51 protein-coding genes and 1 tRNA gene (2 of these 52 cut by a window edge) are annotated in these 57,671 nt (G+C 37.3%); 38 read left to right on the top strand and 14 right to left on the bottom strand.

Annotated elements, in window-relative coordinates; translation table 11 throughout:
- Positions 1–418, top strand: partial view of a response regulator transcription factor gene (locus tag DHD80_RS05175; RefSeq protein ID WP_251740083.1) — the 3' portion only. It extends 266 nt beyond the left edge of the window; 418 of the gene's 684 nt are visible here — the last part of the coding sequence; its start codon lies off the left edge, out of view; it ends in the stop codon at positions 416–418.
- Positions 418–1,497 carry an ATP-binding protein gene (locus DHD80_RS05170; protein ID WP_251740082.1) on the top strand — a complete coding sequence of 360 codons (1,080 nt, stop codon included), beginning with the start codon at positions 418–420 and terminating at the stop codon, positions 1,495–1,497. Before DHD80_RS05175 ends, DHD80_RS05170 begins: the two co-directional genes overlap by 1 nt.
- Here the strand turns inward: DHD80_RS05170 and DHD80_RS05165 are convergent.
- Positions 1,435–2,496, bottom strand: coding sequence for a glycosyltransferase (locus DHD80_RS05165; protein ID WP_251740081.1), 1,062 nt, complete (start codon positions 2,494–2,496; stop codon positions 1,435–1,437). The genes DHD80_RS05170 and DHD80_RS05165 overlap by 63 nt on opposite strands.
- Positions 2,497–2,563: 67 nt before the next feature.
- Here DHD80_RS05165 and trmB point away from each other — a divergent pair, with 67 nt between their 5' ends.
- From trmB to DHD80_RS05130, 7 genes are all read left to right on the top strand, one after another.
- On the top strand, positions 2,564–3,238 hold the full coding sequence (gene trmB, locus DHD80_RS05160) for a tRNA (guanosine(46)-N7)-methyltransferase TrmB (RefSeq protein WP_251740080.1): 675 nt from the start codon (positions 2,564–2,566) through the stop codon (positions 3,236–3,238).
- Between the two features lie 6 nt (positions 3,239–3,244).
- Positions 3,245–3,874 (top strand): LysE family transporter, encoded by a 630-nt coding sequence (locus tag DHD80_RS05155; RefSeq protein ID WP_251740079.1) that lies wholly within the window; start codon positions 3,245–3,247, stop codon positions 3,872–3,874.
- The gene (locus tag DHD80_RS05150) at positions 3,871–4,200 is read left to right on the top strand and encodes an MGMT family protein (RefSeq protein ID WP_251740078.1); all 330 of its coding nucleotides are present in this window, start codon (positions 3,871–3,873) and stop codon (positions 4,198–4,200) included. The genes DHD80_RS05155 and DHD80_RS05150 overlap by 4 nt, the downstream gene beginning before the upstream one ends.
- 143 nt (positions 4,201–4,343) lie before the next feature.
- Positions 4,344–5,477: an Mrp/NBP35 family ATP-binding protein gene (locus tag DHD80_RS05145; protein WP_251740077.1), complete on the top strand. Its 1,134-nt coding sequence runs from the start codon at positions 4,344–4,346 to the stop codon at positions 5,475–5,477.
- Positions 5,478–5,720, top strand: a complete 243-nt coding sequence (locus DHD80_RS05140) for a NifU family protein (RefSeq protein ID WP_251740076.1) — start codon at positions 5,478–5,480, stop codon at positions 5,718–5,720. It begins immediately after the preceding gene.
- Between the two features lie 23 nt (positions 5,721–5,743).
- On the top strand, positions 5,744–6,805 hold the full coding sequence (locus tag DHD80_RS05135; protein ID WP_251740075.1) for an NAD(P)/FAD-dependent oxidoreductase: 1,062 nt from the start codon (positions 5,744–5,746) through the stop codon (positions 6,803–6,805).
- 311 nt (positions 6,806–7,116) lie between these two features.
- A complete protein-coding gene (locus DHD80_RS05130; protein ID WP_251740074.1) occupies positions 7,117–7,452 on the top strand; it encodes a 2Fe-2S iron-sulfur cluster-binding protein in 336 nt (111 codons plus the stop codon).
- Between the two features lie 468 nt (positions 7,453–7,920).
- Here DHD80_RS05130 and DHD80_RS05125 read toward each other — a convergent pair whose 3' ends face one another.
- The 6 genes from DHD80_RS05125 to rplM form a co-directional block, all read right to left on the bottom strand.
- Positions 7,921–9,096, bottom strand: coding sequence for an acyl-CoA dehydrogenase family protein (locus DHD80_RS05125; RefSeq protein ID WP_251740073.1), 1,176 nt, complete (start codon positions 9,094–9,096; stop codon positions 7,921–7,923).
- A 113-nt stretch (positions 9,097–9,209) separates the two neighbouring features.
- Positions 9,210–9,932, bottom strand: a complete 723-nt coding sequence (locus DHD80_RS05120) for a methyltransferase (protein WP_251740072.1) — start codon at positions 9,930–9,932, stop codon at positions 9,210–9,212.
- Positions 9,933–10,328: 396 nt separating this feature from the next.
- Entirely contained in the window at positions 10,329–11,153 is an 825-nt protein-coding gene (gene tsf, locus DHD80_RS05115; RefSeq protein ID WP_251740071.1) for a translation elongation factor Ts, read from the bottom strand.
- Positions 11,154–11,236: 83 nt separating this feature from the next.
- A complete protein-coding gene (rpsB, locus tag DHD80_RS05110; protein WP_251740070.1) occupies positions 11,237–12,193 on the bottom strand; it encodes a 30S ribosomal protein S2 in 957 nt (318 codons plus the stop codon).
- 143 nt (positions 12,194–12,336) lie between these two features.
- Positions 12,337–12,723, bottom strand: a complete 387-nt coding sequence (gene rpsI, locus DHD80_RS05105; protein ID WP_251740069.1) for a 30S ribosomal protein S9 — start codon at positions 12,721–12,723, stop codon at positions 12,337–12,339.
- Entirely contained in the window at positions 12,723–13,178 is a 456-nt protein-coding gene (gene rplM, locus DHD80_RS05100) for a 50S ribosomal protein L13 (RefSeq protein WP_251740068.1), read from the bottom strand. Before rplM ends, rpsI begins: the two co-directional genes overlap by 1 nt.
- A 363-nt stretch (positions 13,179–13,541) precedes the next feature.
- On the opposite strand from rplM, the gene DHD80_RS05095 reads away from it, so the two are divergent.
- Both DHD80_RS05095 and DHD80_RS05090 read left to right on the top strand, forming a co-directional pair.
- The gene (locus DHD80_RS05095) at positions 13,542–14,114 is read left to right on the top strand and encodes a DUF5004 domain-containing protein (RefSeq protein WP_251740067.1); all 573 of its coding nucleotides are present in this window, start codon (positions 13,542–13,544) and stop codon (positions 14,112–14,114) included.
- Between the two features lie 165 nt (positions 14,115–14,279).
- Positions 14,280–16,919 (top strand): DUF5916 domain-containing protein, encoded by a 2,640-nt coding sequence (locus tag DHD80_RS05090; RefSeq protein WP_251740066.1) that lies wholly within the window; start codon positions 14,280–14,282, stop codon positions 16,917–16,919.
- Positions 16,920–17,002: 83 nt separating this feature from the next.
- On the opposite strand, the gene polA is transcribed toward DHD80_RS05090, so the two are convergent.
- The 3 genes from polA to DHD80_RS05075 all read right to left on the bottom strand — a co-directional run bounded on the left by polA (position 17,003) and on the right by DHD80_RS05075 (position 21,765).
- Positions 17,003–19,837 (bottom strand): DNA polymerase I, encoded by a 2,835-nt coding sequence (gene polA / locus DHD80_RS05085; RefSeq protein ID WP_251740065.1) that lies wholly within the window; start codon positions 19,835–19,837, stop codon positions 17,003–17,005.
- A gap of 223 nt (positions 19,838–20,060) precedes the next feature.
- Entirely contained in the window at positions 20,061–20,606 is a 546-nt protein-coding gene (locus DHD80_RS05080) for a hypothetical protein (RefSeq protein WP_251740064.1), read from the bottom strand.
- A 181-nt stretch (positions 20,607–20,787) separates the two neighbouring features.
- Positions 20,788–21,765, bottom strand: a complete 978-nt coding sequence (locus DHD80_RS05075; RefSeq protein WP_251740063.1) for a N(4)-(beta-N-acetylglucosaminyl)-L-asparaginase — start codon at positions 21,763–21,765, stop codon at positions 20,788–20,790.
- A gap of 87 nt (positions 21,766–21,852) precedes the next feature.
- On the opposite strand from DHD80_RS05075, the gene DHD80_RS05070 reads away from it, so the two are divergent.
- The 3 genes from DHD80_RS05070 (at position 21,853) to DHD80_RS05060 (ending at position 24,221) form a co-directional block, all read left to right on the top strand.
- Entirely contained in the window at positions 21,853–22,575 is a 723-nt protein-coding gene (locus DHD80_RS05070; RefSeq protein ID WP_251740062.1) for a copper homeostasis protein CutC, read from the top strand.
- A gap of 50 nt (positions 22,576–22,625) precedes the next feature.
- Entirely contained in the window at positions 22,626–23,849 is a 1,224-nt protein-coding gene (locus DHD80_RS05065) for a metallophosphoesterase (protein WP_251740061.1), read from the top strand.
- 75 nt (positions 23,850–23,924) lie between these two features.
- Positions 23,925–24,221 (top strand): thioredoxin family protein, encoded by a 297-nt coding sequence (locus DHD80_RS05060; protein WP_251740060.1) that lies wholly within the window; start codon positions 23,925–23,927, stop codon positions 24,219–24,221.
- On the opposite strand, the gene DHD80_RS05055 is transcribed toward DHD80_RS05060, so the two are convergent.
- The gene (locus DHD80_RS05055) at positions 24,192–24,974 is read right to left on the bottom strand and encodes a polysaccharide deacetylase family protein (protein WP_251740059.1); all 783 of its coding nucleotides are present in this window, start codon (positions 24,972–24,974) and stop codon (positions 24,192–24,194) included. The two genes, DHD80_RS05060 and DHD80_RS05055, sit on opposite strands and share 30 nt — an antisense overlap.
- Before the next feature lie 12 nt (positions 24,975–24,986).
- Positions 24,987–28,292 (bottom strand): DUF2723 domain-containing protein, encoded by a 3,306-nt coding sequence (locus tag DHD80_RS05050; protein WP_251740058.1) that lies wholly within the window; start codon positions 28,290–28,292, stop codon positions 24,987–24,989.
- Between the two features lie 694 nt (positions 28,293–28,986).
- Between DHD80_RS05050 and DHD80_RS05045 the strand changes: the two genes are divergently transcribed.
- From DHD80_RS05045 to DHD80_RS04945, 20 genes are all read left to right on the top strand, one after another.
- Positions 28,987–29,059 (top strand) — tRNA-Gln (locus tag DHD80_RS05045).
- 574 nt (positions 29,060–29,633) lie between these two features.
- Entirely contained in the window at positions 29,634–30,107 is a 474-nt protein-coding gene (locus DHD80_RS05040) for a UpxY family transcription antiterminator (RefSeq protein ID WP_251740057.1), read from the top strand.
- Between the two features lie 566 nt (positions 30,108–30,673).
- Complete coding sequence (gene gmd, locus DHD80_RS05035) at positions 30,674–31,786, top strand: GDP-mannose 4,6-dehydratase (protein ID WP_251740056.1); 1,113 nt, start codon at positions 30,674–30,676, stop codon at positions 31,784–31,786.
- Positions 31,787–31,939: 153 nt separating this feature from the next.
- Entirely contained in the window at positions 31,940–32,887 is a 948-nt protein-coding gene (locus DHD80_RS05030) for a GDP-L-fucose synthase (protein WP_251740055.1), read from the top strand.
- Positions 32,888–33,088: 201 nt separating this feature from the next.
- Positions 33,089–34,234, top strand: coding sequence for an ATP-binding protein (locus tag DHD80_RS05025; RefSeq protein WP_251740054.1), 1,146 nt, complete (start codon positions 33,089–33,091; stop codon positions 34,232–34,234).
- Positions 34,235–34,882: 648 nt separating this feature from the next.
- A complete protein-coding gene (locus DHD80_RS05015) occupies positions 34,883–36,205 on the top strand; it encodes an oligosaccharide flippase family protein (protein WP_251740053.1) in 1,323 nt (440 codons plus the stop codon).
- Positions 36,206–36,387: 182 nt separating this feature from the next.
- Complete coding sequence (locus DHD80_RS05010) at positions 36,388–36,885, top strand: acyltransferase (protein ID WP_251740052.1); 498 nt, start codon at positions 36,388–36,390, stop codon at positions 36,883–36,885.
- A gap of 52 nt (positions 36,886–36,937) precedes the next feature.
- The gene (locus tag DHD80_RS05005) at positions 36,938–38,077 is read left to right on the top strand and encodes an O-antigen ligase family protein (protein WP_251740051.1); all 1,140 of its coding nucleotides are present in this window, start codon (positions 36,938–36,940) and stop codon (positions 38,075–38,077) included.
- On the top strand, positions 38,074–39,117 hold the full coding sequence (locus DHD80_RS05000) for a glycosyltransferase family 4 protein (RefSeq protein WP_251740050.1): 1,044 nt from the start codon (positions 38,074–38,076) through the stop codon (positions 39,115–39,117). Before DHD80_RS05005 ends, DHD80_RS05000 begins: the two co-directional genes overlap by 4 nt.
- The gene (locus tag DHD80_RS04995; RefSeq protein WP_251740049.1) at positions 39,114–40,256 is read left to right on the top strand and encodes a glycosyltransferase; all 1,143 of its coding nucleotides are present in this window, start codon (positions 39,114–39,116) and stop codon (positions 40,254–40,256) included. The genes DHD80_RS05000 and DHD80_RS04995 overlap by 4 nt, the downstream gene beginning before the upstream one ends.
- Before the next feature lies 1 nt (position 40,257).
- Complete coding sequence (locus DHD80_RS04990; RefSeq protein WP_251740048.1) at positions 40,258–40,809, top strand: DapH/DapD/GlmU-related protein; 552 nt, start codon at positions 40,258–40,260, stop codon at positions 40,807–40,809.
- The gene (locus DHD80_RS04985; protein ID WP_251740047.1) at positions 40,802–41,701 is read left to right on the top strand and encodes a glycosyltransferase family 2 protein; all 900 of its coding nucleotides are present in this window, start codon (positions 40,802–40,804) and stop codon (positions 41,699–41,701) included. The genes DHD80_RS04990 and DHD80_RS04985 overlap by 8 nt, the downstream gene beginning before the upstream one ends.
- Positions 41,698–42,018 (top strand): glycosyltransferase, encoded by a 321-nt coding sequence (locus DHD80_RS04980; RefSeq protein ID WP_251740046.1) that lies wholly within the window; start codon positions 41,698–41,700, stop codon positions 42,016–42,018. The genes DHD80_RS04985 and DHD80_RS04980 overlap by 4 nt, the downstream gene beginning before the upstream one ends.
- 24 nt (positions 42,019–42,042) lie before the next feature.
- A complete protein-coding gene (locus tag DHD80_RS04975; protein WP_251740045.1) occupies positions 42,043–42,447 on the top strand; it encodes a hypothetical protein in 405 nt (134 codons plus the stop codon).
- A 62-nt stretch (positions 42,448–42,509) separates the two neighbouring features.
- Complete coding sequence (locus tag DHD80_RS04970) at positions 42,510–43,676, top strand: MraY family glycosyltransferase (protein ID WP_251740044.1); 1,167 nt, start codon at positions 42,510–42,512, stop codon at positions 43,674–43,676.
- 75 nt (positions 43,677–43,751) lie between these two features.
- Positions 43,752–44,546, top strand: coding sequence for a polysaccharide biosynthesis/export family protein (locus DHD80_RS04965; RefSeq protein ID WP_251740043.1), 795 nt, complete (start codon positions 43,752–43,754; stop codon positions 44,544–44,546).
- 1 nt (position 44,547) lies between these two features.
- Positions 44,548–46,947 (top strand): polysaccharide biosynthesis tyrosine autokinase, encoded by a 2,400-nt coding sequence (locus DHD80_RS04960; protein WP_251740042.1) that lies wholly within the window; start codon positions 44,548–44,550, stop codon positions 46,945–46,947.
- 208 nt (positions 46,948–47,155) lie between these two features.
- Positions 47,156–48,493 (top strand): capsule assembly Wzi family protein, encoded by a 1,338-nt coding sequence (locus DHD80_RS04955; RefSeq protein WP_251740041.1) that lies wholly within the window; start codon positions 47,156–47,158, stop codon positions 48,491–48,493.
- A gap of 153 nt (positions 48,494–48,646) precedes the next feature.
- Positions 48,647–50,998 carry a PAS domain S-box protein gene (locus tag DHD80_RS04950; protein WP_251740040.1) on the top strand — a complete coding sequence of 784 codons (2,352 nt, stop codon included), beginning with the start codon at positions 48,647–48,649 and terminating at the stop codon, positions 50,996–50,998.
- On the top strand, positions 50,995–51,384 hold the full coding sequence (locus tag DHD80_RS04945) for a response regulator (protein WP_251740039.1): 390 nt from the start codon (positions 50,995–50,997) through the stop codon (positions 51,382–51,384). The genes DHD80_RS04950 and DHD80_RS04945 overlap by 4 nt, the downstream gene beginning before the upstream one ends.
- Positions 51,385–51,396: 12 nt before the next feature.
- Here DHD80_RS04945 and DHD80_RS04940 read toward each other — a convergent pair whose 3' ends face one another.
- Together DHD80_RS04940 and DHD80_RS04935 are read right to left on the bottom strand one after the other, a co-directional pair.
- Positions 51,397–51,726 (bottom strand): hypothetical protein, encoded by a 330-nt coding sequence (locus DHD80_RS04940; RefSeq protein WP_251740038.1) that lies wholly within the window; start codon positions 51,724–51,726, stop codon positions 51,397–51,399.
- A 133-nt stretch (positions 51,727–51,859) separates the two neighbouring features.
- Entirely contained in the window at positions 51,860–52,477 is a 618-nt protein-coding gene (locus DHD80_RS04935) for a metallophosphatase domain-containing protein (protein ID WP_251740037.1), read from the bottom strand.
- A 456-nt stretch (positions 52,478–52,933) separates the two neighbouring features.
- Here DHD80_RS04935 and DHD80_RS04930 point away from each other — a divergent pair, with 456 nt between their 5' ends.
- The 4 genes from DHD80_RS04930 to infB form a co-directional block, all read left to right on the top strand.
- Complete coding sequence (locus DHD80_RS04930; protein WP_251740036.1) at positions 52,934–54,463, top strand: hypothetical protein; 1,530 nt, start codon at positions 52,934–52,936, stop codon at positions 54,461–54,463.
- A gap of 142 nt (positions 54,464–54,605) precedes the next feature.
- Positions 54,606–55,067, top strand: a complete 462-nt coding sequence (rimP, locus tag DHD80_RS04925) for a ribosome assembly cofactor RimP (protein WP_251740035.1) — start codon at positions 54,606–54,608, stop codon at positions 55,065–55,067.
- 12 nt (positions 55,068–55,079) lie between these two features.
- Entirely contained in the window at positions 55,080–56,309 is a 1,230-nt protein-coding gene (nusA, locus tag DHD80_RS04920; protein WP_251740034.1) for a transcription termination factor NusA, read from the top strand.
- Between the two features lie 53 nt (positions 56,310–56,362).
- On the top strand, positions 56,363–57,671 hold the start of the coding sequence (gene infB, locus DHD80_RS04915) for a translation initiation factor IF-2 (protein ID WP_251740033.1). Its footprint extends 1,442 nt past the window's final position; 1,309 of the gene's 2,751 nt are visible here — the first part of the coding sequence; its start codon is at positions 56,363–56,365; its stop codon lies beyond the right edge, outside the window.

The raw sequence follows: 57,671 nt of genomic DNA, 5'->3' as shown, positions 1-57,671 counted from the left end.
AGAAGATTATTCACAAATGGCCGGTTTTGATGCGGGGGCTGATGATTATATAACAAAACCTATAAAACCGAAAGTCCTGGTTAGTAAGGTAAAAGCTTTACTGCGACGTTTTCGAGATAGTGAAACATCTGACGGAATCCTAAAATTGGGCGATATCATTATAAACAGGGAAGAATATAAAGTGATTCAAAATGGCAATGAAATGTCCCTTCCCCGTAAGGAATTTGAATTGCTCTCTTTACTGGCTTCAAAACCCGGCAAAGTCTTTCAACGTGAAGATATTCTGGATATGGTATGGGGAAATGATATTGTAGTTGGGGGAAGAACTATTGATGTTCATATTAGAAAACTCCGGGAAAAAATTGGAGACGATAAAATAAAAACCGTAAAAGGCGTAGGCTATAAACTGGTAGTTTAATGTCGGCAAAATTCAAGAGATCATACAGGTTTTCTACCCGAACTTCCATTTATTTAACCATATTTTTGGGAGTTTTTATGACGCTGTTCATGTATCTTGAAGTGAAATTTTCCTGGTTGTATCTACTGATGTTTATGACCGGATGTTTCCTTTTTTCCTTTTTTATTATCCAGTATAGAGTTGAAAGATTTATTTATCGAAGGATTAAAAAGATCTACGACGATGTGTCGCTACTTGACGCCAAAAATCTGAATCCAAGCCAGATCACTACAGATATGTCCAGCCTTACTCGTGAAGTTCAAAAATTCGCGGAAGATAAAAAGCTGGAAATCGAAACCCTAAAAGTTAGGGAAGCCTATCGAAAAGAATTTATGGGCAATGTATCCCACGAATTAAAAACGCCTTTATTTACCGTTCAGGGGTATATCCTTACCTTAATGGATGGCGCTTATAAAGACAAAGCGGTGAGGAAAAAATATTTGACCCGGGCCAGTAAAGGAGTGGAAAGGTTAATCTACATCGTTAAAGATTTAGACATGATCACTAAGCTTGAAGTAGGTGAGCTGCACCTTTATTATGAAACCTTTGATATTATTGAATTAATAAAATCTTCTTTCGATCTCTTAGAGATGAAAGCGGCCAGGAAAAATATCACCTTAACTTTCGATATGGATTATGTAAAACCTGTTTTAGTAAGAGGTGATAGAGAGCGAATTCAGCAGGTGCTAAGTAACCTGGTGGTAAATTCGATTAAATATGGAAAGAAGGATGGAACTACTGAAGTTAGCGTGGAAAATCTTATTAAAAATAAAGTGATTATTAGAGTAACCGATAATGGGGAAGGTATTGCCAAAGAAAATTTGCCCAGGCTATTTGAGCGCTTTTACAGAGTAGATAAAAGTGGCTCACGCAAGGAGGGTGGCTCCGGTTTAGGACTTTCCATCGTAAAACATATCCTGGAAGCCCACGGGGAAAAAATCTATGTAGAAAGCGTGTTTGGAATAGGAAGTGAATTCTCATTCACTATGGAAAAAGGAAAAGAGGTCCCCGAAGGTACTACTATTGCTGAAATTCCTTAGACCTGAATAATTATCAACATTTTTCAGTAAAGAAAATTTAAATGCGTCCTGCTTTACAAATGGGGCAACGCCCATTTTCTCTAGTCTTTCAGCTAAATATTCCTGTTCGGGCTGGCCGGGCGTAGGGATGAAAAAGACCTTTTTTTCCAACTGGGAAAGATCCATTAAAGTAGAATATCCAGACCTGGAAATTATTATTTTGCTGGAATTAAGAGCTTCCTGCAAAAACCTTCCGTAGAGATGGTTCTTGATCAAAACATTCGGGTTAGAACTGGCTGTTTTCGATTCGTCAAAAACTCCACGAATAAAGAGGATCTTTTTATCTGAATTTTCAATTTCTTTTAAAAGGATATTTTCGAGTAAAGTTCTCTGCGGTTCAGGGCCACTAAGCAAAATAAGATAATCGAATACTTCAGGCGGATTGGTCTTTTCAAACCGGCTCAATATGCCTATATATTTGATGTTTGGATCTTTTATCTTCTGATGCCCCAGAATTCCGCTGAGGTTTTTTGCATCTGCAACATCGGGAATCCAGCATTGCTCAAATTGTCCAATAAATTTATGATGGATATAACTGCTTAAAAAAGTAGTATTACCGCTTAACACTTTTAACTGGTGGGTGATAAAAATATTTTTCTTCAGTTTTGAACTTCTAACCCCAAAGCGATTATCAGAAATTATTCCTTCAATCCCGTACTCTTTTACAATCTTGCGGGTAAGCTTTTTTTCGGCTTTGATCGCTTTGAGAATTTTAGGGGAATCTTTTAATAATTTCCATTTAAGATTTTCTCCTTTTTCTGAATATTGAATGTCATAAGTGGGTAATTCAATATGAATGAGCTTAGGGAATTCCAGCCTGAATAATTCGAGGGCAGCGCCATCTGAAGCTAATACTGGCTCAAAATCAAATTTTTGTAATTCTTTTATAATGGGAATGCACCGTGCTGCATGTCCCAGGCCCCAATTAAGTGCGGCTACAAGAATCCTTTTTTTCTTCATATAACAAATATATTCTTATAGCTATCCCTTTGTTTTTCTTTAATTTTACCAAAATATCAATTTTTCATTGGGAAGTAAGAACAAACTTAAGAGATTCAGGGAAAACGAAACATTCAATAATGTTATCCAGCCTTCAAGAGAAGAGTTGACAGATCAGAAATTTCCTTTAAAAGGAAAATGGAAAAAGGATTTTTTCAAAAATGATCATCCCATTGTTTTAGAACTAGGCTGCGGAAAAGGAGAATATTCCGTAGGCCTGGCTAGAAAATATCCTGAAAAGAATTTTATTGGGGTCGATATAAAAGGCGCCAGGTTTTGGCGTGGGGCGAAAACTGCACTGGAGGAAAATTTAGGGAATGTTGCTTTTCTAAGGACGCAAATTGAGCTTATCGATGATGCTTTTGCTGAAAATGAAGTAAGCGAAATTTGGATCACCTTTCCAGATCCACAAATAAAATACAAACGCACTAAGCACAGATTGACGAATTCAGATTTTCTGCAGAAATATAAAAAGATCCTTATCCCTGAAGGAACCGTGCATTTAAAAACAGATTCAGAATTTATGCATGGTTACACGCTGGGACTTCTCCATGGGCAGGGGCATGAGATATTATATGCGCATCATGATGCCTATAGTAATGAATATTCGCCTAAATCGGTTACCGCCATACAAACATTCTATGAAAAACAGTATCTTGAAAAAGGAAAACCTATCACCTATATTCATTTCAAGATAAAATAGCGGCAATTGGAAGAAACCAAATTATTCCTTATCACTTTTTTTGCGGCATTTCTGGGGGTTATTCCGCCGGGTTTAGTGAATATGACTGTTGCAAAAACCTGTGTGGAAAGTGGTAAAAAGAATGGAATGTATGTGGCCATTGGTGCTTCCATTATTGTTCTTATCCAGGCTTTAATTGCGGTTTTACTGGCAAAATATATTTTTGATCATCCCTATATCAGAAAAATTTTATTGCGGGCCGGTCTGGTAATTTTTTCCATACTAATGATATATTTCTTCCTCCAGGGAAAAAATCGAAAAGGGATCCATCACCATTCTAAAAAAGCCAATGCCAATAGTATTCTTAAGGGAATGCTGGTAGCAGTGCTAAATATTTTCCCCATTCCTTATTTTGTTGCGATTGCCGGTACTATGGATGTTTCTTCTGATATATCTTATGACTGGTCCATCGTTATAAGTTTTTCCCTTGCAGCAGCTTTGGGAACTTTCGCCACCTTATATCTCTATGTCATCTCCTTTATTAAAATTGAAGAAAAAGCGGAAACTTTTGCAAAATATTCCAATTACTTTATGGCACTTTTGATGCTTGTGCTGGTAGTGATCACTATTATTAGAATTTTTACTTCTTCGCAGTGACAGATCCTGGTTTCTTTCAAAAAGTTTATGACGTTTGCAGGCTCATTCCTGAAGGACGGGTAACTTCTTACGGTGCCATCGCCAAATACCTGGGTTCCGCGGGAAGTGCACGTATGGTAGGATGGGCAATGAACTCTTCAGGACGAATGGCTGATGTTCCTGCACATAGAGTAGTAAATAGAAACGGACTTCTAACCGGGAAAAGCCACTTTGGGGATAGTAATGCCATGCAGAACCTACTAAAAGCTGAAGGAGTAAAAGTAAAGGATCTAAAAGTTCAGGATTTTGAAAAACTCTTTTGGGATCCCATGAAAGAATTGAATTAAGGATTTCTTCTTCCTATAATTTTCGCCTATTCCCCAATAAATCTAATGTTTATAAATCCTTTATATTCTTAGCATTTCCACTTATATTTGCATTTAGAATCAGTCTAAGTAAGACGTATAAAAACTGGTTTAAAATTGCTTAAATGAAATTAGATAGAAAAGATATTCTGAATGCGCTTGAGTCTGTAAGTCTTGCCGGTGAAGGTAAAAATATGGTTGAAAGCGGCGCGGTTCAGAATGTGATGACTTTTGGTGATGAGGTGGTGGTAGATCTTGTGATGTCCACTCCTGCATTGCATATTAAGAAAAGGGCTGAGGTAGACATCATGAAAACTATTCATGAAAAGGTATACGAAAAGGCAAAAGTCAAAGTAAATATTAAAGTTGAAACTCCCAATAAGAAACCTGAAATCAAAGGTAAAGCCATTCCAGGGATCAAAAATATTGTAGCGGTCGCTTCAGGAAAAGGTGGCGTGGGTAAATCTACAGTTACCGCAAATATAGCAGTGACCCTGGCAAAAATGGGCTTTAGTGTAGGAATATTGGATGCTGATATCTATGGTCCCAGCACTCCCATTATGTTCGATGTGGAAGCTGAAAGGCCACTTTCGGTAAATATCGCCGGGAAATCTAAAATGAAACCTGTAGAGAATTACGGCGTAAAGATTCTTTCCATTGGATTTTTCACCAAACCAAACCAGGCGGTTGTTTGGAGAGGACCCATGGCGGCGAAAGCTCTAAATCAAATGATTTTTGATGCCGCCTGGGGAGAACTGGATTTTATGTTGATAGATCTCCCTCCGGGAACCGGTGATATTCATCTTTCTATCATGCAATCTTTGCCTATTACGGGGGCGGTAGTAGTAAGTACCCCGCAAAACGTAGCACTGGCAGATGCTAAAAAAGGAGTGGCAATGTTTCAGCAGGAAAGCATCAATGTGCCTGTTTTGGGAATCGTGGAAAACATGGCTTATTTTACTCCTGAGGAATTACCTGAAAATAAATATTATATTTTCGGGGAAAAAGGGGCTAGAGATCTTTCTGAAGATTTAAAAGTTCCATTTTTGGGAGAAATCCCCTTAGTACAAAGTTTAAGGGAATCTGGAGATATTGGAAGACCGGCGGCATTGCAAACCGGAACACCTTTAGAAACTGCTTTCAAAGAAATTACCCGAAATATAGTGCAGGAAACGGTAAATCGAAATAAAACACTTCCTCCAACCGAAGCTATAAAAATTACTACGATGGCAGGTTGTAGTGCAGTTAATAAAAAATAAATGACGACTGAAGAAATAAAATTAAATGTTGAAAAGGCACTTGACGAAATTCGTCCTTTCCTGGAAAGTGACGGGGGAAATATTTCTTTGGTTTCTATCGAAGATGATCGTTTGGTAAAAGTGCAACTTGAAGGTGCCTGTGTTGGCTGTACCGTAAATCAAATGACTTTGAAGAGCGGGGTGGAGATGACGATTAAAAAATATGTGCCTCAAATTGAAAAAGTGGTCAATATAGAAAGATAGCCATTTTCAGTAAAAAGAATTTCATGATCAAAACCGATATACTTATAATTGGAGCCGGGCCTACAGGCCTTTTTGCAGTTTTTGAAGCGGGATTGCTGAAGATGAAATGTCATCTAATTGATGCTTTGCCGCAGCCGGGCGGGCAGTGTTCAGAGATATATCCCAAAAAGCCCATCTATGATATTCCAGGATTCCCGGAAGTTCTTGCTGGTGAACTGGTAGATAATTTGATGGAACAAATCAAACCGTTTGAACCTGGATTTACTTTAGGAGAACGCGCTGAAACTATTGAAAAACTAGGAGATGAGAGTTTTATAGTTACTACCAATAAAGGTACAAAACATCATGCCCCCGTCGTGGTGATTGCCGGCGGATTGGGAAGTTTCGAACCCCGTAAGCCTCCTATCCCGGGAATTCAGGATTTCGAAGAAAAAGGCGTTGATTATTTTATCAAGGATCCGGAAGTGTTTAGAAATAAAAAAGTGGTGATCGCAGGTGGAGGTGATTCAGCATTAGACTGGTCCATTTTCCTGGCAGAGGTTGCCGAAGAAGTTTCCTTAGTTCACCGTAGAAAAGATTTCCGTGGAGCATTGGATTCCGTAGAAAAAGTGGAAGAACTTTCCAAAATTGGTAAAATCAATTTAATTACAAATGCTGAAGTTGTTGATTTAAAAGGCGATAATAGCCTTAAAACGGTTATTATTAGACATAAAGATGAAGTAAGAGGGGAAGAGGAAAAAACCGCAGATCATTTTATTCCCCTTTTCGGACTTTCCCCCAAACTGGGGCCCATTGCAAATTGGGGACTGGAAATTGAAAAAAACGCGATAAAGGTTGATAATGCGTATGATTATCAAACTAATATTCCGGGAATTTATGCTATTGGTGATGTGAATACCTATAAAGGCAAATTAAAGCTGATTTTATGTGGATTTCATGAAGCTGCGATCATGTGCCAGAGTGCTTACCAAAGGATTAATCCGGACAAGAAATATGTCATGAAATATACGACGGTAAGTGGCGTGAATGGTTTCGACGGAAGTAAAAAAGAAGCGAAAAGAGAAGTTGTTAAGAACATTAATTAAACTTTAATCATTCTGAACAATCCCTTGAGGCAAGTGATAAAAAGTTTTAACTAGCGCAGGAAATTGACGTATTTTAGAATATCTAATAAGATGCTGAAATCGAAGATTCAACGAAGTTAAACAAGTTCAGCATGACGGTAATTTTAAAGATCAGTATCGTCACCCTGAACTTGGTTCAGGGTCTATAGTACGCAAATAAATACGTAAATGGTAGCGTAGTTGAAAAGTCAGAATCTTTTGAGAAGCTGAAATCGAAGATTCAACGAAGTTAAACAAGTTCAGCCTGACGAATAAAAATCGATATTAAAAGAATGTCTGACGTTAAAATTACCATTATCGACCGTGAAGGTGAAGCTCACGTGATAGATGCTCCTACAGATATGAACATGAACCTTATGGAAATAATTCGTTCTTATGAATTGGCTCCTGAAGGCAGCATAGGGATTTGTGGGGGAATGGCCATGTGTGCCTCCTGCCAGTGTTATATGCTCAATTTTGAGCATGTATTACCTGAAAAAAGTTACGAGGAAGAGGAGATGTTGGACCAGGCCTTTTTTGTGGAAGACAATTCACGTTTAAGTTGCCAAATCCCGATAACAGAAGATCTTGAAGGCCTCGAAATTAGGATCGCCCCAGCTTCAGAATAAATTCTCATTCATAAATTGTCATTCCGGATATAGGTTATAGGTAAGGAATCTCTTTTTGAAGAAATTATTTATTTCTAAGAGATTTCTCAGTCGCTTTGCTCCTTCGAAATGACCGTGAGATATTGTATAGGTTGTCCTTCCGAGCGAAGGTGAGGAATCTGTATTTGATGAAGGTTAATTATTATTAAGAGACTTCTCAATCGCCTTGCTCCTTCGAAATAACCGTAAAAATTTCATGGGATGTCATTCTGAACGCATGTGAAGAATCTCAAGAGAATTAGTTTTTAACTTCCCCCTTCACTCATGAGACTGCTTCAGTCGCTATGCTCTTTCGCAGTGACGTATTATTTCACTTTTCACCTTCCAACAACCAGCCTTCAACTTTCAACTTTGAACTCTGGAAAGTCATTGCGAAACCTCTTAAAACCTGCTAAAAATTGCGCTTCGACAAGCTCAGCGCGGGTCAACTTAAAAAGCAGCATGCCCCGTAATATCCATTCCAGTGATCAATAAATGGATGTCATGAGTTCCTTCATACGTGATTACACTTTCAAGGTTCATCATGTGGCGCATGATACTGTATTCCCCCGTAATTCCCATTCCGCCTAAGATCTGACGGGCTTCTCTAGCGATATTAATAGCCATTTCCACGTTATTACGCTTAGCCATGGATATTTGAGCGGTTGTTGCCTTACCTTCATTTCTGAGCGTTCCCAGGCGCCAGGCTAATAATTGTGCTTTGGTGATCTCTGTGATCATTTCTGCCAGTTTTTTTTGCTGCAATTGTTTAGATGCAATGGGCACCCCAAATTGCTCTCTTTCCTTAGCATATCTTAAGGCCGTATCATAACAGTCCATAGCCGCACCAATGGCTCCCCAGGCAATTCCATACCTGGCAGAATCCAGGCACCCCAGAGGAGCTCCAAGTCCGGACTTATTGGGCATTAGGTTTTCTTTAGGGACTTTTACATTATCAAAGATCAATTCTCCGGTAGCACTGGCACGTAGCGACCATTTATTATGGGTCTCTGGTGTTGTAAAGCCTTCCGTTCCACGTTCCACTATAAGGCCATGGATCCTTCCTTCTTCGTTTTTTGCCCAAACAATGGCAATATCTGCAAAAGGTGAATTGGAGATCCACATTTTTGCTCCATTCAGCAAATAATGATCTCCTTTATCTTTGAAACTCGTGGTCATTCCGCCGGGATTCGAGCCATGATCTGGTTCAGTCAAACCAAAACATCCAATCATTTCCCCGGAAGCCAGTTTTGGAAGAAATTTCTTCCTCTGTTCTTCGGTTCCATATTTAAAGATTGGATACATCACTAAAGAAGACTGGACAGATGCTGTAGAACGAATCCCACTATCGCCGCGTTCAATTTCCTGCATGATGAGTCCGTAGGAGATTTGATCCAATCCGGCTCCGCCATATTCTTCCGGGATATAGGGTCCAAAAGCACCAATTTCAGCAAGACCTTTTATAAGTTGCTTGGGAAATTTTGCCTCCTGTGCAGCTTCTTCGATTATAGGGGAAACTTCGCGTTTTACCCATTCCCGAGTTGCATCACGAACCATTTTATGCTCGTCGCTCAACAGTTCGTCAAGATTGTAATAATCTGGAGCCTGAAATTGATCTGGTTTCATTTTGTGTAGCGTTTCTAACAAATGTAACCAAGTCTTCTATGTGAAGCAATCTTTTATTTACGATTTAGAGGGTATAAACCTGCAAGGTCTTAAAGACCTTGCAGGTTTCCTTGTTATAATTTCAGATAAAAATCTTTGACCAGTTTCTTAAAATCTTCAGTATAATTATGCCTGGATATTTCAAGAATGAGCTGCTCTGTTTTAGGATTCGGTTTTTCAAATCCAAAGCTAATAAGGCTTCTTTTTATTGGCGAATCTTCGGTGCCTTTTACCCTGGTAATCTTATTCGGGAATAATTTGAATTTTTCGGCGGTGGAGATCGCATTTTCTTCTTCGGAAAAAGGAATGATCAAATCAAAATGTCCATTTTCAGAAAGTAGGAGTGAAGCGCCTTTGATTAGATCATATAAAGGTAGTGCATCTGCAAAACGAGCCTGGTCGCGGTTTTCTTTTCCGGTTTTATAGTCTTCGGAAAAAAATGGCGGATTGGAAATAATGAGGTCGTATTTCTCTTCGTCCTGCATTTCTTCCACAAATTCATCGAAAGCAGCGTGGTAACAAAACAGGCGATCGCCCCAATCTGAATTTTCAAAATTTTCAACCGACTGTTCGTAGGCGTTTTCTTCAATTTCAAGTGCATCAATAAGCATAGCGTCGGAACGTTGCGCCAGCATTAAAGCGATAAGGCCGGTTCCTGTGCCAATATCCAGAATACGTTCAGGAAGATGTTGTAATGAAGACCAGGCCCCCAGTAACACACCGTCTGTACCAATTTTCATGGCGCAACGATCCTGGTTTACGGTGAATTCTTTAAACTTAAATGCTTGGTTAGACATGTGTCAAAATATAATATTAGTGAAAAATCACATTTCGAGTACACTCAATGTGACAAAGCATTCGTCATTGCGAGGGAACGAAGTGACCGAAGCAATCTCAATTAAAAAACACAGACTAAAAGAGATCGCCACGATGCGCTCGCGATGACAAATATAACGAATGACTACCTAGGATTGTCATTTCGACCAAAGGGAGAATCTCATTCTAAATGAAGTTTAAATAAGAGATTTCTCAGTCGTTGCACTCCTTCGAAATGACATTTTTCGTCACGCTGAACTTGATTCAGCTTCTCAAGAGATCCTGAAACAAGTTCAGGATGACTGGTGTATTATATATAAAATAGAAAAAGAGGTTCTAAATTAATAAAACCTCTTTTCTATATATAAACTTTTAAGTTAGCCTAAAGCGACTCTTTCAAAAGCTACAACTTCAAGATCATTGTCTACAGATTTTACATATTCTGCAACGCTTTGCTTGTTGTCTTTAATATAAGCCTGATGAACAAGCGTGTTATCTTTAAAGAAACGCTGAAGTTTTCCCTGAGCGATCTTATCCAGCATATTCTCCGGCTTTCCTTCCTGTCTTAATTGATCTTTAGCAATTTCGATCTCTTTATCGATAGTTTCCTGATCTACTCCATCTTCATTCAAAGCAACGGGATTCATTGCAGCAGCCTGCATAGAAACGTTCTTTGCAGCTTCCTCGGCTCCGGCAACGTTTTTAGAAAGACCTGTTAAAACAGCAATTTTGTTCCCGGCGTGAATATAAGAACCTACGAAAGGGGCTTCAAGCGTTTTGAATGCGCCAATTTCGATTTTCTCACCAATAACACCAGTTTGCTCGGTAAGTTTTTCTTCCACCGTAATTCCTTTATAATCGGCTGCCAATAATTCTTCTTTAGAAGAAGCTTTTAGGGCCAAATCAGCGAAATCGTTGGCCAATTTCACGAAATCATCATTTTTTGCCACGAAGTCTGTTTCGCAGTTTAGAGAAATGATCACACCTTTGGAGTTGTCGTCACTTACTTTTGCAATTGCAGCACCTTCAGAAGAATCTCTGTCGGCACGCTTTGCAGCTACTTTCTGGCCTTTTTTTCTAAGCAGTTCGATTGCTGTATCAAAATCACCATCAGCTTCCACTAATGCATTTTTACAATCCATCATACCGGCACCGGTAGCTTTTCTTAATTTATTTACTTCTGCGGCGGTTATCTTAGCCATAATATATTTTTTTATTGAAAAAGTCGTTTAGAAACTCACTCTAAAGAAAGAAACTAAACGACTTTTTAAGGTTTTATAAAATTCTATTCTTCTTCGTCTTTAGAAGCTTTTTTCTTGGTCTGTACTTTATCTAAAGTTTCGCTTTTTGATTCAAGCTTCACTTCCTGCTTCGCTTCTTTTATTGCCTTTTTGTCTTCGGCATCCTTAGAAGGAACTTCGGCATCTTTGGAAGAAGCTTCAGATTTTTTCTTCTTTGGTTTTTTCTCTTCAGAATCTGAAAATTTTTCAGCTTTTGAAGTTTTCTCAGCCTTAGCATCCTTCTCGTCCTTTTTCTTAGGAGACTTTTCAGTTTTTCTTTCTGAAAGACCTTCAACGATAGCATCGGCCATATAAGAAACTACTTTGCTGATCGATTTAGAAGCATCATCATTTGATGGGATTACATACTCAACCTCACGAGGATCTGAGTTTGTATCTACCATGGCAAAAATTGGAATGTTTAATTTTTGAGCTTCTTTTATTGCGATATGTTCACGGGTGATATCCACTACGAAAAGAGCCGCAGGGAGTCTGGACATATCATTAATAGAACCTAAGTTCTTTTCCAGCTTAGCCCTTAAACGGTCTACCTGAAGTCTTTCTTTTTTAGAAAGTGTATTGTAAGTACCGTCTTTCTTCATTCTATCGATGGTAGCCATTTTCTTTACAGCTTTACGAATAGTAACGAAGTTGGTAAGCATACCACCAGGCCAACGCTCGGTGATATAAGGCATATTTGCCTTTTCAGCTTGTTCCGCAACGATTTCTTTTGCTTGTTTTTTAGTGGCTACGAAAAGGACTTTTCTCCCACTGGCTGCGATCTTTGCAAGCGCATCTCCCGCTTCCTGCATTTTTGCAGCACTTTTATATAAGTTGATAATGTGAATCCCATTGCGCTCCATATAAATATAAGGGGCCATGTTTGGGTTCCATCTTCTGGTAAGGTGACCAAAATGTACACCTGCGTCAAGTAATTCTTTAACGTCTACTTTGTTTGCCATTTTTGTAATAGTTTACTTTCTGTTGAGATAGCAACCACGCTTTGGCGTGGTTTAGATGCTAAACTAACTTCCCGATAGCTACCGGGATAACAACAATTTGATTAAATTTTCTAAGAACTTTTCGGAAATAATCCCGAATAATATTAACGTTTAGAGAACTGGAATTTCTTACGAGCTTTCTTCTGCCCATATTTCTTACGTTCTACCATACGTGGATCCCTGGTAAGAAGACCTTCTGGCTTAAGAGCACCATGGTTTTCTTCGTCTAATGCCACCATCGCTCTGGATAGTGCAAGGCGGATCGCTTCAGCCTGTCCCGTGATCCCACCACCGTAAACATTTACCTTAACATCAAAGTTTCCTTCATTTCCGGTAAGCATCATTGGCTGGTTCACTTTATATAATAAAGGTCCAGTAGTGAAGTAATCTTTAAGGTCTTTCTTGTTTACGGTAATGTTTCCTTTTCCTTCTGAAACATACACACGAGCCACAGCAGTTTTTCTACGGCCAATTTTGTGAATTACCTCCATTACTTAATGTCGTTTAATTTAACTGTTTTAGGTTTTTGAGCTTCATGATCATGTTCAGATCCTACATAAACCTTTAAATTCCTGAATAATTCTGCTCCAAGTTTGTTTTTTGGAAGCATGCCTTTCACGGCTTTTTCAACAAGTCTCTCTGGATTTTTGTTGAATAATTCTAAAGCTGTAAGACTTCTTTGTCCACCCGGGTAACCTGTGTGACGGATGTATTCCTTCGCGTCCCATTTCTTACCTGTTAAGTTGATCGCCTGCGCATTGATAACGATAACATTATCACCGCAGTCAACGTGTGGGGTGAAGTTAGGTTTATGCTTACCACGTAGCAAGAATGCTACCCGAGAGGCAAGACGACCTAAAGATTGTCCTTCAGCATCAACCATCACCCATTCTTTGGTTCTGGTAGCCTTATTGGCCGATACTGTTTTGTAACTTAATGTGTCCACACTAATTGATTTTACTAATAATTAAACATTCCAATCCCATTCGCACGAATCTATATCGAGAAAACAGGGGTGCAAATGTACAATTATAAATTCAGATAGCAAATATGGAAATCATTATTTTATTGACTTCAAATTACTTGGCTTTTTTCCTCATGAATTGTAAATTTTTCTTGGAAGGAATATTTTAAAAAAACACATATTTCTTCCTTCACCTAAATTTTAAGCAGATTTGTAATTTAATTCTTAATGCTTATCGATGAAATGATGTTAAAAATCGATAAACGTTACTTTTAATCTTAAAAGTATTATAATAATTCTAAATTCAGCGTAGTTTTGTAATCCCAAATTTAAAATTGTACCCCAATGAGATTTAAACCCACTTACCAATTGTTGGCCCTTTTGTGCTTTACTATAAGCCTAGGAAGTTGCTCAAAAGATGAGCCAGTAAGTAATGAGAATTTTAAAGTTTCAAATGCGACAGTAATCGATCCTGCCGAAATGGTTGGAGAATGGGATCTCATACAGATGGTCGCTGATACTGAAGTAGATCTCGATGATGATGGAACTTTTAATAGTAACCTGTTAATAGAAACTCCCTGTTTTGATAATATGAATATTATTTTTTACGATGATGGTAAATTTTCATCTATAAATGCCCAGATGACCTTCGAAAGTTCAGTGAGTGGTGATAAATTTGCATGTCTTGGAGATCGCATGGCAGATTCAGGATTGTGGGAAATCACCGGAAGTGATCTTAAGTTGACCCTCACAATAAACGAGGTAGAATATATACATACTAAACAAATAAACCTGGAAAGTGGTGAATTCTCTTTCTCAGTAAATGATGTTGAATCACAACAATATGTCACCGATCCCGGTGGAACCCAAGCTTCAGATATTACTATCCTATATTTAAAATATAAAAAGAAAGCCTAGAATAATTTATTGTCGTTTTAGTTTTTAAGACCTTCCGAAGAAATTTGGAGGGTTTTTTAATTATAGTTTAAACTTTAATAAAATTTATTCAAAAGTGTCACACAATCACTTTTTGAAAGTCTTTTAAATAACATCAATCAATTTTTTCATCACAGCTAACCATCTATGAGAATTGTTCAAAAATTTATTACACCTTTTGTTTTACTGATTTCTATTAGTATTTCTGCTCAGGAAGAGAAACCTGAACCTCAGGAAAAATTCGAAAAAAGGACCTATACTACAAAATCTGTCGAAAGCTTAGAACCCATTAAGATAGATGGAAATTTTGATGAGGCAGCCTGGGATGCTGTTGAATGGACTTCAGATTTTAAGGAATTTGAACCTGATAATAATACAGAACCAAGTCAACAAACCAAAATGAAGATTGTTTACGATGATAAAAATCTATACATCGCATTTTTATGTTTGGAACCTGATAGAAGCAAGATCATTGAAAGAATGGGTAGGCGTGATAGTTTTGCCGGGGATTGGGTAGAGGTTAATATAGATAGTTATAATGATGACCGTACAGCATTTTCTTTTACAACCTCGGTAAGTGGAGTCAAGGGTGATGAATTTGTTTCAAATAATGGAAATTTTGATCCCAGCTGGAACCCAATTTGGTATGTCAAGACGGCGATTGTTGAAGAAGGCTGGACTGCTGAATTGCGAATTCCGTTAAGTCAATTGCGTTTTGGAAATTTGGAAGAACAAACCTGGGGATTGCAATCTACCCGAAGATATTTTAGCAATGAAGAACGTTCAACCTGGCAGGCAGTGCCGGCAAATCCTGCGGGATGGGTTAGTGAATTTGGCGAATTGCGAGGTTTAAAAGGATTAAAGCCCCAAAAACAACTGGAAATTCAGCCATATACCGTAGCGAGATATCAAACCTATGAAGCTGAAACGAACAATCCGTATCGAGATGGCAGCGATGCGAAACTTACTGCAGGTTTGGATGCTAAAATCGGAATTACCAATGACCTTACGCTGGATTTGACCATTAACCCAGACTTTGGCCAGGTAGATGCCGATCCCGGAGCAGTCGCATTAGACGGTTTCGAGATATTTTTTGAAGAGCGCCGGCCTTTTTTCGTAGAAAATAAAAACATATTTGACTTTAATTATGGTAATGGTAGCGATAACCTTTTCTTTTCAAGAAGAATAGGAAGGACTCCACAGGGGGCGGCCATTGGGCCTAATATCGCTTACGTGGACCAACCGCAGAACACCACAATTTTAGGCGCGGCAAAATTCAGCGGAAAAACTAAAAATGGATGGACAATTGGCATTTTAGAATCTCTAACGGCCAGGGAAAATGCTTCCTATACCAATGTAGATGGATCTGAAGATGAAATAATAGTTGAGCCTTTAACCAATTATTTTGTGGGAAGGGTCCAGAAAGATTTTAATGACAGGAATAGCTTTATTGGAGGAATGTTCACCACCACGCATCGCAATATGGAGGATAACATTTCCTTTTTACATACCCAGGCATTTTCCGGCGGATTGGATTTTAAACATAACTGGCAGGATAGAAAATATTATTTGGAAGGGAATGCAGTGCTAAGCCATGTGCAGGGAAGCAAGGAAGCTATCCTAAATACCCAGCGCTCGATTGTGCATCTTTTTCAACGCAGCGATGCCGGGCATGTTGAAGTAGATCCCGATAAAACTTCACTTTCAGGCACGGGCGGACAAATAGAAATTGGAAAAGGCGGCGGAGGGAACTGGCGTTATGCCGCCGGTGGAAAATGGGTTTCCCCCGAATTGGAAACAAACGATATAGGCTATTTAAGACGCGCAGACGATATTCAGGAGTATATAGGTGTGAGAAGATTGTTTAATGAACCTACGGGCTGGTATAGAAGAATGAATATTGGGGTGGAACAGTCTACAGCATTCGATTTTGAAGGTAATTATAACCGCATGCAATATGAGATGGGTGGTTTTATTAATTATAAAAATAACTGGTGGAGTGAATTTGGCGCGGCACATAAACCCCGAATTTTCGTGAACTCATTTTTACGTGGCGGACCGAGATGGCGGTATAATCAGGAAAATTTCTTCTATATTTTTTCCGGGACCGATCGCAGGAAAAAAGTAAGTTTCGATTTGGGTTATGTGCATTCCGATGCGACCCAGGATGCATTCAGTTTGAGAAGATATGTGGTCAGGTCAAGATATCAGCCATTGAATGCGCTTAGCATGTCCCTGGTTTTTGAATATGAAGAGAACCCAAGCAAAACTCAGTATGTAGCCACGAGGAATTATAATAATTCTGCAAAATATATATTAGGGGAAATAGATCAGGAAACTATAAGTGCGACTTTCAGGTTAGATTATAATATTAATCCCAATTTCACGATCCAGTATTATGGACAGCCTTTTATTTTTAAAGCAGATTATCATGATTTTAATTATGTAACAAATGCCACTGCGGAAGATCTAAATAATAGAATTTCTTACTTCGGAAATAACCAGGTGAATTTTGAAAATGACGTGTACAGTTTTGATGAAAACTTAGATGGAAATACCGATTATACCATCAATAATCCTGATTTCGCCTTTGTGCAGTTTCGTTCTAATTTAGTGGCACGCTGGGAATATATTCCGGGATCTGAAATATTCCTCGTCTGGTCTCAGGGAGTGAATGGTTTTGGGGATGTAAACAATAGTTTTAGTGCTATTGTAGATAATCAATTACTGCGACAACGACCCCAAAACACCTTTTTGATCAAGGCGACATATCGGTTTATACTTTAGAGCTTTAAGCGATAAGCTGAAAGTTTTAAGTGAAAAGCTATAATATAATTTACTGCTTATTGCTTACTGATCACTGGATACTGCTAATGCGCTTCCAGCCAGTTTTCACCAATCCCGATTTCCACATCTAACGGGACACTTAATGTATAAGCATTTTCCATTTCGTGCTTGATCATCTGCTGAACTTTCTCCAATTCATCTTTATGCGCGTCAAAGACCAGTTCATCATGCACCTGAAGCAGCATTTTGGTTTTGTAATTGTCAGACTCCAGTTTTTTATGAATATTGATCATGGCCAATTTGATAATATCTGCGGCACTTCCCTGGATCGGGGCATTTACCGCATTCCTCTCTGCCGCACCACGCACCACCTGATTTCGGGAATTGATATCTTTTAAATACCTTCTTCGGCCTAAAACCGTGGAGACATATCCATTCTCACGGGCAAACTGGACCTGATCGCTCATATAATTGCTCAATTGTGGATAGGTCTTATAATAAGTATCGATCAATTCTTTTGATTCACTTCGGGAAAGGCTGGTTTGATTGCTTAACCCAAATGCAGAAACTCCATAAATGATCCCGAAATTCACAGTTTTCGCGTTGCTCCTTTGTTCCCGGGTCACTTCCTCCAGCGGAATATTAAAAACTTTGGCAGCTGTAGAAGCGTGAATATCCTCACCGTCCCGGAAGGCTTTGATCATATTCTCTTCTTCACTCAGCGCGGCAATAATGCGCAATTCTATCTGCGAATAATCTGCGGCGAGCAGTACGAAATTTTCATCCCTCGGAATAAATGCTTTACGAACCTGTCTTCCTCTTTCTGTCCGAATCGGTATATTCTGAAGGTTTGGGTTATTAGAACTCAAACGCCCGGTTGCCGCAATGGTTTGCACATAATCTGTATGTACCCGGCCGGTAGTTTTTTCTACCTGATTGGGTAACGCGTCTACATATGTATTTTGCAATTTCACTAAACCACGATAGTCCAAAACCTGTTGAATGATCGCGTGGTCTTTGGCCAGAACTGAAAGCACGTCTTCACTGGTAGAATATTGTCCCGTCTTGGTTTTCTTCGGTTTTTTGACCAGTTCCATTTTTTCAAAAAGGATGATCCCCAATTGTTTTGGAGAACTGATCAAAAATTCTTCACCAGCTTCCTTGTAAATATTTTCTTCCAGTTGCTTAATATCGGTAGTAAGCGCTGCGGAAAGTGATTTTAAATAATTTTCATCCAGGTTGATGCCTTCCAGTTCCATCTCTGCAAGCACCCTTACCAGCGGAATTTCAATTTCATCAAAAAGTTTTCTGGTGCTGGCATCATCCAGTTCTTTTTCAAAAGCTTGCTTTAGCTGAAAAGTGATATCAGCATCTTCAGCAGCATATTCGGTGATTTTTTCTAGGGACACATCACGCATATTTCCCTGATTCTTACCTTTTTTCCCGATCAATTCCGTAATAGATTGCGGCGTATAGTTGAGGTATGTTTCAGCTAAAACATCCATATTATGGCGCATATCAGGGTTGATGAGGTAATGCGCGATCATCGTGTCGAATAAAGTTCCCTTAACGATTACTTCATATTTATCTAAAACCTCGATATCATATTTAAGGTTCTGCCCGATTTTTTCAATTTTTGTATCTTCAAAAAAGGGTTTTAATTCGTTAATGAGATCCTGAGTCTTTTCAAGATCATCGGGAAATGGCAGATAGAAACCTTTTCCCGCTTCCCATGAAAAAGCGATCCCAACCAGCATTGCTTCTAAAGGATTTAAACTGGTAGTCTCCGTATCAAAGCATACACTTTTCTGGGTCATTAGTTTTTCCAGGAAAAGTTTTCTGGCAAAATCGGTGTTTATCGCCTGATAAACATGGGGCGTGTCTGCTAAAGTTTTTCTGGAAGAAATCCTTTCAATTTCGGTATTTCCTTCTCCTTCATTTCCAAATAATGAGAATTGGCCGGCTCCGGCCGTTTGCGCGTTTTGTCTGGCTGAAGGGGAATTGGATATTTGGGTTTGGGTTGAATCTTCTTCGCCGCTAAATAATTTTAAGAACTGATCTTTTAATCTTCGGAATTCTAATTCTTCGAAAAGTTGTTGCACCTTTTCTGTATCGGGCATCGAAAGTTCATAATCTTCTGCATGAAATTTCACATCACAATCGGTAAAAATAGTGGCAAGTTTTTTTGAAAGGATTCCCTGCGCGGCACTTTCTTCCACCTTTTCCTTCATTTTTCCTTTCAGCTTATCGGTATTTGCCAGTAAACCTTCCATACTTCCATAAGCCTTCAAGAATTTTTTGGCAGTTTTCTCGCCAACTCCGGGAAGTCCGGGAATATTATCAACCGCATCTCCCATCATTCCAAGAAAATCGATCACCTGCTCCGGTCGTTCCACTTCAAATTTCTTTTGCACTTCAGGGATACCCCAAATTTCAATACCATTTCCCATTCTCGAGGGGCGGTACATAAAGATATTTTCAGAAACCAGCTGGGCAAAATCCTTATCGGGTGTGACCATAAAAACCTTATAATCCTCCTTTTCAGCCTGCTTGGCCAGAGTTCCAATAATATCATCGGCCTCCATCCCGGCGCATTCCACCACGGGAATATGCATGGCTTTCAAAATTTCCTGGATTATGGGAATTGACAGCTGGATAGGTTCGGGGGTTTCATCCCGGTGGGCTTTATATTCCGGGAACATTTCAGTCCTGGCTTCACTTCCATCTTTATCGAAACAAACGGCTAAATGATCGGGTTTTTCGCGGCGAATCACGTCAAAAAGTGAATTGGTAAAACCCATGATCGCCGAAGTATTAAAACCTTTGGAGTTGATCCTTGGGTTTTTTATAAAAGCGTAATATCCGCGGAAAATCAAAGCGTAAGCGTCTAGTAGAAAAAGGCGTTTTTGTTCGGCCATCTGTAATATTTAATGTGAATTCGAGAATGATCCAAAATTACAAAGATTAACTCAGTCTTCCTTATGAAAGAGATCAATTCAGAAATATTGGTTAAATGAAGCGTAGTCGAAATGTGAACAGGTAGGGTAAATCCCCGAGCTGTTGTGGTTCTGGATGAATTGCCCCAAATGCACTATAATTTTTATTCCAACCTGCAAGGTTTTTAAAACCTTGCAGGTTTAACTATTCCAGCCTGAAATTTTCTTCGAGCCTTATTATATGATGGTGGTGGTGGATATTTTTAAAATTCTCCAGATCATCAAAAACGTTCAAAACCTCCTTAAGGTTTACAATTTCATTGTTCTCTTGTAGAATTGGCTGGAAAGAAGAAAATTTGTAATCATAATAGTTAATTCCGAAGTGGATTTGTGGATTGAAGTGAATGTATAAAACCAGATTTTTTAGATACTTCTCCTTATCGATCTTAATTCTTCTGAAGTTTTTTTCGAACAAACTACCTGTTCGGGAATGGGCTTTATTGAATGCCTTGGCATAGGCTTTGAAAAAGTTGGAAAATGCCTGGGTGACTTCCTTGTTTTTTTGGTCTATCCGGATAGCAAAGTGAAAATGGTTATTCAAGAGACAATAAGCAGTGGTGACAAAATCTGAAAGATGTTTTTTATATAATTGGAGAAAGTAAATTTTGTTTCTGTCAGAACGAATAATATTTTCACTGTTAATTCCCCGATTAAAAATATGGTAATAATTATCCTTTTCTAATATTTCCATACATCAAATTATTGATAAGACCTGCAAGGTTTTTAAAACCTTGCAGGTCTGTTAATTGATTCTATAGATTTTAAAACCTTGCAGATCTGTTCATTGTTTTTATTTTATAAGCTTACCAGGCTTCGACTCCGCTCAGCCTGACACCCAATTTTATATTAATTAATACTTGGTCTAAAAAAAATTATTCCTCCAAATATGAAGCACTCAAATTATCTGAACTTTTTCCATCCTGAAACATAGCATAACTAAAACCTTTGTGGATACAATAAGAACCCACCTCCCCATTTTTGTTCATAGCGATATAAGCAACCTGAAAATCTTTATAATTAGGACTTTTATTCACCGTTCTCATCACGGCTTCCTGGCAGGCTTCCTGGGGGGATTTCCCCTGTCGCATTAATTCTACAATAAGGAAACTCCCCACACTTTTCATGATCGCTTCACCCATTCCTGTTCCCGCAGCTCCTCCAATTTCATTGTCCACAAACAATCCTGAACCAATAATGGGGGAATCACCCACACGGCCATTCATTTTATAGGAAAGTCCGGAAGTGGTACAGGCACCTGCGATATCACCGTTTTTATCCATACAAAGCATGCCAATGGTATCGTGATTTTCAATATTAATGATGGGCTTATATTCTTTATTTTTCAGCCATTCTTTCCATTCGGCTTCAGATTCTGGAGTCAGGAGATTCTTTCTTTTAAATCCCTGCTGAATGGCAAACTGAAGAGCTCCTTCCCCGGCCAGCATTACATGGGGAGTTTCTTCCATCACTTTTCTCGCAACCGATACCGGATGTTCAATCTCCTTTAGGTATACAACGGAGCCGGCATTTCCCGTAGCGTCCATAATACAGGCATCTAAGGTTACATTTCCATCACGATCGGGCGCCCCACCATCACCAACAGTGGTATTCTTTAAATTGGATTCTTCAACCATTACGCCCTGTTCCACAGCATCCAGGGCATTTTCACCCTGTTCGAGCATTTCGCCGGCTGTTTGAGCGGCTTTCTGAAAATTCCATGTAGCGATGGCCATAGGTTTTATGGCTGTATTTTTTGTCATAGCAAATAAGTCTGATTTGATTAGGCTTGAACCGAAGGAAATTCCTGCCAGGGAAATGGCAGATCTTTCTATAAATGTACGTCTTCGCATAATTAGATATTAAGGTTTACGATCCAATAGGATTTGCGTAATTTGTGATCTTACAATACGTTTTCCTAAAGTTTTAAATATACTAAAATGCTTGTAGAAGTTTGTACAAATTCTTTGGAGTCTGCTATAAATGCTGAAAAAGGAGGAGCTGATAGAATAGAACTGTGTTCAGAATTGGGCGTGGGGGGAATTACCCCGTCATTTGGATTAATTGAAAGCGTTCTGCAGCGAATTTCCATTCCCGTTCATGTTTTAATAAGGCCGAGAAGTGGAAATTTCACCTATTCTGAAATGGAATTTGAAGTAATGCTGAAGGATATTGAAAAAAGTAAAGAACTTGGAGCGGCGGGAATCGTTACTGGCGTATTGGATGAAAATCGTGAAATTGATCTCATAAAAACTTCAGCATTATACCAAGCTTCCGGAAAGCTTCATTTTACTTTTCACCGGGCTTTCGACTGGTTAAAAGATCAAACCGAATCTTTTAAAAAACTTCAGAAGTTAGGAGTAGACGCTATTCTTACTTCCGGTGGAAAAAATAATGTTGATCAGGGATTTAATACTTTGAAAAAACTCAATCAAATAGCTGAAAATTGCCAAATTATGCCTGGTGGTGGGGTAAACCTTCAGAATATTAAAAAGTTTAAAACTGCCGATTTTAAAGCGATACATTTTTCAGCTTCAAAATTTGTAGAAACTACCAACTATGAAATTCCGGTTTCGATGAATTCAGAAAAATTTCTTCAGGAAAAAATGAAAACGCTAAGCGATGTAAGGATTATAGAAGAAATGGTACAAATGCTGAAGTGAACCTGAAAAGGTGCTTATTTTAAAGTTTTCACCCTTAAATCAACTTGCTTATGCGCTGGTTTATCCTACTGGCAATATATTTTATTGTAGATATTTATGCTTTCCAGGCCTTTCGAAACCTGACCAAGAACAATTGGATCGCTGTATTTTATTTTCTGCTTTCGGCGATCGTGGTTTTTAATTTGATCTATCAGTTCAACCAGGAAGCCGGCAGTGGAACTTTTTCCGGTGGCCGCGGCCTGGCAATTGGGTTTTTCCTTTCCTTATTCGTTTCTAAACTGGTGCTGGTCATTTTTATGCTGGGAGAAGATATAATTCGAATTCCAATTGGTACTGTGCAAAGACTTTTTGGCTCTTCAGAAAATCTTACGATCCCTTCACGTAGAAAATTTTTGAGCACGCTTGCCCTTGGCCTGGCGGTAATTCCGTTTGCAGGATTGCTGTACGGGATGTATAAAGGAAAATACAATTTTCGGGTTTTACGTTACACCTTATATTTTGATGATCTTCCGCCGAATTTTGATGGGTATACCATCACGCAGGTGAGTGATATCCACAGTGGCAGTTTCGATAACCATAAGAAAATAGCCTATGCGGTGGATCTGGTAAATGAGCAGGAAAGTGATGTGATTCTTTTCACCGGTGATCTTGTAAACAACAAAGCGACGGAGATGGATACATGGAAACCTCTTTTTTCAAAACTGAAGGCCAGCGATGGTGTTTTTTCAGTGTTGGGAAATCATGATTATGGCGATTATGTGCAGTGGGAAAGTGATGCCGAAAAAAGGCAAAATCTGGAAGATCTTAAAAAGGTACATGCCGATATGGGTTGGGACCTGATGCTGAATGAAAACAGGTTTCTTCAGAAGAAGGGTGAAAAAATCGCTCTGGTGGGGGTAGAGAACTGGGGTGCAGGTTTTAAACAGGAAGGCGACCTTCAAAAAGCTTCCGCAGGAGTTTCCCAGGAAGATTTTAAAATATTAATGAGCCATGATCCTTCACACTGGGAACAGGAAGTGAAAAAAGATGATCATAATTATCATTTGACCCTAAGCGGACATACGCATGGAATGCAATTTGGAATTGAAATTCCCGGTTGGTTTAAATGGAGCCCGGTACAATATCGTTATAAACACTGGGCAGGAATTTATGAGGAAATGGGGCGCTATATAAATGTGAACCGTGGCTTCGGATTTTTAGCCTATCCCGGGAGGATAGGAATATGGCCGGAAATTAGTGTGATCGAGTTGAAAAAAGGCTCAAAACCCGCTTAATTAGAAGAATTTGCTATATTTGATTATGGCGGGCATCGATAACAGAAAAGATGCCTGAAAATTAAATTTTACTATATGTCAAAATTTGGTGAGTTAGTAGATCTTCAAGTCCCTGTTTTACTGGATTTTTATACGGAATGGAATGAAGCTTCTGTATCCATGCACCCGGTGCTTAGGGATGTCGCAGCGGCTATGGGCGATAAGGCTAAAATCATTAAAATTGATGTGGATAAAAATTCTCAATTAGCTGAAGCGCTTCGCGTGAAAGGGCTGCCCACGCTTATGATCTACAAATCTGGTGAAATGATCTGGCGGCACAGCGGGGAACAGGATGCCAATACTTTAATTGGCCTTCTTCGCGAGCACATCTAAACTTTTAAACCTTAATCCTTTTTCAGCGTAAAATTGAAGGATTTCCGGAAGGATTTCTTTCAGGTTTTTGAATGCTTTCCGGCTATCGTGAAAAACAATAGTGCTCCCCGGTTTTGTATTTTCCAACACGTTATTTTTACATTCTTCCGCAGTAAAATTTTCATTATAATCCCCGCTAATCACATCCCACATCACAATTTGATAGCCTGCTTTTTTTAATAATTTCGCCTGGCTGTTTTTGATCTTTCCAAAGGGAGGACGAAATAGTTGGAAGTTCGGAGTTTTTAGTTCGGAGTTTTTAGTCCAGAGTTCGTACTTTTTAGTTCGTACCTCGTACTTCTTACCTCGTACTTCGTATTTTCCAATTCGCCCTTCTCCCTTCGTACTTCGTACCTCGTCCTTCGTACCTCGTCCTTCGCACATAACTTCTTCAGCTTCAAGAATATTATTTAAATAATCCTGGTTTGAAGTATTCCACCCATTTAAGTGATTATAGGTATGGTTTCCTATCGCGTGCCCTTCAGAAATGATCCGTTGAAAAATTTCAGGATGTTTTTGAATATTTTCACCAATACAAAAAAAAGTAGCTTTTGCGTGGAACTTTTTAAGCTGGTCTAAAACCCAGGGCGTGACTACTGGAATTGGGCCATCGTCAAAAGTTAAATAAATAGAATGATCATCTTTGATTCGCGAAACTCTATCAGGATAAAGCCATTTTAAAAATGATGGATACCTGGCCCTGAATATTTCCATTCCGCAGAAATTCTAATTCACGCTATCTATGGCGAGCGAATCTATTCCCGGAGGATTCTGGCTAGCACCATCCAGACCCTGCATCAACTCTTCCTGCATCATGGGCATATCTGGTTCAAATTCTTCTTCCTGTCTATAGAAATGCTTGAACTTCTTCAGGAATTCATTGAATTCTTCAGCTTTTTTCATCGCAGTATCCCGATCTTCGTAAACTACCATCAGGTCTACCAGGCCGCGATATCTTTCCATATTGGAAATGATCTCATCTGCATACATATATTGCCTGTCGATATCCCAATTGCTGTAGTAAATCAAATTTTCCTGATATTTTTCCACGACCTGTTCCCAAATTTCCCTGGCTTTTTCCGGTTCATTTACTTCATAATATCCACTAATATAGGGTTCTAAAAGAGTGTAAAATTCGAAATATTCCACCGGCATGTTTTCCATGGCCAGATCTAAAATTTCCTTGGCATGAACCGTATCTCCTTCCTTCAAAAGATTTTCGGTTAAACGGGCAAGGTTACTTCTATAAGTAATTGAATTTTTTCTGGTTTCCGGGTCGTGATAAATATCACCAGATCCCATACTTCCCCAGTCCCAGTTCTTTACGATATTGTACATTTTTTCGGTATTCACTTTCCCCATATCGAACGGATTTCTTGGATCTACGGGAGTCCTTATGGGAACCAGTTTATACGCCACACCTTCCAGTTGCAGATAATCTTTCATCCATAAATAATCATCGTCCCCAAAGCTGCCGCCGGTAAAGTAAATGGGGCGCTCCCAATTATTGTTCGCTACTATATCCAACATCAGCAATCGGTTTTTGTAAAGTACAGCGTCATCAATAGTAATATCGATATGGTCTACAATATCATTAGCGAATTTTTTATCTACGATATTATTTTTTAAAACCACCTGTTTGTCCACCGGAATTCGAACGTATCGTGTGGGAAAGGTATTCATTACCGTTCCGCTGGAAATCTCACCTTTGGTTCTTGGATCATCACTTTGGATATAATTCATCCAGGATTTAATATTCAGCGTATCCTGGGTCATTTCTTTTAAGAAAATGGCATCATTCTGCCCGTTGTAGAATTTGTTGTCCAACTGACTTGGTACGGCATCACTTTCATAAGCTTTCCGCTTCATCTGGTCAATATACCAGTCGGTTGCAAGTAAACTTGTGTTCACGATCCGCACATCTGTCCTGTATTTTTCTACCTGCTGAACGTACCACAGCGCAAAAGTGTCATTATCGCCAATAGTGAATAAAATCCCATTTTCATCTACGGAATCGAGGTACATTTTGGCCATTACAAAAGCACTGTTCCTGCCGCTACGATCATGATCGTCCCAATTTTGTGCTGCCAGAAGTACCGGAACGCAAAGCAAACTTGCGGCGATCACCACCGGTGCAGCGATCTTTGGAGTGATTACATTCCTAAGTTTATCAAACAAAGCATATACCCCAAAACCTATCCACAGCGCAAAAACATAAAAGGAGCCTACTAAAGCATAATCCCTTTCCCGAGGTTCAAAAGGCCTTTCATTTAGATAAATTTTTAGGGCAATTCCTGTAAAAAGGAAAAATACCATGAGCACCCAAAAGTTCTTCTGATCCCTCTTCAGCTGAAAAATAAATCCTATAATCCCTAAAATAAGCGGAAGGAAAAAATAGGTGTTCCGGGCCTTGTTATTCAGCATATCTGAAGGTAGAAAGTCCTGAGGCCCAATATGCATTTCATCTATAAAATCAATGCCGCTAAGCCAGTTTCCGTTGAGGTCGGTATATTTTCCCTGGATATCATCCTGTCTTCCGGTAAAATTCCACATAAAATACCTCCAGTACATATAGCCAATCTGATATTCAAATAAATAGGCCATGTTGCTGCCAAAACTCGGTTTTTTCACATCCAGATAATCGCCAAATTGGCGCAGGAATTTATGATATGCTTCCAGGTCCCGCTGCCCTGTGGCAAATTGGGTTTTAAATTCATTTACGGCAGAAACCAGCCGCTCTTCACTTTGATACTCGGGTTTAATGGTAAACTCCAGTGGGCCGGTAAACTCCATATAATTTACCGCGTGTTCCGTGCTCCACATTCGGGGAAGAACTGTTTTATGGGCATCGTCTAAATTCTGGCGGGCATCTTTATAATCGTTTACAATTACATATTTGCCCAATTCTTTGTCCTTTTCATATTTTGGTTTGCCATCCCGGTAAGGATTATTCTCATCTAAACCGGCATACATCTCACTCCACTGTGGGCCATAAAAAAGATAAGATTCACCATATTGCTCACGGTTATAATAAGCCAGTAATTCCCGGGCGTTATCGGGGCTGTTTTCATTAATTACGGTTGGCGCATTACTTCGAATGGGCAACATGATCCAGCTGGAAAATCCAATCAGCACAAAAAGGATACAAAGCAAAAGCGTATTATATTGAAAGTACTGTCTTTTCTGAGTATATCGAATGGCAAAATAGAAGGCTGCAATGATACTTAAAAATGCGATGATGGTGCCTGTATTAAATGGCAATCCCAGACTATTGGTAAAAAACAGTTCTGAAGCCGAAAAGTAAGTAAGGGTATAAGGAAGAAGCAGTTTAAAAATGAACATTAAAACCGCAACCACCACGATATTGGCGATGATAAAATTTTTGATCGTTACTTTAGGATAATTTTTAAAGAAATATAAAAAGCCAATAGCTGGAAGGGTTAGAAGTCCCATAAAGTGGACACCAAAAGACAACCCTATGACCAATGAGATTAGGATGATCCAGCGATTTCCACGTGGAGTGAACATATCGCGTTCCCATAACAGGCCCAGGTAAAACATGATCGACATAAAGCAGGCGGCCATAGCGTAAACTTCAGCTTCTACAGCATTAAACCAAAAACTGTCTGTAAAGGTGAAAGCTAAGGACCCCACTAAAGAACTTCCTAAAACAGCGATTTTTTTGGCGGTAGTTAAGTTTTCAGATGGTCCTGCTACTTTTAAAACCAGTATGCTTATAGACCAGAACATAAACAGGATCGCTATGGCACTGGCGAAACCACTCATGAAATTAATCATTAGGGCCACACTGGCATCATTAGGGGCAAAGGTGGCGAAGAATGCACCCATCATTTGGTAAAATGGCGCTCCGGGCGGATGTCCCACTTCCAGATTTGCGGAAGTAGCGATATATTCCCCGGCATCCCAGAAACTAGCGGTTGGTTCTAAAGTGAGCGTATAGGTTGTAAGAGCAATAGAGAATACCAGCCAGCCCAGTATTTTATTCCACTTTGAGAAGTTGAAATCAGTCATAAAAGATAGTAGTTATACTAAAGTGGCGAATTTAATAATAAATTGCTGAATGGTTTAGAAACGAGGAATAAAAGGAAATATTTTTGGGAAGTTGGAAGTGAGAAAGTTCAAGGTTCAAAGTTGAAAAGTTAAACTTAAAGGCTGGCGTCACTGCGAAGGAGTATGACGACTGAAGCAGTCTCATTAAGTGAAGGGGGGAAGTTGGAGATTGCTTCGCTGCGCTCGCAATGACTTTCCAGAGTTCAAAGTTTTAGGTTGAAAGTTGGAGGTTGGTCGTTGGAAGTTGAAAAGTGAAATGATATGTCACTGCGAAAGAGCATAGCGACTGAAGCAGTCTCATGAATGAAGGGAAGAAGTTGGAGATTGCTTCGCTGATTTACATATTTTTATTTGGTTACATATTAGAAACCCTGAAACCAGTTCAGGGTGACGACGCTGGATTTTAGAATTGCCGTCATGCTGAACTTGTTTCAGCATCTTATTGGATATACTAAAAAAAGTCAATTTGCTAGACTAGAAAATTTTTTCAGGGGTCTCAGGGTGAGCAGATAAAACACGGATACACATAAATATTTTCAATTGGCATTGAAGTCTTTAAGTACAGATGGGTTCGAGAATTTCCAAAGAATAAAATAATAAGAAAAAGTTTGTGTAGAATAAAGTTTGTATTAAATTTGCATCCGCATTTACGCATTGGCCTATGGTGTAACTGGCAACACGTCTGGTTTTGGTCCAGAAGAGTCTAGGTTCGAGCCCTAGTAGGCCAACAAAGTGCAAAAAGCCTGAACGAAAGTTCGGGCTTTTTTTATTTTGAAATAATTTCTGGGCGAGAAGTTTATCCTGAGCGAAGCCGAAGGGAGCCCTAGTAGGCCAACAAAGTGCAAAAAGCCTGAACGAAAGTTCGGGCTTTTTTATTTCGAAATATTTCTGGGCGAGAAGTTTATCCTGAGCGAAGAGCTTGTGCTGAGCAAGTCGAAGCAAAGTAAGCCATGCTAGGCCAATAAAATTTAATATGCTTGTCCGTTATAAAGAACCTAATAGGCAAATCATGACTAAAATTGTCACGTCGAGCATTTCGACTTCGCTCAATACAGGCTCAAGTCGAGACGTTTTTGTTTGACCTTTCGACTGCGCTCAAGGTGACAAAAACTTATGTTAGATGTCTAAACGGATAAGCATAAAATTTAAAAAGCACTCATTTGAAATTACCAGAGTGAAAGGATTAGGTAATTCTTTGATTATAATTTAGGGAAACTATAAACACTGTGATAAATTATTCTTTCCTTTGAAAGTACGTATTAAAAATTTAAACTTGTTTCTACTCATAGAATTGAAAATTAGATGGTGTGGTATGTAATTAGGACCAAACCGAAGCACGAGATCAAAACTTCCGAACTTTTAAAGGATTTTGGAATGGAAGTTTATTGTCCTGTAATTACTGAAGTTAGACAGTGGAGTGATCGTAAAAAAAAAGTAAGCGTTCCTTTGTTTAACTCCTATATCTTTGTGCGCTCCACAGAAAAAAATCGCAAAGAAGTTTTTAATGCTCCCGGGGTTATAGGTTTTCTAAACTGGCTGGGAAAACCCGCAATAGCAAGGGAAGAAGAGATAAATGAGATCATGTCCTGGTTAAATAATGATTACCTGAGCAACTACAAAATCCAGGAAATTAAAGAAGGTGATCGCGTTACATTCAGCAAGGGGAATATAAAATCTGAAGAGGCAATTGTGCAGGAGGTAGGTAAAAGAAAAGTTAAACTATTCCTTCCTGAAATTGGCTGGTTATTAACCGCAGATATCAGTGAGATTCGTTAAACTTGATTTATTATTAACATTAAATCCGGCGTTTTTTAACGAAAACGTTTGAGATTATGAGCCAATTTGCGGTATCCTCTCCACTAATTTTATGATTTCCTTAATCGTGTTAAAAATTTAACATGGAAAATTTCAGTGCCCTTATTATTGCAATTAAATTTGCGCTATTATTGGATACCTGATCAACCACCCTACTACTTATTTTATCAGTTATCGCCCTGGTAATTGAAAATTTCAATCAGGCTTTCTAGATTTTTCACGGGAATTCCAATATGGGATTTACGGAGGCGAAGCCTTATTTAAAATTTCTAAAATCATAAACTTTTCTTGTTGATATTAAGATTTGACATATTACCTTCTAAATTTAGGAACTGGTTCAAAAATGACAAGGAAAAGAAATAATGATGTTTCGGGAAAAAGACCGATAAACCTACTAGAGAAGAGATCTATTAGATTTGATTACACGTTTTTGAGCCTAGGACATTATTAAAATAATACAGTCTGTACTTATATAATATATCAAAATGTGCTTATAGCTAATCGCGTTAAGCCTAAATGCATAAAAAATGAAAGTAGCATTAATCACCGGGGCCACTGGCCAGGATGGAGCTTACCTAAGTGAGTTTTTATTAAAGAAGGGATACGAAGTGCATGGTTTAAAGCGCAGGGCTTCCCTTTTCAATACAGATAGGGTTGATCATTTATATCAGGATCCTCATGAAGAGAATTTAAAGTTTATTCTTCATTATGGGGATATGACAGATTCTACCAATCTTATTCGTTTAATTCAGGAAATTCAACCAGACGAAATTTATAATCTCGCGGCAATGAGCCATGTACAGGTTTCTTTTGAGACTCCCGAGTATACCGGAAATGCAGATGGGCTGGGAACCTTAAGGATTCTTGAAGCTGTTAGAATGCTGGGGTTGGAAAAGAAAACCAGAATTTACCAGGCGTCTACTTCTGAATTATATGGGAAGGTGCAGGAAGTGCCCCAAAGTGAAACCACGCCGTTTTATCCACGTAGTCCCTATGCTGTGGCAAAAATTTATGCTTACTGGATAACCGTAAATTACCGTGAAGCTTATGGTATGTATGCCTGCAATGGGATTCTATTTAATCATGAATCGCCTATACGGGGGGAAACCTTTGTTACGAGAAAAATTACCCGGGCTGCTTCCAGAATAGCGTTGGGCCTTCAGGATAAATTTTATCTGGGAAATCTGGATGCTAAAAGGGACTGGGGACATGCGAAGGATTATATACGAATGATGTGGATGATTTTACAGGCAGACGAAGCAGAAGATTGGGTTATTGCAACAGGCAAGACCACTACAGTGAGGGATTTTGTGCGAATGGCTTTTGCTGAAGCAGGGATAGAACTGGAATTTAAAGGGGAGGGTATTGAAGAAAACGCTTTTGTCAAGTCCTGTTCCAATCCGGAATATCAGCTGGAAACCGGAAAACAGGTACTTGCCGTGGATCCTAAATACTTTAGACCTACGGAGGTCGACCTTCTCATTGGTGATGCCACGAAGGCAAATACAAAGCTAGGCTGGATCCCGGAATATGATCTTGCGGCTTTGGTAAAAGATATGATGCAAAGCGATTTGAAGCTGATGAAAAAGGATCAGTATCTAAAAGATGGCGGTTACCGAATTCTTAATTATTTTGAGTAGGATAATTCGGGAATTTTAAAGATTTGAAAATTTGATAATAATTTTAAGGCGATGTGTTCCTTATAAGAGGATATGTCACCTCGAGCGAAGTCGAGAGGTATTTTTTAATACCTAATTAATTTTGTTTTATCACTTACTGCTTACAAAATCAAAATGAATAAAGAATCAAAAATTTATATAGCCGGGCATAGAGGTATGGTTGGTTCAGCAATCTGGAGAAAGCTGGAAGCTGAAGGCTATAAGAATCTTTTAGGTAAAACATCCCAAGAACTGGATTTGCGCGATCAAAAGGTGGTTCAGGAATTTTTTGAAACTGAAAAACCAGAAGTGGTTATTGATGCCGCCGCTAGGGTTGGAGGCATTCTGGCCAACAATGATTATCCCTACCAGTTCTTAATGGAAAATTTACAGATCCAGAATAACCTGATTGACGGCGCTCATAAAAACGACGTGGAAAAGTTTATTTTTTTAGGCAGTTCCTGTATTTATCCAAAACTCGCACCCCAACCTTTAAAAGAAGAATATTTGCTCACCGGTAGCCTGGAGCCAACTAATGAGTGGTATGCCATCGCTAAAGTTGCCGGCGTAAAAGCCTGTGAAGCGATTAGGAAACAATTTGGAAAAGATTATGTAAGCCTGATGCCCACAAATTTATACGGAAGTCATGATAATTTTGATTTGAATACTTCGCATGTACTACCCGCCATGATCCGGAAGTTTCATGAGGCTAAGGAAAATAATAAGCCTGTCGAATTATGGGGCACGGGATCACCTATGCGGGAATTTCTATATGTAGAAGACATGGCTGATGCGGTGTTCTTCGCGTTAAAAAATAAATTGCCTGAACATTTATACAATATTGGGACTGGAAAAGATCTTACGATTAAAGAACTGGCTGAAACCATTCAAAAAATTATCGGCCACAAAGGAAAAATCATTTGGGATAGTTCCAAGCCTGATGGTACGCCGCGTAAGTTGATGAATGTTGATAAGATAAAAGATGCCGGTTGGGAAGCATCAACCAGTCTGGATGAAGGAATTGATGCCACTTATAAATGGTTTTTGGAGAATGAAGGGAAGTATAAACAGGTGAAAATATGAAAAGCGTTAGGCTATAAGCTGAAAAAAAGTTTATCGACAAAGCCTCTACAGTTCACCATCAATAATGTAAAATTATTGTAATCGTAATTATAGTCTTTTGTATATTTGTAAAAAGTTATAATCGTAATTATATAAATGACGAATTTTATTCCTGCTAATATCCAAGTGCGGACTCACTATTTAGAAAAGATTCGTCCGTTTATGGATCAAAAGATTATCAAGGTAATTACCGGGCAGCGCAGGGTAGGGAAAAGTTATTTGCTTTTTCAATTAATCCGGCTCATACAGGAAAGAGAACCCGCAGCGAATATTATTTACATAAATAAAGAAGATTTAGAGTTTTCATTTATAAAAACCGCCGAAGATCTTAACAAATACGTGTTGGCAAATAAAGTTGAAGGAACGAAAACCTATGTTTTTATCGATGAGATACAGGATATAGAAAATTTTGGCACCGCTTTACGCTCGCTATTGCTAAAAGAAGATCTGGATCTTTATTGTACGGGCAGCAATGCTAATTTGTTATCTGGCGACATTGCAGGGCATTTAAGCGGTAGATATGTAGAAATAGAAGTTTATAGCCTGGCCTATCCCGAATTCCTTGCATTCCATAAGCTTGCGGAGAATAACAAGAGCCTGGATAAATACCTTAAATACGGCGGACTTCCTTATTTAATACATTTAGAACTGGAGGATGAGGTAGTGTTTGAGTATTTAAAGAATATTTACAGCAGCATCGTATATAGGGATATTATAAATAGATATTCCGTTAGAAATACAACATTCCTGGAACAATTGGTCTTATTCTTGGCCGCCCATACCGGCAGTATCTTTTCGGCAAAAAAAATAAGCGATTTTCTAAAATCCCAGCGTGTAAATATGGCACCCAACCAGGTGCAAACCTATATACAGCACCTGGTAAATGCTTTTTTAATACATAAGGTTGCCCGCTATGATCTGGTAGGAAAGCGCTTGTTTGAGATTGGGGAGAAATATTATTTTGAAAATTTGGGTATCCGCAATGGGCTTTGGGGATATAGATTGGAAGACAGGGGAAAAATAATGGAAAATGTAGTGTACAATCATTTGCTTTTTAAAGGCTATAAAGTACAGGTAGGGATATTGGGGAATAAAGAAGTAGATTTTATAGCAGAAAAAGACGGGGAGAAGTTATATGTTCAGGTGGCACTTACAATTAATAATCCCGATACGCTGGAGCGTGAATTTGGAAATTTAAAAAACATCCCAGATAACTACCCCAAAAAAGTGGTGACCATGGAAACCTTTTCCGGGAATACGGTTGAAGGGATTGAGGCTCAGGATCTGCGTAGTTTTTTGCTTGCTTAGGTTGGAGCGTCTCTAAGACTGGCAGAAACCATACAACATATTGTCGCAGCCTTTAGTGAACTATGGGACAGTTCTAAGCCAGATGGCACACCGCGTAAGTTGATGAATGTTGATAAGATAAAAGATGCTGGGTGGGAAGCATCTACTGAATTAGAAAAGGGTGTTCAAAAAACTTATGACTGGTTCTTAAATAACCAGGATGAATTCAAAGAAGTCAAACTATAACGTCTTAACCACAGAGGAGACAGAGAAAAACTCCGTGCCAAACCCTGCGATACTCAGTGGTTAAAAAGAATTCACTCATTGGGATCCTTTTTTTTTAAAAACATCTGTGAAATGTTATTTGTAATCCATAAAATCGGTACACACCAAGGCCGCAAAAGTAAAACGCCGCGACCGCCGCGATACCTTACGATAATCGTAAATATGAATTAATTATAGTTTAGGGAATTCAAAACAATATTGCAGATTTAAAGGATGTTGAAAACAGGAGAACTAGTGCCGGGCTTAATTCTGATAATATCAGCATAATTGAAGATTAGCAATAGAATTCAATATTTATAAATGAAATACCTTATGAAGATTTAACCAAGGGGGTAACCGGCTTATTATTGTGAATTATAAAATATTATATCGAAAAAATTAGTTTTGAATTTTAAACCTTTAGCAATAATGTATCTAATTAGAAAATTTATACTAAAGGCTCAATCTAATCAATTTTTTCAAGATTCTTTTTGGGCTTTATTAGGTAATGTATTGGCCAAAGGAATGGCATTAGTAGGTGCAATGGTAGTCGCGAGATTTCTGGGAAAAGAAGTTTATGGGGAGTATGGCACTATACGTTCTACACTAATGAATATTGCTATTTTCTCTACTTTTGGTTTAGGTTATACCGCCACTAAATATATTGCGCAATGTAAAAAAGACAGACCAGAATTCCTTAAAACTATTGCATTTTATACTATGAAAATCTCATTAGTTGTAAGTGGGACAATGGCTATTGCTTTATTTTTTCTTGCGGAATATGTAGCGGTAATTTTACTTGAGGCATCACACTTAACAACTCCACTAAGATTTGTTGCTGTTTGGGTGATTTTCAACTCTCTTACTACAGCTCAAATCGGTATTTTAGCAGGATTTAGCGCATTTAAACCAATGGCTCGTATTAGTATGTACATAGGTTTTTTTGCATTTTCCAGCAGTGTTTTATTAACTTATTTTTGGAATTTAAATGGAGCATTACTTGCATTGCTTTTTACACAAATACTTAATTGGTATCTCAATTATAGAGAGGTACAAAAACATATACCTAAAGATGGGACAATATCAAAAGATAAATCTTTTTTAAAAGAACTCTTAAATTTTTCTTTTCCCGTTGCTTTGCAGGAAGCTTTATATTCCCTTACATCATGGTTAATGATTTTAATCCTTATAAAATTAAGTAATTACGGTGAAGTGGGTTTATATTCAGCAGCAATGCAGTGGGGGGCGATCTTACTTTTTATTCCTGGAATTTTACGCAATGTAATTTTAACTCATTTATCAGGAATTTCAAATGATTCTAAAAAACATGATAGGGTATTGAAACAGACTCTATTAATTAATTTCTCGGCAACATTTATTCCTTTTATAATTATATATATCTTGAAAGATTGGATTGTGGGATTTTATGGAACAAGTTTTAAAAATGGATTGGAAGATATTTTATCCATATCTCTTTTTACTGTTATCTTTGTAAGTTTATCGAATGTTTATGCACAAGCGTACCTTTCTAAAAGTAAAAACTGGCTCATGTTCGGTTTTAGGTTTTTTCGAGATTTAAGCATATTATTAATAACAATTTTTTTAATTAGAAATACTATTTTAGTAGGAGCTAAGGCTTTAGTTCTTAGCAGTTTGATAAATCAGATTGTTTTTCTTTTTCTTATTTCTATCATCTATCATAAAATATTAAATGCAAAAAAAACTTAAGTAATCAATTACTATACTTCAATATATTTCGAATATAAAAAATGTGTGTAAAAATATCACTCATTCATTTACAAATACAAAATAGCTTTTAATTGTTTTCCAAGTAAGAATAGTTTCGCAGTCTTGAAATCATTCTGTGAAATGGCATCATAATACTCAGTTTAAATGAATATTAAAATAAAATGAATTCATACAAATTATTTGGAATTAAGTTTGTTCTGTTTTTCTTGCCTGAAACTCGATTTTTTGGTTTAAAAAGAAAATTGTTTCGTTTTGCCGGGGCGACTATTGGTGAGAATGTTAGAATTTGTTCCTCTGTAAGTATAATAGGAAACGGAAATTTATCGATAGGGGATAATACATGGATTGGCCATCAAACATGTATAATTAGTTCATCTTCAATTATAATTGGTAAGAATGTAGATATTGCTCCCAGAGTTTATATAGGAACAGGAACCCATGTAGTTGATATAAAATCTCCCAATATTTCAGGTGCAGGAATAAGTGAAAATATTACTATAAAGGATGGTTGCTGGGTATGTGTAGGGAGCATAATACTTCCGGGTGTTGAATTAGGTATTAAAAGTATAACAGCTGGAGGAAGTTTAGTTAATAAAAATGTTTTGCCTTTTACCATAGTTGGAGGTGTTCCAGCCAAATTAATTTCAAAATTAAAATAATAGATATCTGAAGCAGATAATTAAATTTTTAGCATTTATAACAGCACTCACCTTGGTAGCACAAATTTCATCTTTTGAGCTAAGTTTAGGCAATGGATATTATGTGATTTTAATTGTGGTATTTGCTATCCTTCTGATAATGGGAAAGGGTTTCCGATTTAATTTTTTAATGCTTTATCTTGCAATAGCAGGTTTGATAAGTATAATTTTCAATGAAATTCCATCTTTTTTTAAACCTTATGAACGATTTGCAGCCTTTCTTATTGTTATGGGTTTATTTGGTCCTTTAATAAGAAATTCAGCTTTACAACAATTTAGATTATATCTCTTTAAGATAATTAATAGTTTAATTGTGACTATGGTCATAATTTCTTTTGTAGGTATTGTGGCAGGGTTTCCAAGTATGGTGGGTCGAGGAGGTTTTGCGGGATTATTTAATCATTCTATGATGTTGGGCCCTATGGCTGCAATAGCTATGTTGATATGCATTAGTTGGGGAAATACTTCAAATAATAAGAAAAAGCGTTCCTTTTTTCTCATCTTGGCAGCAATATCATTTATTACTTGTGTGGCTGCTGGTTCGCGTGCAGCTCTTTTAGCAGGAGTCGCCGGAGGATTGTTTTATTATTACAAAGTTAACCAGGGAAAATTATCGCGGTATATTCGTATTATTATGTTGATAATGGCAATTGGAATTCTAAGTTTTCCCTTATGGGAATCTTATACCGAACGCATTATAGAAAAAATGACTTATGCGGAGGATCAGGGAGATATATTAGTTACTAGGGAAGCGCTATGGACAACCCGACTTTTAGAATTCGAAAAATCTCCAATTTATGGTATTGGCTTTGCAGCAGTTGACACTTCACTTACCAATAAATACGATGCAAAAGAAGGTAAGATAGAACCTGGTTCCTCTTGGTTAGTAGTTCTTTCAATGGTTGGTTTACTGGGTTTCATACCTTTGGTTTTCCTTCTTATTAAGTATTTAAAATTTTTGTATAAAGAAGAAGTTATGCAACAATTTTCAGCGCTTCTTGGGGCTTTGCTGATCTTATGTATTGTTCATATGATGGCAGAAGGTTATGTGTTTTCTGCTGGCTCGGGTCTCTTTTTTATATTCTGGTTTATTATGGGAATGATTGAACAAACAAAGAAATACCAGATAAATATAGAATATTCAACTATATGAAAATCGTTTTTCTTGTAATAAATTATATGCCCCATCAATTGGTTTCAATAAAATCAGTTATAAAATATTATAATGCAGAAGTTCATGCATTTAATTATAAAGATGAGCATACCGTTCCTAAAGACATTGAAAATTTACATACATACCAACTCGGGTCATTCAATCGTAATCAATTTCTAAATAAAATTGTTGAAATTAACCCTGCTATGATGGTAGTGGCTGGGTGGGCGGTTAAAGATTTTGTATGGGTTTCTAAAAAGATTCGGAACAAACTTCATATCCCGGTAGTATCTTATTCCGATACACAATGGAGGGGAACCTGGAAACAAAAAGTAAATTCTTTTATTAGTCCATGGAATCTTAAGAAAGCATATTCATATTTATGGGTTGCTGGGATATATCAATTTGAATATGCAAGGAAATTGGGTTTTGCTAAAAATCAAATTATTTACAATTCGTTGAGTTGTGATATGGAACTCTTCAGACAAACCTCCTTAAAGCACAAGCAAAAAGATTATCCTAAAAATTTTTTATTTATTGGCCGGTTTGTGCCTGTTAAGGGTCTTGATTTACTTATTGAAGCCTGGCTTAAAATAGAAGATAAAAAAGGGTGGTCAATAACCTTAATTGGTGATGGCCCTTTAAAAGAAAATTTCAAGGATATTGAGGGTGTAGAAATTAAAGATTTTATGCAGCAAGAACTATTAATCAAAGAAATTGAAAAAGCCGGCTGCTTTGTTCTACCTTCTATTTATGAACAATGGTCATTAGTTATACACGAGGCTGCCGCATCAGGTTTACCAATAATTGCTACGGAAAATTGTGGCGCCGCTCCGCATTTTGTTATTAATAATTATAATGGTTATCAAATTGAAGCTAGTGTAGAAAGTATTGGAAATGCTTTGGAAAGTATTTTAGCAATGACGACGGCAGAATTAATTCTTTATTCACAGAATAGCAGAATTCTAGCAGAGAGTATTACCCCAAAATTAGGTGCAGCCCAATTAAGAAGCGTTTTAAATTCGAATAATTTCTTATGAACATCGCCCATGTCATTTCTTCTATAGACAATTCTACTGGTGGCCCAGCCAGAAGCGTTACACACTTAATTGCTGCAATGTTGGAAAATTCAAGTCATAAAATCGAATTATTTTGTAGGAAATCTCAAAATCCTATTATAAATAATTTTGAAAAACCAACAGGTTTCATACATTTTTGCAGGCATAATAGATTGGGAGGTCTACAGCAAGTTAGAGAAGAGATAAAATTAAGCACTCCAGATTTACTTCATGGTCACGGCTTATGGCAATTACTGGTTCATCAAATGGCTAAAATAGCCAGGAAAAACAAAATTCCCTATATTATAACTCCAAGAGGAATGCTAGAACCTTGGTCTTTAGAGCAAAAAACATTTAAAAAGAAAATTGCATTAAGTCTATTTCAGAACAAGGATTTAAATAATGCAACTTGTATTCACGCTACAGCCACTTTGGAAGCTGAAAACATACGCAATCTGGGATATACAAATCCAATTGCGGTTATTCCAAATGGAATAGATTTAACGGAGTTTCCTAAATTCGAAAAATTTAAAACAACAGAGAAAAAGATTCTTTTTCTTTCCCGAATACATCAAAAAAAAGGCATTGAAAATTTAATTGAAGCCTGGTCCCAAATTCCTAAAATTGTTAAAGAAAATTGGAGTATAAACATCGTTGGAAACGGAGAAGAAAAATATTGCGAAGAACTTCAAGATCTGTTAATTGATAAAGGACTTTCAGAGCAAATTTTTATAAAAGGTCCAATGTATGGTGAAGATAAATTAAAAGAATATCAGGATGCAGATCTATTTGTTTTGCCAACATACAGTGAAAACTTTGGGATTGTAATAGCCGAAGCTTTAGCCTGTAACACCCCAATTATTACTACAAAAGGTGCACCCTGGGAAGAACTGGAAACTACCCAAAGCGGTTGGTGGATAGATATTGGAGTTGAACCTTTACGAGAAGCCTTAGAAGAAGCACTGCAAACTCCTCCGGAAACCTTGAGTAGAATGGGAGAAAATGGACGAAGGCTAATTGAAGAAAAATATAGCATAGAAGCTGTGGCAAAGCAAATGGAGGAGTTGTATACATGGATTTTAGAAAAAGGGGAAAAACCAGATTTTGTTAACTTAATATAGCTTGGAAAAAATAGATTTATCTAATTATAAAAATTCCTTAAGTCGTAAAAATCAGATAGCCCGTTTCGCGTGGACTATCACTTGGACGTTGTTGGCAAGGCCATTTCCAAGGAGCTTGGGGAATTTTTGGAAATTATTTTTATTGCGTTTATTTGGGGCAAAAATACACTCAAAAGCGGTGGTTTATTCTAACGTAAGAATTTATATGCCCTGGAATTTAGAAATGAATGAATATTCCTGTCTAGCTCCTGAAGTAGATTGTTATAATGTAGCTAAAATTAAAATTGGAGCTAATACTACTATTTCTCAAAAAGCCTATTTATGTACCGCTTCACATGATATTACAAAAAGTAATAATCCATTGATTATTGCTCCTATTACCATTGAGGATCAAGCTTGGATTGGAGCATCAGCGTATGTTGGAATGGGAGTTACAGTTGGTCAAGGATCTGTAGTTGGAGCTACTGCATCGGTTTATAAAAATGTAGAAGCTTGGACAATTGTAGGAGGAAATCCAGCAAAATTTATAAAGAATAGAATTATTCATGAATAGAGTTTCATTATCTGCTATAATATTGACCTTTAATGAAGAAATACATTTGCAGCGGTGCATTGATTCTTTGAAAAATGTGTGTGAGGATATTATTATTGTAGACTCCTTTTCCAAGGATAAGACCAAAGATATTGCATTAAAAAACAATGCCCGATTTGTCCAAAATAAATGGATAAATCATGCAATCCAGTTTAACTGGGCACTGGAAAATTGCGATATTAAAAAGGATTGGATACTCAGACTTGATGCTGATGAATATCTTACCCCAGCCCTGCAAGATGAAATTATTGAAAAATTAAATTTAATAGATTTATCTGTAACGGGTATAATGTTGCCTTTACAGCGTATTTTTATGAATCGCCATTTAAAAAAAGGATATGATGAAATTAAATTGTTAAGAATATTTAGGAATGGAAAAGGGAAATCGGAAAACAGATGGATGGATGAACATATTTCCCTATCAGAAGGGTTAACAATAGAGTTTAGCAATTCTTTAGCAGATCATAATCTAAATTCCCTCCACTGGTGGACCACAAAACATAATGGGTACTCCATCCGCGAGGCCATTGATTTGCTGGACATTGAATTAGGAATTGTCACCCACAAGAAAGAAATAAGTAAGATTAGTGCTCAGGCGGCAAAAAAAAGAAAACTTAAAAAAAATTATGCTCATAAACCTTTATTCCTTAGGGCATTTATTTATTTTATATACAGGTATTTTTTCCGCCTTGGTTTTACAGAAGGAAAAGAAGGTTTTCTCTGGCATTTTTTGCAAGGCTGGTGGTACCGCACCTTAGTTGATGCTAAGATTTACGAAATTAAGAAGGCTTGTGGGAATGATAAAGAAAAAATTAAAGATTATATCCAAAAGCAGTATCAAATAGTAATATGAAAATATCTATTATCACTGCTACTTATAACAGTGAGAAAATAATAATTTCTTCCCTCACATCTATTAATTTCCAAACTTATAAAAATGTAGAATCGGTAATTATAGATGGAGCATCTAAGGATAATACTGTTTCTAAAATAAAGAAAATTTTTACGGGTGATTTAAAAATAATTTCAGAAAAAGATAATGGGATTTATGATGCATTAAATAAAGGAATTAATCTGGCATGTGGTGATGTGATTGGCTTTGTGCATTCAGACGATTTTCTGGCTTCCAGGGAGGTTCTTTCAAAAATTGCACGAGTCTTTCAGGAATAAAATGTAGATGGGGTTTATGGAGATTTGCAATATGTAGATAAGGAAGATACTTTAAAGGTGATACGTTACTGGAAGAGTGAAGCTTTTAAACCGGAACTTCTTAAAAAAGGCTGGATGCCAGCACATCCTACCTTGTTCCTAAAAAAAGAAGTCTATGAGAAACACGGTCTTTTCAACCTAAATTATAACATCGCCGCAGATTATGATTTGATGCTCCGTATTTTCAGCGATCCTACGTTAAAATTTAAATATCTGCCGGAAGTAATTACCAAAATGCGCGTTGGTGGAGCGAGCAACCGTAGTCTTAAAAACATCAAACAGAAATCACTAGAAGATTTAAAAGCATTGAAAGCGAATGGGTTTAAAAATCCGTATAAAATACTTTATAGAAAAAATATAAATAAGCTTTCCCAATTTTTAATAAAATAATTTTACCAGCCAATCTCCCTATAAGATCAGGTTTATTTCAATAACCCGATAAACTATTTATTATGAATATTCTAGATCAGGAAATTCTCATTACTCTTTTTAGACAACATTATTTTTTCTTTGCCGGGGCAGTGTTTTTACTGGCCTTTATATTAACCTGGTATTTTACCCCGAAGGTTTTATGGGTCACGCGGGAAAAATCCTTAATGAAGGAAGTAAACCATCGAAGTTCCCATAAAAATAAAGTCCCTCCATTTGGTGGGGTCTCCTTTTTTTTAGTTTTAATTTTAGTTATAAGTTTGTTACAGGCATTGAGAACAGGTTATACCGGGAATCATTTAATTATAGGCCTTACTTTCCTGTTTATGGCTGGATTAAAAGATGATCTCGTAATCTCTACGGCCAGATTAAAATTTGCCAGCCAGCTATTTGCGGCATCTTTTATTATTTTTTCTCCTGAGCTTGAGTTCACCACCTTACACGGGTTTTTAGGTATTTACGATATCCCTTTACTTATTAGTTATTTTATAAAATTACTCATCGTGGTAGCCTTGATCAACGCCTATAATCTTATTGATGGGATAGACGGGTTAGCAGCCATTGCAGGAATCGTTATTTGTTTAACCTATGCCCTGGTATTTTATACAACAGGACTATCATATTTTGTATTGATAAGCCTTAGTATTGTCGGAATTCTGGGTGGTTTCCTTCGGTTTAATTTTTCCAGGGGAAGAAAAAAAATGTTTATGGGGGATGGGGGTTCATTGATCATAGGATTTATGATTGCTTTTTTAAGCCTGAAAATATTGGTTATGGCACCATATCAACAAATAGTAAATCAGGGCTTTTTTCCAGAAAACACCGTTTTATTTATGGTAGCAGTGTTATTCCTTCCAATTTTTGATACGCTCCGGGTTATGATCATTAGAATATTGAATAGAAATTCACCCTTTGAAGCAGATCGTAACCATATGCACCATGTCTTATTAGACAATGGGCTTAATCATAAAACCTCCAGTTTTATTTTAGGAGCAATGAATTTAGGAGTTATTTCGGTTTTCATCTCTGTCAGCAAATATTTTAAAAGTATGGTAATGTTACTAATCATTTTAAGCATGTTTGTAACATCAGCCTGCATTTTTCAGTATTTAAAACGTCGAGCATCCTCTTTACAATCCGGTAATTCCCGGTATAGGTTTCTAAGTAAAATTTCTTATAGTCGAAGTTGATGATCCCACTTATAGTTAAAAAAATGTGAAACTTAATACTTCAATTATTATATTCGCAAACCCAAATTTTTTAAAATGAAATTCCCCGGATTCCTTAAAATCTTTATTTTAGCTTTTATCCTCACTGCTCAATCCTGCGTTTCCAAAAAAGAAATTGTATATTTTCAGGGAATGGATAGCGCCACAAACCAGCTAAATAAGAATTTAAATAATAATTTACTTATTCAGCCAAATGATCTATTGACTATTTCTGTGGCGGCACCAGAGCAGGTGGCGGCGATGCCTTTTAACCTTCCGGTGGTGGGAATGCCTCAGGGCAATGGGTTAAGTGGAGGGCTTTCTGTAAATGGAACACAGCAACTTCAAACCTATAGGGTAAACAGCCAGGGCGACATTCACTTTCCCATATTGGGAAAAATTAAAGTCGCAGGTTTCTCCAGTGAAGCGCTTTCCGATTCCCTTCAGAAAAAAATTAGTGAGTATGTGCAGGATCCTATTGTTAATACCCGCATTGTAAACTTCCAGGTAAGTGTCCTGGGTGAAGTAAGTAATCCGGGCACTTTTGATGTGGGTGATGAAAAGTTGAGTTTGCCCAAAGCGCTTGGTTTTGCCGGGGATTTAACGATTTATGGCCGCAGGGATAATGTGTTGGTGATGAGAGAAAGAAATGGTGAAAAAGCACATGCCTATCTGGATTTAACGAATCCGGAAGTCCTTAACTCACCTTTCTATTATCTACAGCAGAATGATGTAGTATATGTAGAACCTAATGGAGCTCAAATGCAATCTGCCAGCTATAACCGTAATGCCGGAGTTTATATTTCAATTGCCTCTGTCATAATTTCACTGGCAGTATTAATTACAAATTAGAATGTCCCAAAATATTCAGAATAACCGAATTCAGGAAGAAGAAATTAATCTTCGCGAAGAACTGGATAAATATATTAAATACTGGCCCTGGTTTTTATTGGCAGTTTGTTTATGTGTCGCCGTGGCATTTATATATTTAAAGACTACTACTCCAGTTTATCATACGATCTCCAGTATTATTATTAAGGATGAGGAAGGTAATTCCCCCTCCTCGGAGATGGCTGCCTTTGCAGATTTGGGACTGTTAGGTGGAATGGGTACAAATTCCATTGAAAATGAAATCGGAATTTTAAGATCCAAGAGAATGATGACCAATGTGATCAAGGCATTGGATTTAAATATAATATATCTGGATGAAAATGCGATGAAAAGTCCGGAGCTTTATAATACTACTCCATATCTCATCGACCTGTTGCAATTCAATGAAAAGTTGCTTGTAAAACAGGGAGAGGAAAGCCTTAATGAATATAGGTTGGTTGTTTCGGGAAGTAGTTTTAAATTGATAAATACTGAAACTGAAAAAAAATATGACGGTAAATTTGGTGAGCCTGTTTCGTTGCCCTTTGTAGATTTTATGCTGAACGAAAACCCGGCAGATGAGCTGGTGAAGATGGAAGAGGTTTCCTTAATTATTAAGTTTTTATCTGTAGAATCGGTGGTGTCTCATTATCGCAACAAATTACAGGTAAATTTAACCGATAAAAATTCCAGTTTAATTGAATTGGGACTGGACGACCCGGTTAAACAAAAAGCCCAGGATATCCTGGATCAGTTAATTTTTGAATATAATCGGGAAGCTATAGAAGATAAGAACCTGGTGGCGCGAAATACTGCTGATTTTATTGACGAGCGGCTTCAGATTATTAATAGTGAATTAGATTCCGTTGAGACGGGGAAAGAGGAGTTTAAAGAAGTGAACCGCATTACCGATATTGATGCCGAATCTGAAATGTTTATTGAAAATGTAAGTGATTACAATAAACGAGATCAGGAAATTGGGACTCAGATGGAGCTGGCGAATACCATGATCAATTATTTGCGGGATGAATCGGGTACCGGGTTATTGCCGGAAAACCTTGGGATTCATGAGCAATCAGTGAATTCCAGTATTGAAGAATATAATAATCTTGTGCTGGAAAGGAATAGGATTTTAAGCGGATCTACCGAAAAGAATCCTGTAGTGATCAGGTTAAATAATCAGATTGATCAAATTAGGGGAAACGTGCTTGCTTCCTTCCAAAGACTGCAATCCAATTTAAAGGTTTCACAAAGGGAACTTGACAGGCAGGGTTCTGTCATTAACTCTAAGATTTCGGCGGTTCCGGGGAAAGAAAGGCTTTTTAGGGGGATAGAACGGCAGCAGAATATTAAAGAGTCTCTTTATATATTTTTACTTCAGAAAAGGGAGGAAAATTCACTGAGCTTAGCAGTTACCGCGCCTAAAGCAAAAATTGTAGACCGAGCTTATAGTTCGGTTCAAGCAATTTCCCCAAAACCGAAAATCATCCTACTTGCTGCGCTCATTCTGGGAATGCTCATTCCTTTTTTAATCATTTATATTAAAAATCTATTGAATAATAAGGTGTCCAGTAGAGAGGATATGGAAAAATATGCTAAAGATATTCCGGTGGTTGGAGAAATCCCTCATGTAGATACAAAAGATAATGAAATGATCGTGGAAAATGATCGAAGCATACTAGCCGAATCCTTCCGAATTCTCCATACCAATCTACAGTATCTAATGGGGAACTCCAGGGGAGAGACAAATGGGAACACTATTTTTGTTACCTCGACTATAAAAGGGGAGGGAAAGACCTTAATATCATATAATTTGGCGCTCACCTTGGCTAATACAGATAAAAAAGTGCTGCTAGTGGGAGCTGACCTTAGGAATCCTCAATTACAGAGATTTGAAAAAGATTCTCGCGACCATTTTGGAATTAGTGACTATTTGGTAAATGAAAATTTAAGTTTAAGGCAACTTATCAGGGAATCCAATACCGGAAATACCAACCTGGAATTGTTGCCTTCTGGGACGATACCTCCGAATCCGTCTGAATTATGGAGGAGAAATAGGGCAGGGGAGTTATTTAAGGAACTTAGGGAAATGTATGATTATATAATTGTGGATACTGCCCCATCTTTACTGGTTTCCGATACTTTTTTAATCAATAAATGGGCAGATTTAACACTGTACATCGTAAGAGCCGGATATACCCAGAAGAAATTGTTGCAATTCCCTGTAGATTCCAAACAGGATGGAAAATTTAAAGAGATTAGCTTTATCCTTAACGATGTTAAAATGGCTAATTTTGGATATGGGAATAAATATGGATATGCTTACGGCGAAGAGAGAAAATCTTTTAAAGACAGGTTAAAAAATAAAATAGCTTTTAAATAAGAAACTAATTAATTGTTTGTCCGTAAAGCATCCTAAACTGAAAAATGATGTCATTCTGAACTTGTTTCAGAATCTCATTTCAATGTAAATCAATGTAATATGGAGACCCTGAAATCGAAGATTCGACGGAGTCAAATACATTCAGGGTGACGAAAGAACTTTTAGGGCAGAAAACGGATATACATCTAATTAATAGGCCCAAACCTATATGAAAAAGAAGAGGTTACTTTTAATTATATTTTTTGTCTCATTTAAATTTGGCTTTGCGCAAAATGATTTTTCCGGATCGATAAGCCTGAATGGATTTTATGCTAATCAGGATGATCTACCTTTTTGGTTTTATCATAATCAAAATGGACAAATTTCTGTGGGTAGTTCTTTCGCAGGCTTAACCAGTTTGGAATTTTCCAGGGACTTAACCAGAAATTTGGATATAAAAATTGGCGGCGGGTTATTTTATGATGATTATAAAAGTCATTTTCGGGCTTCTGAACTATTCTGGGAGATTAATTACCGTAGACTAAAATTTGTTATTGGGAAAAAACAACGTCCATTGTATTATGATGGGTTGAGCGCTACCAATGAAAACTTCGCCTGGTCAAACAATTCTCAGGCACTGCCCGGTCTTAAATTAAGCCTTAATGAACCCCTGAACATTTTTCCAAAGCTTGCTCTTGATTTTTCCTGGGCTGAATATATTATAGATGATAATAAGTATAAGAAGTATCCCAAACTTCATCATAAAAGTTTTCATCTAATTTATAGCGAAGAGAATAAATTCTCAATTAGGGCTGGGATTCAGCATTATGCCCAATGGGGGGGCAAGTCTAAATCCCTAATAAACCAACCTGAAGGTTTAAAAGATTATTTAAAAGTTGTTTTTGGAAGGGAAGGAGGGGAGAACGCCAATCTAGCCGATCAACAAAATGTTCTGGGTAATCACTTAGGTGTTTATGAATTAAACCTTAATTATTTAACCTCTGGTTTGGATTTGGGTTTTATCTATAATCATTTTTTTGAAGATGGCTCCGGAAGCAGATTCGCAAATTTTCCTGATGGTCGTTATGGGATTTTTGTGAAAAGTAGACGGGCAGGTACTTTTTTTCAAAGTGTTATTTATGAATTTTACCATACGCTAGATCAAAGTAAAAGTGCCAAAATTCATAATTTTGATAATTATTTTAATAGCGGTCCCTACCAATCGGCATGGGCTTATCAAAAAAGAATTATTGGCTTGCCGTTTTTTAAATACGATGAGGGGCAGGATTTAGTTTTTGCCAGTAAGTTCCAGGCTCATCATGCCGGTTTCAATGGTTTACTGAAAACCTCTTATAAAAATCTGCCTTTTAAATTTATGCTTTCCAGGATCAATTACAAGAGTGATCCCACTGCCAAAGCTGGAGAAATAAGTAGGAATACCTATTTGTACTTTGATATTAGCCTAAGTGAATTTGGACTAGATTTTAAGCCAATTTTTGGGGCTGAATATTCCACTTTGGCGAAACCCATCTACGGCACCGGCCTTCAGGTAATCAAATCCTTTTAAGGCTAAGGATTTGATTTTTCTAATTTCCTTTCTCTTTTTCTTTCTTTTTTCTTTCACTCTTACCGTTTCTCTGTTTTTATTTATTTCAATTACTTATATTTGAGGTGCCCGAATTATTTTTAGACATTTTTAAACCCTACTACCTAAACCTGAATGGCAAATAATAATGTGAAGTCATCGCATAATGTATTCAGTAGAAGGCCTGTTATTACTGCGGTACTCATTTTTTTATTTCTTCTTATTATTGGGTTTTTCATCCTTTGGCAACGTTATCAAATCTTAATAGAGCAACGTTTAAATGAAATGTCTGTAATTACAGAGGTTGTGGAACAAAATATTGCGCAAACTTTAAAAACCGGTTCCTCCGCGGCCCTCTCTCTAGCCCTTCAGATTGATGATAATGGTGATATTAAGAATTTTGAGGAAGTAGCTTCCCAGTTGGTGGATAATAATCCAAATCTGGATGGGGTAGAGACTGTGCCTGATGGAATTATCAAACAGGTATATCCTTATGAGGAAAATAAGGATGCTATAAATTATAATATTCTTGAAGATCCCGATAAAAGAGGAGAAGCTTTAAAGGCTATACAGGAGAAAAAAATGTTTTTTGCCGGTCCCTTTGAACTTCGGCAGGGAGGTTTGGCTATAATTGGCCGACTCCCGGTTTTTATTAAAAATGAATTCTGGGGATTTTCCGCAGTAATTATTCATTTTGATAATCTAATAGAGAATTCAGGGATCAAAGAGTTAGGGAATGGAAAGTATGACTTTCAGTTTAGTAAATTACATCCTGTAACAGGAGAAGAAGAATTTTTTCTTGAGAGAAGTGATAATCTAGATCTTTCTTATTCTGAAACTATTAACCTGCCTGATGGTGAATGGAATATTTATGTGATCCCCACGAAACCCCAGGAACCTTTTAATGTGCTTCTTCCTGTGGCTATTTTAATCGCTCTTTTTTCGGGATTATTCGGCTGGTTTATTTATTATGTCCTGCGCCAGCCAGGAATTTTATCTCAAAAGGTTAAAGAACAGTCGGGCAAGCTTGCCCAAAGCGAATTGAGGTTTCGTACAATTTTTAACCAGGCCGCAATTGGAATGATGAGAGTTGATTCTAAAACCGGGATGATTTTGGAGGCAAACCAGCAGTGTAAAGATCTTTTAGGTTATTCTGACGAGGAATTAATTAAACTGGATTATAGGGCTGTATCCCATCCGGAAGATACCGGTACTAATACTTCAATGATGGAGAAGCTGCGGAATAATGAAATTCGGGAATATAGCCTGCAAAAGAGATTAATAAGAAAAAACGGTAAATACCTTTGGGTCAATCTAAATGTATCGGCTCTCTGGCCGAAAGGCGAAGAAGCGACTTCGCATATTGCTATTATTGAAGATATTTCAGCTCAGATCGCTGCCAAACAAAAACTCATAGAGAACGAAAAACGTTTTCGAAGTCTGGTTGAAAACAGCAATGAAATAATTCTTATAATTAATGTACAAGGTGAAGCGATTTATTTTACACCTTCTCTGAAGCGTATCACAGGATATGATTCACTAAGTCTTTCCGGGGCAGATATTTTTTCTATGATCCATCCTCAAGAAAAGGAATCGGTTCTGGAAAAATTCATGGAAGCAAATGAAAATCCTGGAACCCCTATTACAGATGTTGTTATGCGGATGAAAACTAAATTCGATAACTATATTTGGGTAAACGCTACCATCACTAATTTGCTTAATGAAAAAAGTATAGACGGATATGTAGTAAATCTTCGAGATGTAACAGGTAAAATGGAAGCTGAGATCAATTTGAATAAATCTTACGATTTTGTCATGGAACAGAATAAACGTCTGCTGAATTTTGCTTATATCGTTTCCCATAATTTGAGGTCTCATTCGAGTAATTTTCAATCTATCCTGGAATTGTATGAAATTGATGGTAACAAAGATGATAAGACGTGTTATATTAATATGCTGCACAAGGTTTCTGAAAACCTAAATCAATCGCTACACGATTTAAATGAAGTAGTTTCAATTAATACCAATCTTAATATTGTAGCTGCACCCATCAAAGTTCGGGATTATCTTATAAAATCTATTGATGTGCTAAGCCTTCAAATAGACAGGAAAAGGGGGAAAATTATCAATGATATTCCCGAAGAGATGGTGGTGAATTTCAACCCCGCTTATATGGAGAGTATTTTGCTTAATTTTATTACGAATGCTTTGCGATATAGTCATCAGGAAAGGGATCCTGTTATAAAGATTTCCGCGGAAAAAATTTCAGATAAGTGGATCATGGAAATAAGAGATAACGGGATAGGGATCGATTTAGATAAATATGGCGAAAAAGTGTTTGGTCTCTATCAAACATTTACCAGTAATGCGGAATCGAGAGGGGTAGGGCTTTTCATCAGCAAAAATCAGATTGAAGCCATGGGGGGTGAAATTAAAATTGAAAGTTGTATTAATAAAGGTACCATCTTTAAGATCTTATTTAAATGAGCAAATCTGTCTGGATAATCGACGATGATGAGATCTATCAAATGATCATAAAAAAGATTATTACTCAATCTGAGATATTTAATGAGTTTGAATATTTTCTATCCGCGAAAGCTGCTATTGAAAGGCTTAAGAAGAGAGCATTCCCAGATGTTATTCTTGTAGATATCAATATGCCCATTATGGATGGATGGCAATTTCTGGATTACTTACGTAAAGAATTTCGGGATGAACTTAAAAATTCACTAATTTTTATTGTGTCCTCGTCAATCGCCTATTCTGATATAGAAAAAGCTGAAAATTATAAGGAGATTTCAGGATTTATTACTAAACCCGTAAATTGGAGTAATTTAAAGATGATTGAAAATATGATAAAAAGATCGATTTAGAACAAAGTTGGTTTATGCTGCAGAGATCATATTATAATGCGTAAGAATACTCTGATAGAAGAAAACACTTTTGTCATCCTTCTTCAAGCAGGATTTTAAGAATCTTTCCAAATCCTGGCACTCAATACTAAGACTTGTGTACTTCTTTTTTCCAACTGGAAGCTGTAAATCGATGGTTTGGTTTATGTAATCGATCCTTACATTTTTAGCTTCGAAATATTTCTTTATAATAGCACGATGAAGTAGCCTAAAGTTAGAATTCTCTAGGTCTGGGTTTGAAACGCTGTAAGCTATCAAATTTTTTATTTCATTGATAAGCTCGGGGGGAGTAATTTTATTCATGCTTTTCAAATTTCTTCATATTCAACTTGGCTAAAGTACTATTAGACAAGCGAAATGCTGTTAAAAAAAAGGTAATAAATTTAGCCTTAATATTTATTTAACTTGTAAATTGATTTGTTATATAAATATCCGATTAAATGTTTATTATTGCCGGTGAATGCATAATTCTCCCTCTCTCATCCAGTTGGGAAAGGTTATAATAGGTAGTGTTCTTTATTCTCGCTAAGCCTGCTGAATAATGTACATGGCCAAAGAGATGATAATCGGGTTGTACTCTTTCAACGGCTTTTTTCAATTCTTCACACCCTAATTTCATTCCTTTTTCGATGTCATCCATAAGTCCATAAGGCGGTGAATGGGTTATTAAAATATTAGTGTGCTCGGGGATTTTATCCCAGTATTTTCGAATGGACTTTCCTCTTTCTTCATTAAATGCCCAGTGACCATCTCCGGGGGTTACGGGCGAACCCCAAAATTGTAAATACTCAATAATCAGGGATTGATTGATGAGGGTATGAATGGAAAGTGGTAAATTTTCTAAATTTTCCTGTTTTTCAAAATAGAAGTCATGATTGCCGGGTACTAAAATCTTTACAGGATGCATTTGGGATTCCATCCATTTTAAAAAATCTTCGGTTTCGTGTTTTGATCCACCATCGGTGCAATCGCCTGCATGAATCAAAATATCACCATCAGGAATTACCATATCATGATGCTTATTGTGGGTATCAGCTAAACAAACCAGACGCATTTCAGATTTTTTTAAAATAAAAAATCCGTTGAAAGACTCAACGGATTTTCAAAAATATGATTAAAAAATTAATTCTAGTTTTCAGAATTTAAATAGTCATTATCCACAGGTAGCACCTTGTGAATAAATTTAACTACAATAAATGCAATAATTCCTGCAGTCAAAACAAAAAATGCAAATTTAACCAGTAAACTGTCACTCATAATTAGGCTGTAAATCCCTAAAAAGATTTCAACGATTATGAACAAAGCTTTAAGACTAAATTTTAAAAACATTTTTTCTATGGGATTTACACAAATATAATCTCAGAATTCTTACAAAATTAAATTCTAAAGCAAGTTTGACGAAAATTTAACTTTGTAAAGCTGGCAATCCCAAGTTTTTAAGTTAAAAAATCTTAAACCATTATCTACAAAGCATTCCATATTGTAATTTGCTTAGCTTAAATTATAGCTATTGACTAGATCTGTGAAATTTGCAGTGGGCGTCTTAGTAGGACTAATAGTAATTATCCTGTCGCTCCTTTTTCTAAATAACTTTGCTGAAAAAAAGATTAAAAAAAGCCTGGAAGACGGACTAAGAAAAATCCATGCCACCTATGATAAGGTAGATGTAAAAGTATTAAACCGTTCTGCGGAATTGATTAACCCTTCTATAAAATTTAAAGGTAAAATTTTAGAAGTGGATACAATTCGCCTTGAAAATATTCAACTTTGGGAGTATATAATGAATAAGGATATTGTCGTAGGAAATCTTAATATTTCAAAACCGGTAATTAAATTTTACAATTTTGAGAAAGAAGCAGGTGACACGATTGAAGAAGATAAATCCCCGTCTTCAGATTTTAATAGCAGGGTTCGTATTAAAAATATAATAGTAACGGGCGGGAGTTTTGAAATCTTCGATAAAGACAGCATCAACCATCGCCTGTACACCAAAATTGAAAAGATTAATTTGGATGAGGTAAGGATCAATTCTAAAACCTTAAAAGAGCAAATTCCGTTTGATTATGACCTTATTTTACTGAATGCCGATAGTATTTATTATGATTTGAATGCATGGCAGAACGTATATGCAGGAAATTTTATAATTAAAAACAATGATCTTTTAATCAAACGTTTTAAACTAAAGCCAAAATTTTCAAAGACGGAACATCAGGCTCATATTCAGGTTGAAAAAGATTGGTACGACCTTGAAATAGATTCAGTAGGGGTAAAAAAATTAACCTGGTCAATTCAAAATGATTCGCTCCAAATCAGAAATGATTTAACGGAGATTACCGGCGCTAAATTTTATATTTATCGTGACAAAACACAGCCTGATGATAATACTTTAAAACCTCTTTATAGTAGAATGCTTAGAGAAGCTTCTTTAAAATTAGGAATAGATACTTTAAAACTAGCAGATGTATATTTAAAGTATGAAGAGAGGATAAACACTGATAGGCCTCCGGGAACGGTTGATTTTTCCAATTTGAATGCTTCGATAACAAATTTGACCAATATTGGATTGGATCGAGAAGATTTTCCTAAAACAATTATCCATGCAGAAGGAAAAATCCTGGAAGTTGCCACAATTACTGCAGATTGGGAATTTCTAATTAATGATACTTCAGATAATTTCACCATTTCGGGATATATGGGCGGTTTACGGGCAGAAGCGATCAATCAGTTTCTTAGGCCTGCACTTAATATTGAAGCTAGTGGGAATATTACCAACCTTTATTATAATTTCAAGGGGAATAATTATAATGCCAATGGAGAAATAAAACTTGACTATAAAAATTTTAAAGTCGAAGTCCTGCGGAAGAATGGAAAGGGGAAGAATAAAGTAGTCTCAGCAATTGCCAATTTGATCATTCGGAATAAAGCCGTGAATGAAAAACGTAATTACAAAGAAATTTCAGTGGAAAGGGACACCAGCAAATCATTTTGGAATTTTCTCTGGAAATGTGTGAAGACAGGAGCTTTAAAATCTTTTATTTAGGCGCTTCAGCCTCTGAAAATTCGACGTAGGAATAATTCCTTTAGGGCCACGTTTTTATACTTGAAAAAAAATATTATATTTGCAGCGTTGAAACTTAAAAAAGGTACAGCGAGGGGACATAAGTCCCCTCTTTTTATAATCTATGCTGAAGGAGAAAGTTGAAAAATTGGCCAATCAGGTTTTCGAAGAAAATAATTCTTTATTTTTAATAAGCCTTGAAATAAATTCTGCCAATCATATTAAAATAGTGATTGACGGGGACAGTGGGGTGTCAGTAAATGACTGCATCACCGTGAGTCGTGGTGTAGAACACAATTTAGACCGGGAGGAAGAAGATTTTTCTTTAGAAGTTACCTCGGCCGGAGTTTCAGAACCTTTGAGTATTCCCAGACAATATAAAAAGAATATTGGCCGCCGGTTAAGGGTAAAGACTGAAAACGATAAATTTGAAGGAGATCTGGTGGAAGTCGATGATAAAGGCATAAAGCTGGAGTGGAAAGCCAGGGAACCAAAGCCCGTAGGTAAAGGAAAGATAACAGTTGATAAGGAAGAAGTAATTCCTTATTCCAGCATTGTAGAAGCGAAAGTTAAAATAACATTTTAATCACATATTGATATGGAAAATATCGCGTTGATTGAGTCATTCTCAGAATTTAAAGACGATAAATTAATAGATCGTGTTACGCTAATGGCGATTTTAGAGGATGTATTTAGAAATGCTTTAAAGAAAAAGTATGGCGAAGACGATAATTTTGATATTATTGTAAACCCGGATAAAGGGGATCTTGAAATCTGGAGAAACCGGATCGTTGTAGCTGATGGTGAAGTAGAAGATGATAACAGGGAAATTTCCCTTACTCAGGCCAGAAAGATCGAGCCAGATTTTGAAGTTGGTGAAGATGTATCTGAAGAAGTAAAGCTTATTGATCTTGGAAGACGTGCGATTTTGGCCTTGCGTCAAAATCTTATCTCTAAGATTCACGAGCATGACAATACGAATATTTACAAGCAGTTTAAAGATCTCGAAGGAGAGATCTATACTGCGGAAGTTCATCATATTAGGCACAGGGCCATTATCCTATTGGATGATGAGGGCAATGAAATAGTGCTTCCTAAGGACCGTCAAATCCCTTCAGATTTTTTCAGAAAAGGAGAAAATGTTAGGGGGATTATTGAAAGTGTAGAATTAAAAGGTAATAAGCCCACCATCATCATGTCCAGAACATCTCCCGTTTTCCTTGAGAAATTGTTCGAACAGGAAATCCCGGAAGTTTTTGATGGTTTGATTACGATTAAAAAAGTAGTGCGTGTACCTGGTGAAAAAGCGAAAGTTGCGGTAGATTCTTATGATGATAGAATTGATCCCGTTGGTGCTTGCGTGGGAATGAAAGGTTCCAGGATCCATAGCATCGTTAGGGAATTGGGGAATGAGAACATTGATGTGATCAATTTCACCAATAACGAGCAATTATTTATTACCCGGGCTTTAAGTCCTGCTAAGATCACCTCTATTAAGATGGATGAGGAGGCAAGGACTGCAGAGGTAATGTTAAAACCCGAGGAAGTTTCTAAAGCAATTGGTAGAGGTGGGCACAATATTAGATTAGCTGGTCAACTTACCGGTTATGAAATTGATGTTTACAGAGAAGGTGTTGAAGAAGATGTTGAGCTTAAAGAATTTTCTGATGAAATTGAGGATTGGGTCATAGCAGAATTTTCAAAAATTGGTCTTGATACAGCGAAAAGTGTGCTGGAGCAGGACGTTGCCGACCTGATTAGAAGAACAGATCTTGAAGAAGAAACCGTTCAGGATGTGTTCCGGGTATTGAGGTCAGAATTTGAATAATTAGATTTTTAATAGTTAGAATACAATAAAGAGGTTAATTTAGAGGGCAATTTATGGCAGAAGCAAAAACAATGCGATTAAATAAGGTGCTACGTGAGTTTAATATCTCCCTGGACAGGGCCGTAGACTTTCTTAATGAGAAAGGCTATGATATTGACGCACGACCTACAACAAAAATCTCAGGAGAAATCTATGGGGTGCTTTCTGACCAATTCCAAACTGATAAGAGTAAAAAAGTAGCTTCGAAAGAAGTTGGTGAAGAGAGGAAGAAGGAGAAGGAGGAATTGCGCAAAGAGATTGAAGATAAGCGTAAAGCTGAAGATGAGAAAAAGGAAAAGAGGGATAAAGAAATTTCCACCAGAACAAAACTGGAAGGTTTAAAGCCGGTTGGGAAAATCGATTTGGATAAAAAACCTGCTGAAAAACCTGTTGAAGAAAAGAAAGCGGAAGTCAAGAAGACTGAAGAAGCCCCAAAAGAAGATCCTCTGAAGGTAGAGGCTCCTGTAAAAGAGGAAGTTGAACCGGAAAAAGTTGAGGCTAAAAAAGTTGATGCTGAAAAGCAACCTGAAGAAGCCCCCCAGGCTGAAGAACCGGTTAAAAAAGTAGGTGCAGATGCTGCTCCTGTTGCTGAAGACGAGAAAGAAGAAAACAATATCATAGAGACCAAATACAAGAAATTGGATGGTCCTAATTTTACCGGTAAAAAAATTGACCTCACTCAATTTAAAAAACCGGAAAAGAAAAAAGAAGAGAAAAAACCTGATGAGAAAGTCGATAAGCGTAAAAAGCGCCGTCGTCGCATTAGTAAAGATGTAAAAGGGGGGAACGCTCCTTCAACTGCTGGAAGAAAGGGTATTGGAACACGCAAGAGGACCAAGCCACTTACCAAAGAAGAGCCTACCGAAGAAGAAGTACAAAAACAGGTGAGGGAAACCCTGGAAAAACTTCAGGGGAAATCCAGTAAGGGTAAAGGTGCTAAATACAGAAGACAGAAGCGTGATGAACACAAACAGCGTTCAGCTGATGATCTTGCGCAACAGGAATCTGAAGATAAGATCTTAAAAGTAACCGAGTTTGTAACCGTAAGTGAGGTTGCAACCATGATGGATGTTCAGGTAACCAAAATTATTTCTGCGTGTATGTCACTGGGAATGATGGTAACCATGAACCAGCGTCTGGATGCTGAAACCTTAAGTATTGTTGCCGAGGAATTTGGTTATGAAGTTGAATTTACCACTGCAGATGTTGAGGAAACAGTTGATGAGGTTGAAGAAGATCCAACTAAACTACAAGATCGTGCCCCTATCGTTACAGTAATGGGTCACGTAGATCATGGTAAAACTTCCCTCCTGGATTACATCC

It is taken from the genome of Gramella sp. AN32 (genome assembly GCF_023718305.1).
GTDB classification, from domain to species: Bacteria; Bacteroidota; Bacteroidia; order Flavobacteriales; family Flavobacteriaceae; genus Christiangramia; species Christiangramia antarctica.
Note: the sequence above shows the minus strand (reverse complement) of the source record. Positions and strands in the feature narration are given on the sequence as shown.

What these genes read in the sequence shown, in the direction of transcription:
- DHD80_RS05030 (WP_251740055.1), top strand. Translation starts at nt 31,940, where the DNA reads ATGAATAAAGAATCAAAAATTTATATAGCCGGGCATAGAGGTATGGTT.
- rpsI (WP_251740069.1), bottom strand. Translation starts at nt 12,723, where the DNA reads ATGGAGGTAATTCACAAAATTGGCCGTAGAAAAACTGCTGTGGCTCGT.
- DHD80_RS04960 (WP_251740042.1), top strand. Translation starts at nt 44,548, where the DNA reads ATGTCCCAAAATATTCAGAATAACCGAATTCAGGAAGAAGAAATTAAT.
- DHD80_RS04995 (WP_251740049.1), top strand. Translation starts at nt 39,114, where the DNA reads ATGAACATCGCCCATGTCATTTCTTCTATAGACAATTCTACTGGTGGC.
- DHD80_RS05120 (WP_251740072.1), bottom strand. Translation starts at nt 9,932, where the DNA reads ATGTCTAACCAAGCATTTAAGTTTAAAGAATTCACCGTAAACCAGGAT.
- DHD80_RS05050 (WP_251740058.1), bottom strand. Translation starts at nt 28,292, where the DNA reads ATGACTGATTTCAACTTCTCAAAGTGGAATAAAATACTGGGCTGGCTG.
- DHD80_RS04940 (WP_251740038.1), bottom strand. Translation starts at nt 51,726, where the DNA reads ATGAATAAAATTACTCCCCCCGAGCTTATCAATGAAATAAAAAATTTG.
- DHD80_RS04935 (WP_251740037.1), bottom strand. Translation starts at nt 52,477, where the DNA reads ATGCGTCTGGTTTGTTTAGCTGATACCCACAATAAGCATCATGATATG.
- DHD80_RS05010 (WP_251740052.1), top strand. Translation starts at nt 36,388, where the DNA reads ATGAATTCATACAAATTATTTGGAATTAAGTTTGTTCTGTTTTTCTTG.
- DHD80_RS05130 (WP_251740074.1), top strand. Translation starts at nt 7,117, where the DNA reads ATGTCTGACGTTAAAATTACCATTATCGACCGTGAAGGTGAAGCTCAC.
- rimP (WP_251740035.1), top strand. Translation starts at nt 54,606, where the DNA reads ATGCTGAAGGAGAAAGTTGAAAAATTGGCCAATCAGGTTTTCGAAGAA.
- DHD80_RS05095 (WP_251740067.1), top strand. Translation starts at nt 13,542, where the DNA reads ATGAGATTTAAACCCACTTACCAATTGTTGGCCCTTTTGTGCTTTACT.
- DHD80_RS05125 (WP_251740073.1), bottom strand. Translation starts at nt 9,096, where the DNA reads ATGAAACCAGATCAATTTCAGGCTCCAGATTATTACAATCTTGACGAA.
- gmd (WP_251740056.1), top strand. Translation starts at nt 30,674, where the DNA reads ATGAAAGTAGCATTAATCACCGGGGCCACTGGCCAGGATGGAGCTTAC.
- rpsB (WP_251740070.1), bottom strand. Translation starts at nt 12,193, where the DNA reads ATGGCAAACAAAGTAGACGTTAAAGAATTACTTGACGCAGGTGTACAT.
- DHD80_RS04945 (WP_251740039.1), top strand. Translation starts at nt 50,995, where the DNA reads ATGAGCAAATCTGTCTGGATAATCGACGATGATGAGATCTATCAAATG.
- DHD80_RS05090 (WP_251740066.1), top strand. Translation starts at nt 14,280, where the DNA reads ATGAGAATTGTTCAAAAATTTATTACACCTTTTGTTTTACTGATTTCT.
- DHD80_RS04985 (WP_251740047.1), top strand. Translation starts at nt 40,802, where the DNA reads ATGAATAGAGTTTCATTATCTGCTATAATATTGACCTTTAATGAAGAA.
- DHD80_RS05040 (WP_251740057.1), top strand. Translation starts at nt 29,634, where the DNA reads ATGGTGTGGTATGTAATTAGGACCAAACCGAAGCACGAGATCAAAACT.
- DHD80_RS04965 (WP_251740043.1), top strand. Translation starts at nt 43,752, where the DNA reads ATGAAATTCCCCGGATTCCTTAAAATCTTTATTTTAGCTTTTATCCTC.
- DHD80_RS04970 (WP_251740044.1), top strand. Translation starts at nt 42,510, where the DNA reads ATGAATATTCTAGATCAGGAAATTCTCATTACTCTTTTTAGACAACAT.
- DHD80_RS05060 (WP_251740060.1), top strand. Translation starts at nt 23,925, where the DNA reads ATGTCAAAATTTGGTGAGTTAGTAGATCTTCAAGTCCCTGTTTTACTG.
- DHD80_RS05065 (WP_251740061.1), top strand. Translation starts at nt 22,626, where the DNA reads ATGCGCTGGTTTATCCTACTGGCAATATATTTTATTGTAGATATTTAT.
- DHD80_RS05070 (WP_251740062.1), top strand. Translation starts at nt 21,853, where the DNA reads ATGCTTGTAGAAGTTTGTACAAATTCTTTGGAGTCTGCTATAAATGCT.
- DHD80_RS05135 (WP_251740075.1), top strand. Translation starts at nt 5,744, where the DNA reads ATGATCAAAACCGATATACTTATAATTGGAGCCGGGCCTACAGGCCTT.
- DHD80_RS04950 (WP_251740040.1), top strand. Translation starts at nt 48,647, where the DNA reads ATGGCAAATAATAATGTGAAGTCATCGCATAATGTATTCAGTAGAAGG.
- DHD80_RS05080 (WP_251740064.1), bottom strand. Translation starts at nt 20,606, where the DNA reads ATGGAAATATTAGAAAAGGATAATTATTACCATATTTTTAATCGGGGA.
- polA (WP_251740065.1), bottom strand. Translation starts at nt 19,837, where the DNA reads ATGGCCGAACAAAAACGCCTTTTTCTACTAGACGCTTACGCTTTGATT.
- DHD80_RS05000 (WP_251740050.1), top strand. Translation starts at nt 38,074, where the DNA reads ATGAAAATCGTTTTTCTTGTAATAAATTATATGCCCCATCAATTGGTT.
- DHD80_RS05055 (WP_251740059.1), bottom strand. Translation starts at nt 24,974, where the DNA reads ATGGAAATATTCAGGGCCAGGTATCCATCATTTTTAAAATGGCTTTAT.
- DHD80_RS05140 (WP_251740076.1), top strand. Translation starts at nt 5,478, where the DNA reads ATGACGACTGAAGAAATAAAATTAAATGTTGAAAAGGCACTTGACGAA.
- tsf (WP_251740071.1), bottom strand. Translation starts at nt 11,153, where the DNA reads ATGGCTAAGATAACCGCCGCAGAAGTAAATAAATTAAGAAAAGCTACC.
- DHD80_RS04955 (WP_251740041.1), top strand. Translation starts at nt 47,156, where the DNA reads ATGAAAAAGAAGAGGTTACTTTTAATTATATTTTTTGTCTCATTTAAA.
- DHD80_RS05145 (WP_251740077.1), top strand. Translation starts at nt 4,344, where the DNA reads ATGAAATTAGATAGAAAAGATATTCTGAATGCGCTTGAGTCTGTAAGT.
- DHD80_RS05075 (WP_251740063.1), bottom strand. Translation starts at nt 21,765, where the DNA reads ATGCGAAGACGTACATTTATAGAAAGATCTGCCATTTCCCTGGCAGGA.
- DHD80_RS05170 (WP_251740082.1), top strand. Translation starts at nt 418, where the DNA reads ATGTCGGCAAAATTCAAGAGATCATACAGGTTTTCTACCCGAACTTCC.
- DHD80_RS04980 (WP_251740046.1), top strand. Translation starts at nt 41,698, where the DNA reads ATGAAAATATCTATTATCACTGCTACTTATAACAGTGAGAAAATAATA.
- DHD80_RS05165 (WP_251740081.1), bottom strand. Translation starts at nt 2,496, where the DNA reads ATGAAGAAAAAAAGGATTCTTGTAGCCGCACTTAATTGGGGCCTGGGA.
- DHD80_RS05025 (WP_251740054.1), top strand. Translation starts at nt 33,089, where the DNA reads ATGGATCAAAAGATTATCAAGGTAATTACCGGGCAGCGCAGGGTAGGG.
- nusA (WP_251740034.1), top strand. Translation starts at nt 55,080, where the DNA reads ATGGAAAATATCGCGTTGATTGAGTCATTCTCAGAATTTAAAGACGAT.